This is a genomic window from Lentzea cavernae (genome assembly GCF_014653695.1).
Lineage (GTDB): Bacteria > Actinomycetota > Actinomycetes > Mycobacteriales > Pseudonocardiaceae > Lentzea > Lentzea cavernae.
In genome coordinates this window covers 1-55139 of record NZ_BNAR01000020.1, presented here as the reverse complement: position 1 = coordinate 55139, position 55139 = coordinate 1, and the positions used below count along the sequence as shown (strand labels likewise).

Below are 55139 nucleotides of genomic sequence, written 5' to 3'. Positions count from 1 at the left end.
GAGGCGCAGGTGCTGGCCGACACCCACGGCAACGTGATCGTCGTCGGCACACGGGACTGCTCGTTGCAGCGCCGCCACCAGAAGCTCGTCGAGGAGGCGCCCGCGCCGTTCCTGACCGACGAGCAGCGCGCCACGATCCACTCGTCCGCGAAGGCGATCTGCCTCGAAGCGGGCTACCACGGCGCCGGCACCGTCGAGTACCTCGTCGGTCTCGAGGGGTCGATCTCGTTCCTGGAGGTCAACACGCGCCTGCAGGTCGAACACCCGGTGTCGGAGGAGACGACGGGCCTCGACCTGGTGCGCGAGCAGTTCCGCATCGCCGCGGGCGAGAAACTGCGGTTCACCGAGGACCCGACGCCCCGCGCGCACTCGATCGAGTTCCGGATCAACGGCGAGGACGCCGGTCGCGGCTTCCTGCCCGCGCCGGGCACCGTGACCACCTTCGTGGCGCCGTCCGGCCCCGGCGTGCGCGTGGACGCGGGCGTTGAGAGCGGCTCGGTGATCGGCGGCCAGTTCGACTCGCTGCTGGCCAAGCTGATCGTCACCGGCGAGACCCGCGACGAGGCCCTGGCCCGCTCCCGCCGCGCCCTGGACGAGATGGTCGTCGAGGGCATGGCGACCGTGCTGCCGTTCCACCGCGTGATCGTGCGGGACGCGGCGTTCACCGCCGAGAAGCCCGAGGGCTTCACCGTGCACACGCGCTGGATCGAGACGGAGTTCGACAACCAGATCGAGCCGTTCGCCGGCTCGGGTGAGGCCGCCGCCGACGAGACGCCGCGCCAGACCGTGGTGGTCGAGGTCGGCGGGCGCCGGCTCGAGGTGTCGCTGCCGGGTGATCTCGCTGTTGGTGGCGGGCGGCCTGCCGCCGCTGTGAAGAAGCCGAAGGCGAAGCGTGCCGGGGGCGGCTCCGCGGCCGTGTCCGGGGACGCGGTGGCGGCGCCGATGCAGGGCACGATCGTGAAGGTGGCCGTCGAGGACGGGCAGACCGTCGAGGCGGGCGACCTGATCGTGGTGCTGGAAGCGATGAAGATGGAGAACCCGGTGACGGCGCACAAGGCCGGCACGGTGACGGGGCTGGCTGCGGCGCCCGGTGACCCGATCACGCAGGGAACCGTGATCTGCGAGCTGAAGGACTGACCACGCGGGTCGCTCACCTACGATTGGGTTCGTGAGCGACCCGAGCAGGGACATCCGCATCGGTGACACCGAGCGTCAGCAGGCGTTGCAGGTGCTCGGCGAGCACATGAGCGCGGGCCGCATCGACGTCGAGGAGTACGGCGAGCGGTCCGCGAAGATCACCACCGCGAAGACGCGCGGTGAGCTGATGGCGTTGTTCTACGACCTCCCGGACCCGCGGCCGCAGTTCGTCGCGCCCGTGCCGATGTTCAACGAGCCCCCCAAGGCGCCCGCACGCCGCTGGGAGGGCGCCGTCATCCCCGTGGTGGGCATCGCCACGGTGATCCTGTTCTTCGCCCTGGTGAAGAACCCGCTGATCTTCCTGCTGGTGCCGGCCGTGGCGATCCTGTGGGGCCAGTGGAACGGACGCCGGCGCTGAAACCGTTGCTGCTGCTGGACCTCGACGGCGTGGCGCCCGGTGGTCTGGTGAGTCCCGAGGCTCTGGCGTTGGTCCGCGCGGCGCGGCGGCAGTGCTTCGTGGCGCTGCTGTCCGACACGACCACCCGGGTGGAGGCGACGCTCGACGGCGAGTTCGACGCGGTCTTCAACTCGGCGCGGCTCGGTCTCGCCAAGCCTGATCCCGCGGTCTACCGGCGGGTGCTGGACGAGCTCGGGTACTCCAGCGGGGTCTTCTGCGACGACACCGCGGAGAACGCGGAGGCGGCGACCGCGGCCGGGCTGGACGGCGTGCACGTGCCGGACACGGCGGCGTTGCGGACGGCGCTGGCCGTGCGCGAGCTGATCCCGCCGACCGTCCTGCTGGTCCTGCCGGACCGCGACGAGGCCGAGGAACTGGCCGCGGAGCTGCTGGAGGCCGGGTGGGGCCCGTGCGCCGTGCACCGGGACATGCTGGCGGGCGAGGACGACGCCGAGGACGTGGACTGGGTCGTCGAGCTGACGACGGCGCCGGACGGTCTTCCGGCGTCCGCGCACCGGGCGGCGCTCGACGAGCTGGCGGAGGAGCACGACGGTTTCACCGCGGATTAACCTGCTGGCCGTGGAGCCAGTTGAGATCAACGCGGGCGAGTACTACCTGCGCGCCTTCCGCAGAGACGACCGCATCGACGACGTGCCGGCGCTGGCCGAGTCCTTCGCGGACGCGGAGACCAAGCGGTACATGAGCCGGCTGACCGCCGAGGGCGCGCCGTCCGCGGAGCTGCTGATCGTGCTGATGACCGACGGCTGGGAGAAGGACTACCGCTGGTCATGGGCGGTGTGCGACGCCGTCACGGCTGAGGTCATGGCCGGGATCATCATTCACAACGTCGACCACCACCTGCGGTCCGCCGAGGTCATGTGCTGGAGCCTGCCCGCGCACCGCGGCAAGGGCGTGCTGCCCGCCGCGCTGAACTCCGTGCTCGGCTGGGTCTACGGCGCGATGGAGATGCACCGGATCACCTACCGGCACGCGGTGTCGAACACGGCCTCGCAGCGGGTCGCCGAGAAGTGCGGATTCACCCTGGAGGGTCGACTTCGCGAGGAGGCGATCGTCGATGATCAGCGAGAAGACCAGTTGCTGTGGTCACGCCTGGCGTCGGACCCCCACCCGGAGCGGCTACGGTGACCGGCCATGCGGACCACGGGGCTCCTCATCGTCGCGGCGCTGCTGGCCGGGTGCACGGCCGCTCCTGAGCAGAGCGCGCTGACCACCCCGCCTCCTCCGCCCCCGCCGTCCCCCACGACGGCGACGTCCCAGCTCGACTTCCCGCAGCGGCCCCGCGCGGTGCCGCTCGACGGGCTGGACCCGTGCGCTGTGCTGAGCGAGGAGCAGCGCATGTCGCTGAGCCTCGACAACCCGCCCAGCGCGTACGTCGACCCGAGCTTCGGCAGCGCCAAGGCGTGCACGATCCGGAGCACCACGAGCGGGAATGTGGCGAGGATCGCACTCGTGCTCGTCTCGGGCGCCGAGGTGTGGCTCTCGGAGAACGCTCAGGTCGACTACACGGTGTCCACGATCGAGGGTTTCACGGCGATTACTGTCCGCACACCCGACGTGCACGACGTCTGCAATGTGGAAATAGACGTTGCCGATGGGCAGTTCCTCGACGTGATGTTCCGAGACGGCGGCAATTCCACTGCCGTGCAACAAGATCATCTTTGCCTCGGGGCCCAGCGGGTGGCAGAGGCCGCGATGGCCAGTTTGCTCCAAATTCGCTGACCCACACGGGCGGATGTCACTGATCGCACTCCACAGCGTCACCTTCAGTGGTTAGAGTGTCGAAGCGCTTGTAGGTACGACCGCCGGAGGTTTCGCGATGCCGCCAGGGGGACGCAGCGGGGCAGACGCCTCGCCACCCGCCTCGCACCAGCTGAACGTGGAGCCGGAGGCGATCCCAGCGCTGCGCAGCACGTTCTCAGCCGCGCTGATCAAGCTGGACAAGCAGATCGAGATGGCGGTCACCGAGTTCCGCGTGCGCCCGTGGGCCGGCGACCCGGTCAGCGCCGAGGCGGCGGAGAAGTTCAACGACCGCTCGATCGCGGACGGTGACTCGGCGCTGCAGGCCCTGCTGAATTACCAGCGGCAGCTCAAGACGGCGATGGACAACCTCAACCAGATCGAGCGCCAGTACAACGTGGTCGAGGGCGACAACACCGGCATGATGAACAAGAGCGGGTGCTGAGGATGGTCGATCACCGCTGGCAGGGCTACAGCCACAAGGAGCTGTACGAGCGCATCCACTCGGGTCCCGGCGCCTCCGCGTCGTTCGCCTCGATGGAGCGCTGGCAGGGCGTGTCGGCCGCGTTGAGCGACATCAACGACGACCTGCACAAGGGCATCACGCTCTCGGGCGCGAAGTGGCAGGGCAATGCCGCCGACCTGGCGCAGGCCGGCCTGAACCCCGTCGCCGCCTGGGCCGACAGCGCGCGCACCGGCGCCGACGTCATGCGCTACTCGGCCGAACTGCAGGCCGGGTACGTCTCGAAGGCCCGCGCGGACATGCCCGCGCCGGTCGCCGTGACGGCGGAGCAGCCGGGCGCGCTGGTCACCGGCATCACGCACCTCTTCGGCGGGCAGACCGACCACGAGAAGCAGGAGGCGGCCCAGGACGCGGCCGAGCGCCGCGCTCGTGAGGTCATGTCCACCTACGCGTCGTCCACGACGGCGAACACCTCGACTCTCGGCCAGTTCAGCCAGCCCCCGCAGCTGCAGATCAGCGGCTCGGGCCCGGTGCACGGCGGCGGCGCGCAGATCGGCGCGGCAGGCGTCTGGGGCGTCGGCCCGCACGGCAGGACGGGCGGCGTGACGACCGGCCGCACCTCGTCGGGCACGCGCGGCGGCACCGCCGTGACGCCTCCGCGGGGCAGCGCCACCGCGCCGGGCACCACGACGAGCACCTCGAACGCCGGCACCAGCACGTCCCCCACCACCAAGGGCTCGCACTCCTCGTCCTCGGCCGGGGCGAACGCGGGCCCCGGCGGCACGGGCACGGGCACCGCGGGCGTCGGCCTGCCGGGCCAGCGCACCTCCGGCCGTTCGGGTTCCGGTTCGGGCTCCGAGTCCGGCCCGAAGCAGATGGAGGAGGGCGCGACCGCGGCCTCCAGCGCCGCGGCCATGGGCACGGTCATGAACCAGGGCCACGCCGCCGGCGTCATGGGCGGCTCCGGCACCGCGATGGGCCCGATGGGCACGGTCGGCGCGAACAACAACGACCAGGTCCACCGCAGGGCCGTGCCGATGCCGCAGTCGTTCGACCCGTTCGGCGGCATGGGCCCGCGCAAGGGCGAGGAAGAGGAGGACTTGGAGCACAAGGCCGCCGACTACCTCCGCGAGCGCGACGACATCTACGGCGTGGGCAGCTACGCGCTGCCCGTCATCGGGGAGAGCACGACCGACTGATGACCCTGTTCGGCTTGGACACCGGACCGAGTGACACGCGCGACCCGGTGGTCATCTCCACGCTGGAGTTCGACGTCCTCTGGGACCACCTGGGCCTGGAGACGATGCCGCTCGTCCTCAAGGTCCCCTCACCGGGCAAGACAGCGGAGGAACGCCGCACCATCGAGGACCGCGTCTGGCTCCAGCTGGGCGCGCGCGGCCTGGGCGGCCCCCGCTCCCTCGACCCGATGCTGGAAGACCTCCTGCACGTCCTCAACCGCCCGCAGCAGGAACTCGACGCCCGCATGTGGCTGAACGAACGCAGCCTCCGCGTCCTGGCCGCCGGCAAGGGCCAGGCAGGCGTCCTGGCCGTCCTCGACGGCACCCAACTCCTCCTGCGCCCGGCCGAGGCCGACGGCCTCCCCCGCGAGGCCCTCACGACCCTCCCCACCGCCCCGGCGGGTGAGGGCCACTCCATCACCCTCCCCTCCGCAGACCTGGACGCCGCAGCCTCCACAGCCACCACCCCGGAAGAACTGGAAACAGCCCTCCAGGGCCACCTGCGAGCAGACGACGCCCACACCCTGGCCGAGATGATCCGAGACGCCTCGAACCGAGGCCAGTTCGGAGCGGCGGCCCGCGACAAGTGGGGCAAACGAGTCCGCCCGGACCGCGTGGTCGCCTTCTACGACACCCCGAAGGGCCGCTACCTGCAGATGCGGCGCGCCACGGAGGGCCAGCCACCCTGGTCGACCATCACCCCGGTCGACTACCGACGCCTGCACCACCACCTGGTGGAGCTGCTGGCGGAGGCCGCAGGGGCCTGAGCGACGAGCCGGTCCCGACCGGCTGCGGAACCGGGCCGACGGATGGGCTGGCCCGGAGCGAAGGCTGGGGCTAGGGCAGGGACGAGGGCCGCCTGATCAGCAAGGCGTGGCGCACCCGCCGCAGCGCAAACGCGTCCAGCGTGTCGACATACCAACTATCGGACAGCCAATCCGCCCGCCAACAATGGCGAAGCCGAGGCGTCCCTCCACAAACAAAAGGGCAACGGCGAAGCCGAGCCACCCCGGCCGCCAATGGCAATGGCGAAGCCGAGGCGTACGTACCTCTACCGCCCTGATCAGCGGTGATGACGCAACCACCGCGCGATTGGGGCTTGACCTTGAGTGCGAGATGCTATCGTTGCAGAATTGGCTGGGCTCGTTTAATGCCCAGCTTTTCAGGCCAATTTCAGCATCTCGCTAGAGGCTCAAGGTCAAGCCCCAATCGCTATCGTCGCGAAGCGGCGATGAAATGACCCGGCTCGGCACGACCCGCGCAACCACCAACGCAAGGTGACGAACGCACGCCAGCCGACCACCCCGCTGGAACCGGCGCCGGCCAACGCAAGCCGACCCGCACCCAGCACCAGCCAGGCCCAAGGCCCTCACACCAAGGTCACCCCAGGATCAGGGCCCAATCCCCTGACAAGGCCGGGTCCGCAGATCGTTCACATAGTCATCAGGCGCCCCAGCAGCCTCAGCCGCATCCGCCACAACCCCGATGTACCGAGCAGAAGGCAACCCACCCTCGTACGCGTCCAGCACGTAGAGCCAGGCCACAACAGACCCCTCCAGCGTCTGCACCCGCAACCGGATCTTCTTGTAGAGCCCGAGCGCACCCTCCCACCGGTCCAGCCGCGATTCATCACGCGGGGACACGTCGTAGAGCACGCAGAACGTCTGGTGGTCTGGCTCCTCGACGATCGTCGCGAGGGCCCCCTCCCACCCGAGGTCCTCGCCACCGAACGTCATGCGCCAACCGACGAGCCAACCGGTCCCCGCGAGCGGGGAGTACGGGGCTCGCTCCATCATCTGGTTCGGATCCATGTTCGACCCGTACGCGGCATAGAGCGGCACGTCCGACAGCGTAGCGGCGCGGCGATCAGCTTTCGGTACTGACGACACGGTCGATTCGGTCAACGCGTACGGTTGAGCCGCCCAACAAGCCCGTGGAAGGGAACTGATCGTGACCCGCATCGTCATCATCGGCGGCGGACCCGCAGGTTACGAAGCAGCCCTGGTCGCGGCGCAGCACGGCGCCGACGTGACCTTGGTGGAGAACGACGGGGCCGGTGGCGCGTGCGTGTTGTACGACTGCGTGCCGTCCAAGACCTTCATCGCCTCGGCGGGGGCTCGCAGTGCCTTCCGCAACGCCGGTGAGCTGGGCATTCAGACCCACAACGAGTTGGCCACGGTCGATCTGCCGGTCGTACACGGACGGGTGAAGGGCCTTGCTCTCGCGCAGTCCGCGGACGTGCGGGCGCGGCTGCAGCGCGAGGGCGTGCGGCTGATCAACGGGCGCGCGAAGTTCGTCGACGACTCGCGCGGGCTCGCCCAGCACCGGGTCGTGGCGACGGGCGCGGACGGGTCCGAGGAGATCCTCAACGCCGATGTGGTGCTCATCGCAACCGGTGCGACCCCGCGCGTGTTGCAGGGTGCCGAGCCCGACGGCAAGCGGGTCCTCACCTGGCGGCAGATCTACGACCTGCCCGAGCTGCCCGAGCACCTCGCGGTGATCGGGTCCGGTGTCACCGGTGTCGAGTTCGCCAGCGCCTACACCGAGATGGGCGTGAAGGTGACGATGGTCTCCAGCCGGGACCGGGTGCTCCCCCACGAGGACGCCGACGCGGCCGTGGTGCTCGAGGACGTGTTCGCCGAGCGCGGCACGGCCGTCGTCAAGCACGCCCGCGCGGACAAGGTCGAGAACACCGGTGACGGTGTCCTGATCCACCTGGAAGACGGTCGCACGATCGAGGCGTCGCACGCCCTGATGACCGTCGGTTCGGTGCCGAACACGACCGACATCGGCCTCGACAAGATCGGTATCGAGCTCGGGCGCGGCGGCTACATCCCCGTCGACCGGGTCAGCCGGACCAACGTCAGCGGCGTCTACGCGGCCGGCGACTGCACCGGTGTGCTGCTGCTCGCGTCGGTCGCCGCCATGCAGGGGCGCATCGCGATGTGGCACGCGCTGGGCGAGGGCGTCAGCCCGATCAAGCTCAAGACCGTCGCCGCGAACGTCTTCACCAACCCCGAGATCGCGAGCGTCGGCATCAGCCAGCAGGCGATCGACTCGGGCGAGGTGCCCGCGCGCACGATCATGCTGCCGCTCGCCACGAACCCCCGCGCCAAGATGGAGGGACTGCGCCGCGGCTTCGTGAAGCTGTTCTGCCGTCCGGCGACGGGAGTGGTCATCGGCGGTGTCGTCGTGGCGCCGAACGCGAGCGAGCTCATCCTGCCGATCGCTCTGGCCGTGCAGAACCAGCTCACGGTCGAGCACCTCGCGACGACGTTCTCGGTGTACCCGTCGCTGACGGGTTCGATCACCGAGGCCGGCCGCCAGCTGATGCGGCACGACGACCTCGACTGACGCACGACTGAACGTCCCCCCGGGGCTTCTGCGTCCTGCAGGCGGCTTGCAGACGGTTTGCAGCCGATCTGCAGGCGGAACGGATTGACTTCGTTCTGCAAGCCGGAAGCAGAACGCCTGGGGGGAAAGATGAAGCGTTCGTTCGCTGCTGTCGCCGCACTGGCGGCAGCAGCGCTTCTCGGTTCGTGTGCCGCTCCTCGGCCGGCCGAACCACAGGCACCACCGGCCAGTTCCTCGTCAACGGCGCAGTCTCCTGCAACACAAGGCATGTCGCCGTCGGAGCCGGCCGAGATCCGCATCCCGAAGATCGACGCCGTGTCGTCGTTGGTCCCGTTGGGACTCAACGCCGACGAGACGGTCGAGGTCCCGCCGGTCGACCAGCCGCTGCAAGCGGGCTGGTACCGCCACGCCCGCACACCGGGAGAGGCGGGACCCGCGGTCGTCCTCGGTCACGTCGACGGCAACAAGAAGCCGGGAATCTTCTTCCGCCTCAAGGAACTCGTTCCCGGCGACGACGTCGTGGTGTCCAGGAAGGACGGAACCACGGCGAAGTTCCGGGTGCACAAGAAAGAACAGGTCGCCAAGGACAGCTTCCCCACGGAGGCCGTCTCCGGCGACACCGACGTGCCCGAACTGCGGCTGATCACCTGCGGGGGCAGCTACGACCACGCCGCACGCAGCTACCGGGACAACGTCATCGTCTACGCAACTCTCATCTGACCAACAGAAACGCACTTGGGGGAGCAAGAAATGAAGGTCATCACCAGGGCTGCCGTCGGACTCGCGGCCGTCGCCACCGCGTTCACGGTCGCGCCGTTCGCACACGCCCAGTCGTCGGGCGGCTTCCAGCTCGACAAGACCGAGTACGCCCCCGGCGACTACGTCACCATCTCCTACGACGTCACCGCCCGGTGCGAGGGCAAGGCGAAGTCGAACGGCTTCATCAACTGGTACTCGTCGGAGTTCGCGGTCGGGGGCCCGAACACCTACGTCGCCAAGGCCAACGCCAGCTTCGTGCCCGGCACGTACACCGCGGAACTGACCTGCAAGGGCGAGACGGTCACCCGGGACTTCACCGTGGTGGCCCCGCGTCCGAAGTTCACGCTCGACAAGGCCGAGTACGGCCCCGGCGACTACGTCACCATCTCCTACGACGTCACCGCCCGGTGCGAGGGCAGGGCCAGCTCGAACGGCTTCATCAACCGGTACTCGTCGGAGTTCGCGGTCGGGGGCCCGAACACCTACGTCGCCAAGGCCAACGCCAGCTTCGTGCCCGGCTCCTACACCGCCGAGCTGACCTGTGGTGGCAAGCAGGAGCAGGTGCCGTTCACGGTCGTCGCGAACGCGCCGGCCCAGCCTCCGGCGCAGGCTCCGGTGCAGGCCGTCGCGACGAAGCCGAAGGCCGGTTCGCAGGCCAAGTCGCCGATCGTGAAGCCGAAGGGCGCCCCGCAGACCGGTGGCGGCGCCACCGCGTGATCAAGAAGTTGATCACATTTCGGTTCTGTCCCGATCGGACGCGCAACTAGGCCACGAGATGTGCGTCAATGGGTCCGTGGGGACTCGTGTCTTGATCGCGGTGATGTGTGCGGCGCTGGCCACCGCCTGTTCGCAGGGACCTGCACCGCAGACTCCGGCGGCGACGAGCGAGAGCGCGCCGCCGCCGGTGGTGTCACCTCTCGGCACCAGCGATCCGATGGAACTGCGGATCGACCGGATCGACGTCCGGTCGTCGCTGGTCGCGCTCGGCCTCGACCAGCAGGGCGTCGTGCAGATGCCGCCGGCCAACGAGGGCATGCAGGCCGGGTGGCACCAGACGAAGCCGAAGCAGTGGATCATCGTCGGCCGGATCGAGAGCAACAAGGCCAGAGGCGTCTTCTTCCGGCTGAACGACCTGCTGCAGGGCGACCTGGTCGAAGTGTCCAAGAAGGACGGTTCGGTCGCCCGCTTCACCGTGACGCGCACCGAGAGGATCATCCGCGACGACTTCTTCGCGGAGGCCGTCGCGCGGGACGAGGGTGAGGAGGGGCTGCGGCTGATCACGTGTGGCACTCGCGACAACGTGATCGTGCACGCAGCCCCCGCTCAGTAACGGTCGCCGGGCGCGACCAAGAACTCAGTCCTCGACCCAGTCGAAGGTCTTCGAGACCGCCTTCTTCCAGTTCGCGTACTCGGACGCGCGGCGGGAGGCGTCCATCTGCGGCTCCCACTGCTTGTCCTGGGCCCAGTTCTCGCGGATCTCGTCCTCGGTCTTCCAGAACCCGACGGCGAGACCGGCCGCGTAGGCGGCGCCCAGGGCGGTGGTCTCCGCGACGACCGGCCGGATGACCGGGACGCCGAGGATGTCCGCCTGGAACTGCATCAGCAGCTCGTTCACGACCATGCCGCCGTCGACCTTCAACGCGGTCAGGTCGACTCCCGAGTCGGCGTTCATCGCGTCGAGCACCTCCCGCGTCTGGAAGGCCGTCGCCTCCAGCACGGCCCGCGCGAGGTGGCCCTTGTTGACGAACCTCGTGAGACCCACGATCGCGCCGCGGGCGTCGGAACGCCAGTACGGTGCGAAGAGGCCGGAGAACGCGGGCACGAAGTACGCGCCGCCGTTGTCCTCCACCGACCGCGCGTGCTCCTCGATCTCGGCGGCGCTACCGATCATGCCGAGGTTGTCGCGCAGCCACTGCACCAGCGAACCGGTGACGGCGATCGAGCCCTCCAGCGCGTAGACCTGGGGAGCCTCGCCGATCTTGTAGCAGACGGTGGTGAGCAACCCGTTCTCGCTCATCACCTTCTCGGTACCGGTGTTGAGCAGCATGAAGTTGCCGGTGCCGTAGGTGTTCTTGGCCTCGCCGGGCGACAGGCAGGCCTGGCCGAACGTCGCCGCCTGCTGGTCGCCGAGGATGCCGGCGATCGGCACCCCGGCCAGCGCGCCGCGTTCGCGCACCTGGCCGTAGACCTCCGACGAGGAACGGATCTCGGGCAGCATCGACATGGGAATGCCCATGTCCGAGGCGATCGAGGAGTCCCACTGCAGCGTGTCGAGGTCCATCAGCATGGTGCGTGAGGCGTTCGTCGGGTCGGTGACGTGCACACCGCCGTTCACCCCGCCCGTCATGTTCCACAGCACCCACGTGTCCATGTTGCCGAACACCAGGTCGCCGGCCTCGGCCTTCTCCCGCGCACCCTCGACGTTGTCGAGGATCCAGCGGACCTTGGGCCCGGAGAAGTAGGTGGCCAGGGGCAACCCGACCTTGGCGCGGTACCGCTCCTGCCCGCCGCCGAGCGCGCCGAGCTCGGTGACGATCTTGTCGGTGCGGGTGTCCTGCCAGACGATGGCGTTGTAGACGGGCTCGCCGGTGTTGCGGTCCCACACCACCGCGGTCTCGCGCTGGTTGGTGATGCCGACCGCGGCGATGTCCGAAGTGGACAGATCGGCCTTCGCGAGCGCGCCGGCGGCGACCTGGCGGGTGTTCTGCCAGACCTCCTTCGGGTCGTGCTCGACCCACCCGGCCCTCGGGAAGATCTGCTCGTGCTCCTTCTGATCGACCGCCACCACCCGTCCGGAGTGGTCGAAGATCATGCACCGGGTCGACGTCGTGCCCTGGTCGATCGCGGCCACGTACTGCGTCATGCGAGAAGTCCTTTCAGACCGGGAGAACCAGGAAGAGCAACGCGGCGAGCGCGCCACCCACGAGCGGGCCCACGACGGGGACCCACGAGTAGCTCCAGTTGGCGTTGCCCTTGTTGTGGATCGGCATCATGAACGCGTAGGCGATGCGCGGCCCGAGGTCACGTGCCGGGTTGATGGCGTACCCGGTCGGGCCGCCGAGCGACGTGCCGATCACCAGCACGACGAACGCGACACCGGCGTACCCGAGCGCCGAGTTGCCGAACTGCGGAACGCCGTCAACGGACTCCTTGGCACCCGGCGACAGCAGGATCCAAATGACGAGCACGAACGTGCCGATCACCTCGGTGACGAGGTTCCACGGCGGGCTGGGCACGGTCGGTCCGGTGGAGAAGATGCCGAGTGTGTTCTGCGGCTCGTCGTGCGTGTCGAACTGCAGCTTGTAGGTCGCCCAGCAGAGCATCGCGCCGACGATGGCACCGACCATCTGCCCGAGGACGTAGAACGGAACGTCGCCCCACGGTGTCTTGTCCGCGATGGCGAGGCCGAGGGTGACGGCGGGGTTGAGGTGCGCCCCACTGGGGTTGGCGATGCTGGCGCCGGCGAAGACCGCGAAGGCCCAGCCGACGTTGACGAACAGGAAGCCCGTGCTGTTGCCGAGCGTGTTCTTGAGCACCTGGTTCGCGACGACACCGGTGCCCAGGAGGATGAGGACCGCGGTCCCCAGCATCTCCCAGACGAAGATCGAGCCTGCGCTCATCGTCGACCTCCACTCGTTTGCGGCCAGACAGGACGCGCAAACCCGAGGTCAGGGCCGCGCTGCCCGCCTTCAACGTGCTCGGACGCTATTACCGAGCTGATCAGTTGTCCATGCCAGGCGCGGCGGAACGGGTCCTTTGCAGGCCGTTGGGTACTGGTCGCCGCGCCCGTGGGCGAAGGGCCGTTGCTGCAGGTAACGTGATCCGGAGTCGTCACAGGGAGGCGTCCGTCGTGGCCACGCGCAAGAACGCAGCTGCATCACCCCAGACCCATGCCGAACCCCCGATCACCGGCCGGCTCGGCCCGGCCGAGCGCGAGGAGTCCTGGAAGCGGCTGGAGGCGGAGACGTTCGACGTCGTGGTGGTCGGCGGTGGTGTCGTCGGCGTCGGTGCGGCGCTCGACGCGGCCACGCGCGGCCTGCGGGTCGCGCTCGTCGAGGCCCGCGACCTGGCGTCCGGCACTTCGAGCCGGTCCTCCAAGCTCTTCCACGGCGGCCTGCGCTACCTGGAGCAGCTCGAGTTCGGCCTGGTCCGCGAGGCCCTGCGCGAGCGCGAGCTGATGCTCACGCGCATCGCGCCCCACCTGGTGAAGCCCGTCGCGTTCCTCTACCCGCTCACGAACCGCGTGTGGGAGCGGCCGTACACAGCCGCCGGTCTGTTCATGTACGACACGATGGGCGGCGCCCGGTCCGTGCCGGGGCAGAAGCACCTCACCCGCGCGGGCGCGCAGCGGCTGGTGCCGGCGTTGAAGCGCGACGCGTTGATCGGCGGCATCCGCTATTACGACGCGCAGGCAGACGATGCCCGGCACACGATGATGGTCGGCCGCACCGCCGCCCACTACGGCGCCGTGGTGCGCACGTCGACCCAGGTGGTCGGGTTCCTGCGCGAGGCGGACCGCGTGTCCGGCGTGCGGGTGCGCGACGTCGAGGACGGGCGCGAGGTCGACGTGCGAGCGCACGCCGTGATCAACGCGACGGGCGTGTGGACCGACGAGCTGCAGCGGCTTTCGGGCTCGCGCGGGCGTTTCCGGGTGCGGGCGTCGAAGGGCGTGCACATCGTGGTCCCGCGCGACCGGATCGTCGCCGAGGCCGGGATGATCCTGCGCACCGAGAAGTCCGTGCTGTTCGTCATCCCGTGGCGCAACCACTGGATCGTCGGCACCACCGACACGGACTGGAACCTCGACCTGGCGCACCCCGCGGCCACCAAGCACGACATCGACTACATCCTCGAGCACGTCAACTCGGTCCTCGCGACCCCGTTGACGCACGAGGACATCGAGGGCGTCTACGCGGGTCTGAGGCCGTTACTGGCGGGCGAGTCCGACTCGACGTCGAAGCTCTCCCGCGAGCACGCCGTGGCACGCGTCGCGCCCGGTCTGGTCGCGATCGCGGGCGGCAAGTACACGACGTACCGGGTGATGGGCGCGGACGCCGTCGACGCGGCGCACGTCGACCTGCCCGGCCGGATCCAGCCGTCGATCACGGACAAGGTGCCGCTCGTCGGCGCCGACGGCTACCACGCGCTGGTGAACCAGGCGGACCAGCTGGCGGCCAAGCACGGCCTGCACCCGTACCGCGTCCGGCACCTGCTGGACCGCTACGGCTCGCTGGTGCACGAGGTGCTGTCGCTCGCGGCGGACAACCCGGAGCTGCTCAAGCCGATCCCGGCCTCCCCCGACTACCTGCAGGTGGAGGCGGTGTACGCGGTCTCGCACGAGGGCGCGATGCACCTGGAGGACGTGCTGACCAGGCGCACCCGCATCTCCATCGAGTACGCCCACCGCGGCGTCGACTCGGCGGAGGCGGTGGCCAGGCTGGTCGCGCCGGTCCTCGGCTGGGACGAGGACACGATCAAGCGCGAGGTCGAGGTCTACAACGCGCGCGTCGAGTCCGAACGCACGTCCCAGACGAAGGCGGACGACCAGGCGGCGGACGCGGTGCGGGCCGCGGCGCCGGAAGCGCGGCCGCAGTTGACCGAACCCGTGAGTTGATCTCCGGCATGCTGGAGGCATGACTGGGGTCGGCAGAAGAACTTTCCTGATCGGTGCAGCCGTGGCCGGTGCCGCTTCGACCGGTACCGCCCACGCCGCACAACCCGTGTTCGAGCACGGCGTCGCGTCCGGCGACCCGCTGCCCGACGGCGTGCTGTTGTGGACGCGCGTGGTGACCAACTCCGCGATCCGGTGGGAGGTCGCTCGTGACGAGGACTTCCGCCGGATCGTGAAGCGCGGCGTCACCCGCACCTCCGCGGCCAGGGACCACACGGTGAAGGCCGAGGTCCACGGCCTGGATCCGAACACCCGCTACTGGTACCGGTTCCGCGTCGGCGGCGTCGTGTCGCCCGTCGGCAGGACCAAGACGGCCGGCTGCGGTTCCGAGCTGAACTTCGGCGTCGTCTCGTGCGCCAACTGGTCCATGGGCCACTTCGCCGGTTACGGCTTCCTGGCGCAGCAGGAACTCGACGCGGTGATCCACCTGGGCGACTACGTCTACGAGGGCGTCTACGAGCCAGAGGTCCGCCCGTCGGACCCGCCGCACGAGTGCGTCACGCTCGAGGACTACCGCCGCAGGCACGCGCAGTACAAGACCGATCGGCACGTCCAGGCCGTCCACCGGGCGCACCCGATGATCGCGACCTGGGACGACCACGAGTCGGCCGATAATTCCTCCAGCACCGGCTCACCGCTGCACGACCCGGCGACCGAGGGCCCGTGGGCGGCGCGGATGGCCGCCGCCACGCAGGCCTACTTCGAGTGGATGCCGGTGCGCGAGGGCGGGCTCGACCGGAGCTTCCGCTTCGGGCACCTCGCGTCGCTCACCATGCTCGACCTGCGCTCGTACCGCACGGACACCACGATCCTCGGTGCGGCGCAACGGAACTGGTTGATCGGCAAGCTCACCACCGACTCCGCGCGCTGGCAGCTCGTGGGCAACTCGGTGATGATCAGCCCGTTCAGGATCCCGCCGGCGCCGGGCTTCCCGCCGTCGAACCCCGACCAGTGGGACGGCTTCCCCACCGACCGGGAGCTGGTGTTGCGCGCGCTCGGCGACCGCAGGAACACGGTGTTCCTGACAGGGGACATCCACAGCTCGTGGGCGTGCGAGGTGCCGTTCGAGGGTCGATCGGTGGCGACCGAGTACGTCGCCACGTCGCTGACGTCCGACAACTTCGACGAGCTGCTGAAGGTGCCGCCGCGCACCGGCTCCCTGCAGCTGGAAGCGCAGATCCAGGCGCTGAACCCGCACGCGAAGTTCGTCGAGCTGGACTCGCACGGGGTGAGCACGGTGAAGATCACCGAGGACGAGGTCCGCTGCGACTGGTACTACACGGCGGACCGCAAGGACCCGGACAGCGCTGTGGCGCGTGCGCATTCGTTCCGCACGCGCCACAACACCGCTCGAACCGAGAGGGTTCCGCTCTAGGCAAGAGCCGCCAGTGCGGTGTGCACCATGACGCGGACGCCTACGAGGAGCGCGCGCTCGTCGAGGTCGAACGTCGGTTGGTGCAGATCGCGCTGCTTCTCGTGGCCGTTCCACACGCCGAGGCGCGCGAACGAGCCGGGCACGTGCTCCAGGTACCAGCCGAAGTCCTCACCACCGGACGACTGCTCGGTGCCTGCGAGCGCGTCGTCGCCCAGTGCGGCCTCGATGCCGGCGCGCAGGATCTGGGTGGACTCGCGCTCGTTGACCACCGGCGGCACGCCGCGGCGGTGGTGCAGGTCGAAACCGACGCCGGTCGGGGCCAGCAGGCCCGTCACCAGGTCCTTGACCAGCGGCTCCAGCTCGGCCCAGATGTCGCGGTCGCCGGTGCGCAGCGTGCCGCGCACCAGGCCGTCCTGCGGCACGGCGTTCGGCGCCTCGCCCGCGTGCACCGCGCCCCACACCAGGACGGTGCCGGAACGGGGGTCGACGCGGCGCGACAGCATCGTCGGCAGGCCGGTGATGACCGTGCCGAGGGCGTGCACCAGGTCCGCGGTGAGGTGCGGGCGCGAGGTGTGGCCGCCCGGCGAGGACAGGCGCAGCTCCAGCAGGTCGGAGGCCGACGTGATGGCGCCGATGCGCGTGCCGATGCGCCCGACCTGCAGGCGCGGGTCGCAGTGCAGGCCGAAGATCCGCTCCACGCCGTCGAGCCCGCCGGCGGCGAGCACGTCGAGCGCACCGCCCGGCATGACCTCCTCCGCCGGCTGGAACACCAGGCGGATGCGGCCCGGCAGCTCCGTCGCCGAGGCGAGGGCCAGCGCGGTGCCGAGCAGGACCGTCGTGTGGGCGTCGTGACCGCACGCGTGCGACACACCGTCCACAGTGGACGCGAACGGCGAGCCGGTGTTCTCGTGCAGCGGCAGGGCGTCCATGTCCGCGCGGAGTGCCACGCAGCGGGGGCCGTTGCCGATGTCGCAGATCAGGCCCGTGCCGCCCGGGAGGATGCGCGGCTTGAGGCCGACCTCGCGCAGCAGCTTCGCGACGAGCTCGGTGGTGTTGTACTCGCGCCGGGAGAGCTCGGGGTGGGCGTGGATGTGGCGGCGCCACGCGACGACGTCGGCGGCGTGCGCCTTCAACCAGTCGTCGAGCCAGGCGGGGCCACGTCCCTCTCCGAGATCATCCACACCAGACATGCTCACCCCGGTGGGGCCGACGAGCATCTCAGGGGAAGTCTTCACAGTTGAGGAGCCCGGAATCCGGGAGTCCAGAACCGTCATGCCGCACCTCCGCGGGCCAGCAGCCGTGCGCGCTGCCGGGAATCGGTGGCTGTCGCGATCGTCGTCCAAGCCATGGCAAGTGCTCCGTCGAGGAGCGCACGGTCGGCCGACGCCGAGGCACAGGCGGTCGCGAACTCTTGTTGGTGGTTCACCGCGTCTCCGCAGTCGATGGCGATGGTCGGGTGGATTGCGGGCAACACTCTGGTGACGTTGCCCATGTCGGTGCTCCCGATCTTCTCCCGCTGTTCCTGTTCCTGCGAGAGCGGTCGTCTTCCCAGCTCGGTGGCCGCACGCCGGTAGGCGTCCGCGAGCCACGGGTCGGGAGTCAACTCGGCGTAGATCGGTGAGACCTGCACCACCTCATGGGTGCAGCCGGTGGCGAGCGCGCCGGCTGAGAAGCAGTCCCGAATACGGTTCTCCAGGCGCTGCAACGATTCCAGGTTTTCCGCCCTCACGTCGAACATCGCTGACGCGCGGGCGGGTATTACGTTCGGCACGGTACCGCCGTTGGTGACGATCCCGCTGACCATCTGGCCCGGCTCGAAGTGCTGCCGCAGCAAGCTGATCGACATCTGCGCGATCGTGACCGCGTCCGCGGCGTTGACGCCCAGGTGGGGGGCGGCGGCCGCGTGTGACGGCTTGCCCTTGTAGTGCACCTCGAGGTCGGTGATGGCGAGCGACTTGGCGGCGCACGACTCGTACGGCGCGGGGTGCACCATCATCGAGAGCGAGACGTCGTCGAACACGCCCCGTTCCAGCATGAGGACCTTGCCGCCGCCGACCTCTTCCGCCGGGGTTCCGATCACCTTGACGGTGACACCCAGCCGGTCCGCGACGTCACGCAGAGCAAGCGCCGCACCGACGGAAGCGGCGGCGATGACGTTGTGCCCGCACGCGTGCCCGACCTCGGGCAGGGCGTCGTACTCGGCGCACAGCCCCAGCACCAGCTCGCCGTCGCCGTAGGTCGCGACGAACGCCGTCTCGAGGCCGGCCACACCGCGGTCGACCTCAAAACCCTCTCCGACCAGCAAAGAAGCGATCTTCTCAGCGCTGCGGTGCTCCTCGAAGGCCAGCTCGGGTTCGGCGTGGATCGAGTGCGACAAGTCCAGCAGCGCGTCCGAGTACCGCTCGACGGTCGAGCGCGTGCTGATCTTCAAGTCGGTACCCATTGCCACCATCCTGCATCACCACCATTTGGACGCGGCGCGCTGATGATGATCAACCGGACGGCCGGTCGCAGCGCTGCGCCGAGCGGCGAGCGAGTTTCGGTCTGACCGATCAACGATGACGCAAGTGGTCGCGAGACACGCTTAACTCCGGCTATCGCGTCCCATCACGTGGGACGCTGCCCCATCCCGCACGACCGCCGGGCTACCCCTTCTTGGCAGCCCGCTCCTTGCGCCACTTCGCCCACCGCTTCTTGTTGCGGTAGTAGACCAGCGCGAACAGCACGACGGCGATGCCGCCTATCCACAGCTTGCGCTTGGTCTCCTCGCGAGCCTCGGGCGACGGCTCCTGCGGCGCGTTCACGTCGGGAGCCGGGTTCACCGTCGTCTGCTGCGCGGCCACCACAGGCGCGTTCCCCGCCTCTTGCGCGGACGCCACACCGGCGATCCCGAGAACGCTCATCAGCGAGAACACGCAGGCCAGCAGCAACCTCGACATGGCCTGAACTCTACCCCGAATACCACGATCGAAGGTCACCCAAACTAGTTAAGCGCCTACCGAGAGTCCGATTGGAACGCCTGCAAAACCTGCTCCGCCGCAAGGGTGGCGGTGAGCTCTCCAAGGCGGACTTTCTCTTCGAGAGAGGGCGCCAGCGCGCGCACGGCGGCGCTCCCGCGGACCTGCCGCCACAGTTCGTCGTGGACCATCGTCCAGGTCCATTCGACCTGCTGACGCCTGCGGCGTTCGTCCAGTTCGCCTGCGTCCTCGAGGGTCCTGCGGTGTTCCAGCACTCGGGACCACAGGTCGTCGAGACCGGTACCGGTGAGACCCGAGCACGTGAGCACGGGCGGGTGCCACAGCGCGTCCGGCGGGCGCAGGAGCTTGAGGGCGCCGGCCAGTTCGCGGGCGGCCTTGCGGGCGTCCAGCTCGTGCTCGCCGTCGGCCTTGTTGACCGCGATGACGTCAGCGAGCTCCAGGATGCCCTTCTTGATGCCCTGCAGCTGGTCGCCGGTGCGTGCCAGCGTCAGGAACAGCGAGCAGTCCGTCATGTTCGCGACGGCCACCTCGGACTGCCCGACACCGACCGTCTCGACCAGCACCACGTCGAAGCCCGCAGCCTCGACCAGCACGATCGTCTCGCGCGTGGCCTTGGCGACGCCGCCGAGCGTGCCGGAGGTCGGCGAGGGCCGGATGAACGCGTCCTGGTTCACCGACAACCGCTGCATCCGCGTCTTGTCGCCGAGGATGCTGCCGCCGGTGCGGGTCGAGGACGGGTCGACGGCGAGCACCGCCACCCGGTGCCCCTGCTCGGTCAGCGCGGTGCCGAGCGCGTCGATGAACGTCGACTTGCCCACGCCGGGCACGCCGGTGATGCCGACCCGGATCGCGCCGCCCGACTCGGGCAGCAGCTCGACCAGCAGCTCCTGGGCCCTGGCCCGGTGGTCGGCGCGCGTCGACTCGACCAGCGTGATCGCCCGCGCGAGCACGGCCCGGTTGCCGCCGAGGACGCCCTTCGCGTACTCGGCGACGTCGATCACCCTAGCCATGGTGTCCGAGCTGGTCCGCGAGCTTCACCAGGAGGTCCTTCGCGGCGTCCGCGATGACCGTGCCGGGCGGGAAGATCGCCGCCGCGCCCGCCGCGTACAGCTCGTCGAAGTCCTGCGGCGGGATCACGCCACCGACGACGATCATGATGTCCTCGCGCCCGAGCCCGGCGAGGGCCTCCCTGAGCGCGGGGACGAGCGTGAGGTGACCGGCGGCCAGCGAGGACACGCCGACGATGTGCACGTCGGCCTCCGTGGCCTGGCGCGCGACCTCCTCCGGCGTCTGGAACAGCGGGCCGACGTCGACGTCGAAGCCGAGGTCGGCGAACGCCGTGGCGATCACCTTCTGGCCGCGGTCGTGCCCGTCCTGGCCCATCTTGGCGACCAGGATGCGCGGCCTGCGGCCCTCCTCCTCCGCGAACGTCTCCACGACCTCGCGGCAGGCCTCCACGTTGGACACCGAACCGACCTCCTGCCGGTACACGCCGGAAATGGTGCGGATCTGCGCGCTGTGCCGCCCCCACACCTTGCCGAGCGACTCGGAGATCTCCCCGACCGTGGCCTTGGCGCGGGCCGCGTTGATCGCGAGTTCCAGCAGGTTGCCCTCGCCGGTCGCCGCCTTCGTGAGGGCGTCGAGCGCACTGTCCACTGCGGACTGGTCGCGTTCTTCCCTGAGCCTGCGCAGCTTTTCGAGCTGCTGCGCGCGCACGCCGGCGTTGTCGACCTTGAGGACCTCGATCTGCTCGTCGGTGTCCACGAGGTACTTGTTGACGCCGATGACGGGCTGGCGCCCGGAGTCGATGCGCGCCTGGGTCCTCGCCGCCGCCTCCTCGATGCGCAGCTTGGGAATGCCCTCGTCGATCGCGCGGGCCATGCCGCCGGCCTTCTCGACCTCGGTGATGTGCTCCCACGCCTTGGCGGCGAGCTCGTTCGTGAGGCGCTCGACGTACGCGCTGCCACCCCACGGGTCGATCACCCGCGTCGTGCCGGACTCCTGCTGGAGCAGCAGCTGCGTGTTGCGGGCGATGCGCGCGGAGAAGTCGGTCGGCAACGCCAGTGCCTCGTCGAGTGCGTTGGTGTGCAACGACTGCGTGTGCCCCTGCGTCGCCGCCATGGCCTCGACGCACGTGCGCGCGACGTTGTTGAACACGTCCTGCGCGGTGAGGCTCCACCCGCTGGTCTGGCAGTGCGTGCGCAGGCTGAGCGACTTCTGGCTCTTCGGCTCGAAGTCGTTGACCAGCTTGGCCCAGAGCAGCCTGGCGGCCCGCATCTTGGCGATCTCCATGAAGAAGTTCATGCCGATCGCCCAGAAGAAGCTCAGCCGCGGCGCGAACTTGTCGACGTCCAGGCCAGCTGCTCTTCCCGCGCGGATGTACTCGACGCCGTCCGCGAGGGTGTACGCCAGCTCCAGGTCGGCCGTCGCCCCGGCCTCCTGCATGTGGTAGCCGGAGATGGAGATGGAGTTGTACTTCGGCATGCGCTGGGAGGTGAAGGAGAAGATGTCGGAGATGATCCGCATCGACTCCTTCGGCGGGTAGATGTAGGTGTTGCGGACCATGAACTCCTTGAGGATGTCGTTCTGGATCGTCCCCATGAGCTGCTCCGGCTTCACCCCCTGCTCCTCCGCCGCCACCACGAAGAGCGCGAGGATCGGCAGCACAGCGCCGTTCATCGTCATCGACACGGACATCTTGTCCAGCGGGATGCCGTCGAACAGCGTGCGCATGTCGTAGATCGAGTCGATCGCCACGCCGGCCATGCCGACGTCACCGGCCACGCGCGGGTGGTCCGAGTCGTAACCGCGGTGCGTCGCCAGGTCGAACGCGACCGACAGGCCCTTCTGCCCGGCCGCGAGGTTGCGGCGGTAGAAGGCGTTCGACTCCTCGGCCGTGGAGAAACCCGCGTACTGGCGCACGGTCCACGGCTGGTTGACGTACATCGTCGGGTAGGGGCCCCTGAGGAACGGCGCCACACCGGGGTAGGTCCGCAGGAAGTCGAGGCCTTCGGTGTCCTGCGGTCCGTAGACCGGCTTGACCGCGATGCCCTCCGGCGTCTCCCACGGCGGCAGGTCGGTCTCGTACTTCGCCTGCGGGAGCGGGCCGAGGTCGATGTCCGCGAAGTTGGGGATCATCGCTCCACTCCCAGGTGGTCGAAGGTGTCGTTGAGGATCTCCAGCGCCGGGCAGCCCATGAACACGAACCCGTCGACGGTGGCTTCGGTCTTCTTGCCCGCCAGGAGCACCCGTTCGGCTCCGGCCTGCCGCAGGGCCTCGACGGTCGCGATGGCGGTGTCGGCGTAGCTGCTGTCGCTGCCGCACAGGACGGCGATCCGGGCCTTCGACTCCTTGAACTTCGCCGCCACGTCCTCGGGGGTCCTGGTCGGGCCCGCGTTCGGGGTGGCGAAGCCGCCCGCGTTGAAGAGGTTGGCGGCGAAGGTGGCGCGTGCGGTGTGGGCGGCGACCGGGCCGAGGGTGGCCAGGAAGACCTGCGGGCGTTCGGGCTGGGCGTCGGCCAGGTCGCGCAGCTCTTCGAAGGCCTGTGCATAACGGACCCTCGGCAGGCCGAAACTGTCGGACCTGCCTGAGAAACTTGGGATGGGAGGTGCGTCCCCCCAGGGGGCCTGCGAGTCGGAATCGATTCCGGGCGCGGACTCGCGCACCACCGGCTTCTCGCCGAGGTTCGGGAACTCGCTGACCCCGGTGATCGGATCACTCCGATCAGCAAGCCGAGCCGACCGCGCCTCCCACGTGGCAGCGATCCGCGAGGCGACCAGCGCACCGGCCTCCCCGATCCCTCCAGCGCGTTCGATCTCCTGGAACCAACCCCAAGCCTCGACAGCCAAAGCGTCAGTCAGCTGCTCCACGTACCAAGACCCGGCAGCAGGATCGATCACCTCACCGAGGTGCGACTCCTCCAACAGCAGGTTCTGCGTGTTCCGCGCGATCCTCCGGGCGAACTCGTCCGGCAGCCCGATGGCCGCGTCGAACGGTTGCACCGTCACCGAGTCGGCCCCGCCAAGGCCAGCGGAAAGACACGCCACCGTCGTGCGCAGCATGTTCACCCACGGGTCGCGGCGGGTCATCATCGCCGACGACGTCACCGCGTGCTGCACCTGCACGCCGTCAGCGCCGGACACCTCGCCCACCCGCGCCCACAGCCGGCGGGCGGCGCGCAGCTTGGCGATGGTCATGAACTGGTCTGCGGTCGCGGCGTAGCGGAACTCGAGCTGCGCGAAGGCCTCCGCCACGCTGAACCCGGCGGCCTCGAGGGCGCGCAGGTACGACACGGCCAGGGCCAGCGAGGCGCCCAGCTCCTCGGCGTCGGATCCGCCCGCGTCGTGGAACGGCAGCGCGTCCACCACGACGGTCCGCAGCGCCGGGAACTCCGAGCGGGCCTGCCTGATGACGTCGAGGGCCTCGCCGAACGGCACGAGCGCCAGGTTGCCGCGGACCTCGGAGGCCAGCACCGGGGACTGGTCGTAGATCCGCAGCATCGCGCGTGCGGAGTCCACGGAACCGTCGAGCACGATCGGCGCGAGGTCGAGGTAGACGCCGTCCAGCAGGCGCTCCAGGGAGGCGGCCGGTACGGCGAGCCACAGCGAGGTGACGCCGCCCTCCAGGTCGTTCATCAGGGCGACCGGGTCGGGGACGGCGTGGCGTTGCCGCACGTCCCAGCCCTGTTTCACGGGGGCGAGCGCGTACGGCTCCAGGGCGTCGTCGAGGGTGTAGAGCGGCTGGAGTTCGATGCCGTCGTACGTCTTCGTGACCAGCGAGTCGAAGCTCGCGCCGGTCTTGGCGAGGACGGCGTCGACCAGCTCGCGCCACTGCTCCCGCGACGCGGCGGGGAACTCGTTCGGGCGGAATTCGGCGGGCAAGGCCAACTCCATCATGCGTTGCAGTGTTACCGACCGGTACCGGCACGGCTATGTGAGGTTCACCGCCGGAAACGATGCAGTGGGGTCCGCTTCACGGGTTCCGTGAAGTGAACCTCAGTGTGTCAGGAAGACTTATCGTGTGGACAAGGGTGACCTGGACCGCCTGATAGCGGATCGATACCGGCTGCTGCACCTGCTCGGCCAGGGCTCGATGGGCACCGTCTGGGCCGCTCACGACGAGGTGCTGCGCCGGCAGGTCGCCGTGAAGGGCATCCTCCGGCCGCCCGGCATGCCCGACGTGGCGGCCGACGAGCTGCGGGAACGGACGATGCGCGAGGCGCGTGCCGTCGCCGCGCTCTCCCACCCGAACCTCGTCACGCTCTACGACGTCGTGCAGCACGACGGCGACCCGTACGTCGTGATGGAGATCGTGCCCTCGCGCAGCCTCGGCGAGGTACTGCAGGAGCAGGGCTGCCTCACCGAGAAGCAGGGCGCGGCGGTGCTGGACGCGATCGCGGCGGCGCTGGCGTCGGCGCACCGGGCGGGCATCACGCACCGCGACGTGAAGCCCGGCAACGTGCTCATCGCGGACGACGGGCGGGTCAAGCTCACGGACTTCGGCATCGCGCGCAACGTCGCCGAGGCCACGATGACCGCGCGCGGCATCACGCTCGGCACGCCTGCCTACATCGCGCCCGAGGTCGCCCAGGGCGGTGACGTGTCGGAGGCGGCGGACCGGTGGTCGCTGGGCGCGACGTTGTGGGCCGCGATGGCAGGCGAACCACCGTACGTGGGCAAGAACGTCATGCAGACGATCAACGCGGTGATCAACGGCGACGTGCCGGTGCCGGCGGGCGCGGGGCGGCTCGCACCGGTCATCAGCGGGTTGATGCGCAAGGACCCGGCCGAGCGGATGTCGCTGGTCGACGTCCGCAAGCAGGTCTACCAGCTGCTGCCCGAGCCGGGCACGGACGCGTTCGAGGTCCGCGCGCCGGTGGTGCCGCCGGTCGTCGTGCGGCCCAAGCCGAAGATCGCACCGGACGCTCCGCTGGCCGACGACCCCGGCCCGCTGCCGTTCCTCGTCACGAGGCCGAGCGCCCCACCCCGGCGCCGGAGCCGGCTCGTCTCGGCGCTGGTGGTGGTCGCGGCCGTCCTGCTGTTCCTGGCGGGCTCCGGCGGCGGGTTCGCGCTGACCAGGCTGGCCGCGGGCGCGTCACTGCTACCGCCGGCCGAACGGACGTCGCCCACGCTGCCGACCCTGCCCACGGCCCCGACGCTGCAACCGCGCACCGCCGCGGCCGTGACGGCCAACGGGGACCAGGGCGGCAAGTTCACGCTGAACGTCGAGCAGAGCTGGACGACCTACACCGAGCAGCGGTCCGCCGACCAGCGGTTCCCCGCCTCGGCGGTGGTGCACTTCGTGTCCGGGAGCGGCGCGTACGAGGTGACGGTGCAGCGGTTCCCCGAGTACTACCCGAAGCGCGACATCAGGGCGTACGTGCTCGGTGTGCAGGGGCGCTGGCCGAGCAGGTTCTTCGGCGGCGAGAGGGTGCCGACGCCGGACCTCCCGGGGCCGCGCAGCGAGGACAGCATCCAGTTCGTCTACAAGACCGTCGAGGGCGACGAGCCCACCGCGCTGCGGCGCTCGCACTTCTCCCGCGTGCTCCCCTACGGCAACGACCTGTGGGTCGTCGAGGTGACCGTCCCCACCGAACAGGAGGACGAGGCGCGCGTGAGGCTGTTCGACGCGATCGCCTCGACGTTCGCCCCGGTTTAAGCTCTCGCGGTGACTCCAGAAGAGCTGGCCGGCAAGGCCGCGGAAGAGATCCACAGCCGCACCGGCAACGAGAAGCACGACATCGCCATCGTGCTCGGCTCCGGCTGGCGACCCGCCGCCGACGTGATCGGAGAGCCGGTCACCGAGATCGGAGTGGGCGAGCTGACGGGCTTCGAGGCGCCGACCGCGCTCGGCCACGGCGGCACCATCCGTTCCGTCGAGGTCGGTGGCAAGAAGGTCCTCGTCGTTCTCGGCCGCACCCACGGCTACGAGGGCAAGGGCGTCCAGAAGGTCGTGCACGCCGTGCGTGCCGTCGCCGCCGCGGGTGTGTCGAGCGTCGTGCTGACGAACGCGGCCGGTGGCCTGCGGCAGGGCATGTCCGTCGGGCAGCCGGTGCTGATCTCCGACCACCTCAACCTCACCTCGCTGTCGCCGCTGGTCGGCGCGCGGTTCGTGGACCTCACGGACCTGTACTCGCCGCGCCTGCGCAAGGTCGCGCAGGAGATCGACCCGTCGCTGGAGGAGGGCGTGTACGCGGGGCTGCCGGGCCCGCACTTCGAGACGCCCGCCGAGATCCGGATGCTGCGCACGATGGGCGCCGACCTGGTCGGCATGTCGACCGTGCACGAGGCGATCGCCGCGCGTGCCGAGGGCGTCGAGGTGTTCGGCCTGTCGCTGGTCACGAACCTGGCGGCGGGCATCACCGGTGAGCCGCTGAACCACCAGGAGGTGCTCGAGGCCGGGGCCGCCGCCGCCGAGCGCATGGGCACGCTGCTGCGCGAGCTGGTGGACCGCGCATGAGCCTGACGCCGGCACTGCGTGACGCGACGTTCCGGTGGATCGCTGACGACCCGTCGCCCGCGACTCGAACCGAGTTGCAGGGCGTGTTGGCACGGGCCATGGGCGGCGACGCGGCTGCGTTGGAGGACCTCCAAGACCGCATGGCCGGTCCGCTGACGTTCGGCACCGCCGGGCTGCGCGGGCCGGTGCGGGCGGGCACCAACGGCATGAACGTCGCCACGGTGGTCCGCGCGACCGCCGGGCTGGCGTCGTGGCTCTCCGGCACGGGCGTGGTGTTCGTCGGACGGGACGCGCGGCACGGCTCGGAGGAGTTCGCGACCGCCGCCGCCGAGGTGATGGCGGCCGCGGGCTTCGACGTGCGGGTGCTGCCGGGGCCGCTGCCCACGCCGGTGCTGGCGTACCTGGTGCGCGCGCACGGTGCGGTGGCGGGGATCCAGATCACCGCGTCGCACAACCCGCCCGCGGACAACGGGTACAAGCTCTACCTCACCGGTGGATCGCAGATCGTGCCGCCGTCGGACGGCGAGATCGAGAAGGCGATCGAGTCGGTGCCAGCCGCGGTGTCCGTGCCCCGGAACGTCACCTACACCACCGTGTCCGACGCCGAGGTGGACGCGTACCTGGAGCAGGTGGCGTCGCTGCCGCGCGGGAACTCGCGCTCGTTGAAGATCGCGCTGACGCCGATGCACGGCGTGGGTGGCGCGTTCGCCGTGGAAGCGTTGCGGCGCGCGGGTTTCACCGACGTGCACGTGGTGCGGTCGCAGGCCGTGCCGGACCCGGACTTCCCGACCGTGGTGTTCCCGAACCCGGAGGAGCCCGGCGCGTCCGACGAGCTGCTCTCCCTCGCGGCGTCGGTGGACGCGGACCTGGCCATCGCGCTGGACCCGGACGCGGACCGGTGCGCCCTCGGCGTGAAGGACGGCGACACGTGGCGGATGCTGCGCGGTGACGAGACGGGCGTGCTGCTCGGCTCGCTCGTGTTGTCCACCACGGAGTCCGCAGACCCGTTGGTGGCGACGACGATCGTGTCGTCCTCGCTGCTGAAGTCGATCGCGGCCGCACACGGCGCCCGGTACGCGGAGACGTTGACGGGCTTCAAGTGGCTGGCGCGCGCGGGCGAAGGCCTGGTGTTCGCCTACGAGGAAGCGCTCGGCAACTGCGTCGACCCCGAGCACGTCGCCGACAAGGACGGCATCTCGGCGGCGGTCGTCGCCGCCGACCTCGCGGCCGGGCTGAAGGCCTCCGGCCGCACGCTGCTGGACGCTCTGGACCAGCTCGCGGCGGACCACGGCCTGCACCTGACCGACCAGATCTCGTTGCGGTACACCGACCTGAGCCTGATCGGCGCGACGATGGCACGGCTGCGCGCGACCCCGCCGTCCGACTTCGCGTCGGAGGACCTGCTGCCCGGCGCGGACGTGCTGCGCTGGACGGCGGACGGTGTGCGCGTGATCGTGCGCCCGTCGGGCACCGAGCCGAAGCTCAAGGCGTACCTGGAAGTGGTCGAGCCGGTCACGGACGGACTGGAGTCCGCCCGTGCGTCAGGAAAGGCCCGGCTGGCAGAACTGCGTGAACGGGTGACCGCGCTCGTCAGCTAGAGAGCTGCGCTGATCAGCTGGAGAGAGCGATCGCGAGGCACAGCGCGGCGACGGCGAAACCCCCGCCGGCCACGAAGTAGGCCCTTCTGGTCGGCGGGGACACCGCGTTGCGGCGTCCCTCGGTGACCGCCGCGACGGCGACCCGCCCGAAGATGTACGAGATCGTGCAGAGCCCCACGCCGAGTCCGAGCAACATCGTGTTGACGTCCCACGGGCTGTGGTCGAACCCCGGCCACAACGACGCGAAGAGCGGCCCGAACCCGATCATCCCGATGCCGACGGCCAGGCCGAAACCCCAGGTGATGCGACGCTGACGAGGACTGGTGTGCATTAGGGCGGTGGTCTTCATGGTCCCTCCTGTGTACACCCTTCAAGACGCGCTTCCGGCGGCAGGGTTCCGTTTGCTGAGCAACAGGAACGCCTGCGGTCCGCCTTCGTCCACGCCCTTCTGACGTTGCAACCGTGCCACTTCGTTGAACCCGGCCGCCATCGCATTGGTCACGGTTTCGTCCATGTCGTGCCAGTGGACCGTCAGATCGACGTCGTGGCCGTACGCGTGGGTGAGCGGCTTCTGCTGGTCACCCAGTTTGAAGGCGTGCAACAGGTGGCCGCCGGGCTGGAGGACGCGGTGGAACTCCTGCCAGGGCACGTCCTGAGCAGGCATGTGGACCGTGGAGTACCAGACGACGGCGCCCTCAAGGCTGTTGTCGGCGAGGTCCAGGTCCGTCATGTCGCCCTGGGTGAACCTGAGGTGCGGGTAGCGATTGCGCGCCTGGTCGAGCATGCCGTCGGAGAGGTCGATCCCGAACGCGTCGAGGCCCAGTTCGTGCAGGTGTTGCGTGATGCGACCGGTGCCGCAGCCGATGTCCGCGACCGGCCCGTCCGTCAGCTCGGCGAACGCGCGCATGATGGCGGCGTCGAGCGGGCGGCCGTCGTGCGCGTCGGGGATCAGCTGGGCGTAGCTGGCGGCGACGATGTCGTAGGAGGCGCGGGTCACGGGAGCTATGTTGCTCGACGTGTCCAGGCTGCTGCTCGTCCACCACACCCCGTCTCCCGCGCTGCAGGCGATGTTCGAAGCCGTGGTCTCCGGCGCCACCACCCCCGAGATCGAGGGCGTCGAACTAGTCCGCCGAGCCGCGTTGTCCACAACGGCTGTGGATGTTCTGGAAGCCGACGGCTACCTGCTGGGCACGCCCGCGAACCTCGGCTACATGAGCGGTGCGCTGAAGCACTTCTTCGACACCGTCTACTACCCGTGTCTCGACTCCACGCGTGGGAGGCCGTTCGGGCTTTACGTGCACGGCAACAACGACACGACCGGTGCCGTGCGCAGCGTGGAAACGGCCACGACCGGGTTGGGCTGGGAGAAGGCGGCCCAGCACGTGGTCGTCACGGGTGAGCCGGGGAAGGCCGAGCTCCAGGCGTGCTGGGAGCTCGGCGCGACTGTTGCGGCCCAGTTGTCCACATGAACCCGGGGTTGTCCACAGCCTGTTGTCCCCAACCTGTGGACAACCCTGGGGATGCTTTCGAACGTGTGTTCTAACGGCCGATCGAGCTCATGTCGGGGTACCGGTCACCGGCCACGGCCGACGCGGGCACGGCGGCCTCGATGGCGGCCAGGTCGTCGGAAGACAGCTCCAGCGACGCCGCCGCGACGTTCTCCTCCAGGTACTTGATCCGCTTGGTGCCGGGGATCGGCACTACGTCGGACCCGCGGTGCTGCACCCACGCCAGCGCGAGCTGGCCTGCGGTCACGCCGCGCTCGTCGGCCAGGGCCTTCAGCTCGGCGACCATCTTGAGGTTCGCGTCGAGGTTCTCGCCGGAGAAGCGCGGGTTCGCGGCCCGGAAGTCACCCTTGCCGAAGTCGGCGGACGACGCGAAGCGGCCGGTCAGCACGCCGCGGCCGAGCGGGGAGTACGGCACGATGCCGATGCCCAGCTCGCGGGCGGTGGGCACGATCTCCGCCTCGATGTCGCGCGACCACAGCGACCACTCGCTCTGCAGTGCGGTGATCGGGTGCACGGCGTGGGCACGGCGCAGCGTGTCGGCGCCCGCCTCGGACAGGCCCAGGAAGCGGACCTTGCCCTCGGTGACCAGCTCGGCCATCGCGCCGACGGTCTCCTCGATCGGCGTGTCCGCAGGCACCCTGTGCAGGTAGTACAGGTCGATCGCGTCCACGCCGAGGCGCTTCAGCGAGCCCTCGACCGAGGAGCGCACGTAGGCGCGGTCGCCGCGGATCGAACGGCCGCCCTCTTCGCGCACGATGCCGAACTTGGTGGCCAGCACGTAGTCCGAGCGGCCCGCGAGCGCGCGGCCCACCAGTTCCTCGTTCACGTGCGGCCCGTACATGTCGGCCGTGTCGATCAGCGTCACGCCGAGCTCCAGGGCCCGGTGGATCACCGCGATCGACTCCCGCTCGTCGCCGGCGCCGTAGAACTCCGACATCCCCATGCAGCCGAGCCCCTGCGGCCCGACCTCCAACGATCCCAATGAACGGCTCACGCCGTCGCCTCCAAGTCCCGCTCGACCACCGCGTAGTGGTCGATCTTGTAGTCGAGCACCTCGAGGGACGTCTGCAGCTCCGCGATGCGGGCGCGGACGTCGTTGCGGTGCTCGACGAGGATCTGCTTGCGGCGGCCTGCCGTCAGGTCGCCGCGGTGCCTGAGCTGCGCGAACTCGCGCATCATGCGGATCGGCATGCCGGTCGTGCGCAGACGCGTCACGAAGGCGAGCCACCCCATGTCTTCCTCTGAGTAGCTGCGACGCCCGCCCGAGTCCCGTGCGGGCGGGTCGACGAGCCCGATTCGTTCGTAGTAGCGCAGGGTGTCGATGGACAACCCACTGCGCTGCGCGGCTTGGGCTATCGAGTAACTCACGACTTCGACGCTAAGACCTGGAGTGCGCTCTAGGTCAAGCGGAATCCTTCGAGATGCCCCACGCCTCGAGGTGGCCGGCCATCTCCGACACGTCGATCTTGTCGCGGCCGAGGGCGCGGACGAGGTCGAGCGCGTCGTCCTCGTCGGCCTCGATCCAGTAGCCGTTGATGTCGCACATCGTGACGGCGGCGACCCAGGCCAGCCGCCAGTTGCCCTCGACCAGAGGGCGGGTTCGGACGATCGAGTCGAGCAGTGCGGAGGACTTCAGCCACAGCGTGTCGTACGCCTCCACGCCGAGGACGGTGGCGCGGGGACGGTAGGCCGCCGTGTCCAGCAGGCCGATGTCCCTGACGAGGAGATCGCCACCGGTCACGGCCGTGGCCAGCACTAAGAGGTCCCCGGCGTCGAGATAGGAGATCACGGCACCCAGTTGATCACAGAGGTCTGACAGTTTCAGGAAGATCCGAGCCTATCCAAAAGACCTCGGTACTTGGGCAGGACCCGCCCGAGCACTTCGCCGAGCTTCTCCTCCTGCTGCATGCGCTGGTAGCGATCCGCGATCGCCAGCCGCACGACCTCCTGCTTGGAGCGCCCCTCGGACTGCGCCAGTTCAGCGAGCCGCAGGTTCTCCTCCTCGGTCAACCGCAAGGTCATCGCCATGGAGCGACGGTATCAACGTGATACCACTCAGGCCAGGGGTCGTTAGGATTGCGTGATGCCCAGGCCCAAGACCCACGACGACGCCCTGCGGCGCCGCCTGCTCGAGCGGGCGGGCGAGCTGCTCAGCACCGAGGGCCTCGCCGCGGTGAGCCTGCGCAAGATCGCCACGGACGTCAACACGTCCACAACGGCGGTTTATTCCCTCTTCGGCGGAAAGCCGGCGCTTCTCGAGGCGCTCTACGACGAGGCGTTCACGCAGTTCGGCTCGAACCTCGCGGCGGTGCCCGTCACCGACGACCCCGTGGAGGACCTGCTGCAGATCGGGCTCGCGTACCGGCGCGGCGCGTTGCGGGACCCGCAGTTCTACTCGGTGCTCTACTCGAAGGTCGTCGAGCCGACGAAGGAGATGAGCCGCGCGGCGGGCAGGACGTTCGCCCCGGTGATCAACGCGGTGCGGCGCGCGGTGGAGCAGGGCGTCTACCTCCCGCAGGACCCGGAGCAGATCGCGATGTCGATGTGGGGCGTCGCGCACGGCCTGGTGAGCCTGGAGCTCAACGGGAACCTGCCGCCCGGCGTCGACGCGGCCGCCACCTACGAACTGGCGTTGCGCGCGCACGGCAGGGGCTGGCGGGCGGAGACCGGGGAAACGCTGTGACACCACGGAATCCGGGGAGGCGGCCGCCGCGAAACCTCCCCGGACCCGCTGAACTGTCCGGTTAGGACAGTCCGTCTCTGGTGCGGCCCTACTTGAGCGCGCCGTCGAGCGCCTTGATGAGTTCACCCTGCGGCGTGTCGCCGTCGAGCGACCAGATCATCACGCCGCCGAGCCTGCGGTCGTTGATGTAGCGCGCCTTGCGCTTCATCTCCGCCGCGTCGTCGTAGGTCCACCACGTCTTGCCGTCGTAGATCCACGCGAACCCGGCGCGGTCGTCGCGGTAGATCTTGTAGGAGTTGCCGGGCTCGGAGAGCTTCGCCTTGATGCGGTGGAAGTCCTCGTAGCCGGCCTCGTACTTGGCGGGCGCCGGCACGCCGGTGCCGAACAGGCCGTTGCGCTTGCCGGGGGCGACGCCGTCCCAGCCGCGGCCGTAGAACGGAACGCCGAGCACGGCCTTGGAGCGCGGGGCACCGCGGCGCAGCCACGCGTCGACCGTTACGTCGGAGCTGAACTCGAACTTCGCCGGGTCGCCCTTGGGCACCCGCAGCGCGGACTGCTGGTTCGCCTCGGGGTCCCAGGCGCCGTGGTAGTCGTAGCCCTGCAAAGTGCCGAAGGTGAGGTAGGAGAACACCTTCCTGACCTCGAAGCCGCGGTCGATCTGGGCCGGGTCGGCCGGTAGGAACGCCGTCAGGTCGCGGTTCCAGCCCATCTGCTTGCGGTACTCGGCGAGCAGCAGGGTGAAGTTCTGCTTGTCCTCGGGGCGGATGACGTTCGGCGGGGTCGGGTTGCCCGCGCTCGACGGCCACTCCCAGTCGAGGTCGACGCCGTCGAAGACGCCCTTGGCGGCGCCCGCGGGCAGGCCCGGCAGGTCGCCCTTGATCCACAGGTCGGTGCACGACTTGACGTGCGCGGCGCGCGACTCGGGCGTCAGCGCGGCGTTGGAGAAGTAGCGCGAGCCCGTCCAGCCGCCCAGCGAGATGTTGATCTTCAGCTTGGGGTACTTGGCCTTGAGCTGCTTGAGCTGGTTCAGGTTGCCCGCGAGCACCTGACCGGCCTCGTCGGCCTTGCCGCTCACGGACTGCTCCGCGGTGTGCGGCATCTGCCAGTCCGCCCACGGGTCGGCGCTGACGCACTTGCCCGCCTCGTCGAGGAAACCGAAGGCGTAGTTCAGGTGCGTGAGCCGCGCGGCGGCCCCGCTGTCCACGAGGTTCTTGACGCGGAAGTTCCGGTCGTACACGCCCCACTGGATGAAGTACCCGACCGTGCGGGTCTTCGAGTAACCGTGGTGCCCATTGGTCTCGACGTCGGCGTTCGCGGGCGCAACGGCCAGCGACGCGGACAGGGCGCCGACCGCGAGAGCGGCGACACCCCATCTCCGTCTGGACATGAGTCTCCTTGATCGTTCGCGGCAGCGGCGATGTGGTCCACAGCACGATAGGCCTGAGGTCTAGACCACTGCTACGTCCGATCGGAGGTATGTCCTAAACCGCCCCGTACAGACGGTCACCGGCATCACCCAGGCCGGGCACGATGAAGCCGGAGTCGTTGAGTCGCTCGTCGACCGACGCCGTGACGAGACGGCACGGCAGCTTCGAGTCCTCGAGGTGGTTGATCCCCTCGGGCGCCGCGAGCACGCACACGGCCGTCACGTCGGTCGCGCCGCGCTGGGTCAGCAGGCGGATCGTGTACGCCATCGAGCCACCCGTCGCGAGCATCGGGTCGAGCACGAGCACCGGGCGTCCGGCGAGGTCCTCCGGCAACGACTCCATGTACGGCGTCGGCTGCAACGTCTCCTCGTCGCGCGCCAGCCCCACGAACCCCATCTGGGCGTCCGGGATCAGCTTCTGCGCCTGGTCCGCCATGCCCAGACCGGCCCGCAGCACCGGCACCAGCAGCGGCGGGTTTGCGAGGGTGTAGCCGGTGGTACGAGCAACCGGCGTGTGCGTGCGGTCTTCCTTCAGCGGTGCCTCGCGCATCGCTTCGTAGACCAGCATCACGGTCAGTTCCTGCAGCGCGGCACGGAATGCGGCATTGTCCGTGCGCGCGTCACGCATCGTTGTGAGTCTCGCCTTGGCGAGTGGATGATCGACGACCAGGACGTCCATGCTCGACACCGTAACCGCTGGGAGGAGCTAGGGGTGTTCGAAGAGATCTACCGCGAGGCACGGCAGCGCGTCGTCGGTCTGACGATGGGCCTGAGCGCCGAGGAGTTCGCCAGAACCGTGCCCGCCTGTCCTGAGTGGACCGTGCACCAGGTGGTCGCGCACCTGTCGGGCCAGTCGTCGGATCTGGTGACCGGACGCATGGAGGGAGCGCCGTCGGACGAGTGGACCGCGCGGCACGTCGCCGAACGCGAGGGCGTCCCGGTGCAGGACCTGCTGGAGCAGTGGAACTCCTTCGGCGACAAGATCAGCGAGATGCCGCGCATCCCGTACCAGCTGGCCCTGGACGCGATCACGCACGAGGCGGACCTGCGGGCGGCGCTCGGCCGCGACCGCCTGCCCGACACCGTGTGGCAGCCGACGCTGGTGTGGATGACCCCGCGACGGCTGACCGGCGTGACGGTGAAGACCGAGCTCGGTGACCTGGGCGACGGCCCGATCACGCTCGAGGTCGAGGGCTACGAACTGTGGCGCGCGTTCTTCGGCAGGCGCTCCCGCCGCCAGATGGAGTCGTGGAACTGGTCGGACCCGTCGCCGGTCGGGAAGATCCCGTTCTTCCCCGCCCGCGAAACCGACCTTGTGGAGTAAACAGCGTTAACTGAGGAGGAGTAGGGTCGGCCGCGTGACAGACCACGTGCGCATCGGAGTTCTCGGCGCGGCCAGGATCGCGCCGACCGCCGTCCTCCGCCCGGCCCGCTCCTCGACGGTCGCCGAGGTCGTCGCGATCGCCGCGCGGTCGACCGCCAGGGCCCAGGCCTTCGCCGACAAGCACGGCATCGCACGCGTGCACGGCTCGTACGAGGACCTGCTGGCCGACCCCGCGGTCGACGCCGTCTACAACCCGCTGCCGAACGGCCTGCACGGCAAGTGGACGCTGGCCGCGCTGGAAGCGGGCAAGCACGTGCTGTGCGAGAAGCCGTTCACCGCCAACGCCACCGAAGCCGCCGAGGTGGCCAAGGCCGCCGACGCGTCCGGTCTCGTGGTCATGGAGGCGTTCCACTACCGCTACCACCCGCTGGCGTTGCGGGTCGCCGAGGTCGTGGGATCCGGCGTCCTCGGACCGCTGCGGCACGTCGAGGCGACCGTCGCCTTCCCGCTGCCGCTCTTCTCCGACATCCGTTACGACTACTCGCTCGCGGGCGGCGCGATGATGGACGCCGGCTGCTACGCCGTGCACATGGTGCGGCTGCTGGGCGGGGAAGAGCCCGAGGTTCGGTCGGCGAAAGCGTTGCTGCGCGGGCCTTCCGTCGATCGCGCGATGCACGCGTCGCTGCGCTTCCCCTCCGGCCACACGGGTTCCGTGCACACGTCGATGTGGTCGTCGACGGTGTTCAAGCTGTCGATGAAGGCCATCGGCGAGAACGGCGTGCTGAAGGTCTTCAACCCGCTCGGCCCACATGCGCTGCACCGGTTGTCGTTGCGGCTCAAGGACAGGAAGTCGTCCGAGACGTTCGGGAAGCGCCCGACCTACGCCTACCAGCTCGACGCGTTCACCGACGCCGTCCTGCACGGCAAGCCGTTCCCGACGACCGCGGACGACGCCGTGAAGAACATGACCGTGATCGACTCGATCTACCGCGCCGCCGGCCTTCCCCTGCGGCAGCCGACCCCTTAACGCTTGTCGTGCACCGTCACGGCGTAGCCCTCGGGGTCCGCGAAGGTGAACGTCCGCCCGAACGGGCTGTCGAACGGGCTCGCGAGGATGGGGACACCGGCGGCGTCGAGGGAGTCGTGCAGCGCTTGCGCGTCCTCGGCGTGCAACCACAGCGCCACCCCCACGCCGGGCCGTTCGACCGAGTCGAGATCGGTGCCGGGCAGCGGTTCCCGCACCGCGAACGGCACGGGCGTCGTCGCGAACACGACGGCCCCCGGCGGGCTGACCGGCGCCCGGCGCAGGCCGAGGCGTTCCTCGTAGAACGTCGCGGCGCGGTCGAGGTCGCGCACCTGCAACGCGATGAAGTCGGGTCCGGTGACGGTCATGGCTGGCTCCTCGGTATGTCAAAGTCCTGACATCAACCAGCGTATGTCAAAATCCTTACATGCACCAGGGTGACACCGTCGGCCCGCTGGACACCGCGGTCGGGTACGTCCTCAAGGAGGCGGCTTCGGCGCTGCGCGGCGCGATGGACGCGGCCCTGCGGCCACTGGGCCTCACGGTGCCGCAGTACTCGTGCCTCGAACTGCTGGGCCAGCGCCCCGGTCTGTCCAACGCGGACCTGGCGCGCGGCACGTTCGTCACCCGCCAGTCGATGAACGTCGTGCTGCAGGGCCTGGAAGCACGCGGCCTGGTCACGCGGCCGGCCGAAGCCCCGCAAGGCCGCCAGCTCCCCGCGGAGCTGACGGCGGCCGGCTACGACCACCTCCGCGCGGCCAGCCGCGCGGTCCAGGCCGTCCAGGTGCGGATGGTCGCGGGCCTGAGCGCCGCGCGGCAGCAGGAACTGCTCGAGACCCTCACCGCCTGCGCCCGCAACCTGACCGAGACCACCTGATCAGGGCGCCGCACTACCCGTTCCGGGAGTAAAGAATCGACAAAGCGACTCCGAAAAGTCTCATGACCAGTTGAGACGCGGAGGTGCGAACGGTGACGATCGATCAGAAGCCCGTCCAGCAGTGGTGTGAATCCCCCCTGGTCATCCTGGGTGTCTCGGGATCACTCGCCATCCTGATCGGCGTGCTGCCCCTCGTGTGGGGTCACAGCCCGGCCCTCGCCACCGCGCTCGCCGCGCTCCTGGTGGTGGCCTTCGCGATCACGGTGAAGTTCGCACCGAACCGCAGGTGACCGCACCAGGGCCTGTGTCGAAGTCCAGTTCGACGACAGGCGCTCCCTGAGGTGGTTTCCGGTGGCGCGGAGGGTCCGGTTATCGCGGACAGGACTCCGGCCCAGGCCCTAGACTCGATCGGGTGAGCGACGAGCTGGTACCCGCTGACCAGAGCCATATGCGCGCCTCGGACGCGGACCGGGAACGGATCGCGCAGGTGCTGCACCAGGCGACCGCCGAGGGCCGCCTCGACATCCACGAGCTGGACGAACGACTCGTGGCGGTCTACGCCGCGAAGACGTACGGCGAACTCGTCCCCATCACCGCCGATTTGGTGCTCAGCGGCCTGCCGCAGACCCCCGCCGTGCCGCAGTACCAGCCCGCGGTGACGAATCGCATCGGCGGCGAGCCGGGCAGCGCGGTGTCGGTGGCCTTCTGGTCCGGCGTCAACCGCAAGGGCGGCTGGGTCGTCCCGCGCATGCACAACGCCGTCGCGATCATGGGCGGCATCGAGATCGACCTGACCCACGCGAACTTCGCCGAGCGCGAGGTGACGATCAGCTGCTTCGCGTTCTGGGGCGGCGTGGAGATCCGGGTGCCCGACGACATCAACGTCAAGGTGGACGGGTTCGGGTTCATGGGGGCGTTCGAGGAGCAGCTTTCCAGCCGCCGGCACATCCCGGGCGCGCCGACCGTGCGGATCACGGGGCTCGCGATCATGGGTGCGGTGGAAGTGAAGGGGCCGAAGAAAAAGAAGAAGAGCGCGCTGCGCGAACTGCTCGACTGATGTTGCTGGCGGAGTTCTTCGAACGGGCTGGGCTCGCCGGGGTCGTCTCCCTGGTCAAGATGGACGGCCCACGCCCTCGCAACAAGTGGACCGTGCACCTCAGCAAGCCGCCATATGTCGGCGAGTACTGGATGTCGGGTGGCGACTTCACCACTCTCGACCGGGGCCTCGCCAGCGCCCGGCGGGCACTCGGCGAACTCCCCGGCGACTGGTCGTGGCTGGACGAGCCGATCAGCGACGCCGACGCGTACGCCGAACTCTTCGAGGCGGTCGGCGAGACCGGCGAGCTGTTCATCGTCCAGTACTCGGCCGAGTCGAAGTGGGTGTCGTACGCCGGAGGCGCGCAGAGGAGCTGCGCGACCCTCGACGAGTGCGTCGAGAACGGACTGGCCGAGCTCGGCTGGTGAGGCTGCGGTGAACGCGCACTAAGCAGGCCTGACCTGCGCGAACGTCATCACTTAGGACGGGCGTCCCATTCCGCTTAGACTCCCAGGCATGGCTGCTCCAACGACACTGCCGTCGGCCCTGGCTGACGCCACGCGCGACGAATCGTCGCTGCGGCGTTTCCTGCACGGGCTCCCCGGCGTCGACCAGGTCGGCGTCGAGCAACGAGCCGCGGGCCTCGGCACGCGGAGCATCAAGAAGGCCGCCAAGCTGCACGCCATCGACCTGGCGATCAGCATGGTGGACCTCACCACGCTCGAGGGCGCAGACACGCACGGCAAGGTGCGCTCGCTCGCCGCCAAGGCCCGCAGGCCCGACCCCGAACGGCCCGACGTGCCGCAGGTCGCGGCGGTCTGCGTCTACCCCGACATGGTGAAGACGGCGGCCGACGACCTCGTGGGCACCGGCATCAACGTCGCCAGCGTCGCGACGGCGTTCCCCAGTGGCCGCAGCACGATGGACATCAAGCTGGCCGACACGCGGTTCGCCGTGGAGCAGGGGGCGTCCGAGGTCGACATGGTGATCGACCGCGGCGCGTTCCTCAGCGGGCGGTACGGGCAGGTGTTCGAGGAGATCGTCGAGATCAAACAGGCGTGCGGGGACGCGCACCTCAAGGTCATCCTCGAGACCGGTGAGCTCGTGACGTACGACAACGTGCGCCGCGCGTCGTGGCTCGCGCTGCTGGCCGGGGGCGACTTCATCAAGACGTCGACCGGCAAGGTGCAGCCCGCCGCGACGTTGCCGGTGACGCACGTGATGTTGCAAGCAGTAAAAGACTGGAAGAACCAGACCGGTGAGCTGCGCGGGGTCAAGCCCGCCGGTGGCATCCGCACGACCAAGGACGCGATCAAGTACCTGGTGGCCGTGCACGAGGTGGCCGGTCCGGAGTGGCTCGACCCGAACCTCTTCCGGTTCGGCGCGTCGACGTTGCTCAACGACCTGCTCATGCAGCGTCGGACCCAGTTGGACGGCCACTACAGCGGCCCGGACTACGTGACGGTGGACTGAAGACATGTGGGAATACGCCCCCGCGCCCGAGTCGCGGGACATCGCGGACCTCAAGCCGGCCTACAAGATGTTCGTCGACGGCAAGTTCGTCGAGGGCACCGGTGAGCCGCTCAAGACCATCAACCCCGCCACCGAGGAGGTGCTCGCCGAGGTCTCGACGGCGAGCGAGTCCGATGTGGACACCGCGGTCAAGGCCGCGCGCAAGGCTTACGACCGAGTGTGGTCGAAGATGCCCGGATCCGAGCGGGCCAAGTACATCTACCGCATCGCGCGGCAGATCCAGGAGCGCGGCCGCGAGCTCGCGGTGCTGGAGTCGCTCGACAACGGCAAGCCGATCAAGGAGTCGCGCGACACCGACGTCCCCACGGCGGCCTCGCACTTCTTCTACCACGCGGGCTGGGCGGACAAGCTCGGTTACGCGGGCTACGGGCCCGACCCCAAGCCGCTCGGCGTCGCGGGACAGGTGATCCCGTGGAACTTCCCGCTGCTGATGGCCGCGTGGAAGATCGCGCCGGCGCTGGCGTGCGGCAACACCGTCGTGCTCAAGCCCGCCGAGACCACCCCGCTGACGGCGCTGGTGCTGGCGGACATCATCCAGCAGTGCGACCTGCCGCCGGGCGTCGTGAACATCATCCCCGGTGCCGGTGACGTCGGTGCCGCGCTGGTGGGCCACGAGGACGTCAACAAGGTCGCCTTCACCGGCTCGACCGACGTCGGCAAGGTCATCCAGGGCCAGCTCGCGGGCACGAACAAGAAGCTGACGCTGGAACTGGGCGGCAAGGCCGCGAACATCGTGTTCGACGACGCCCCGCTCGACCAGGCCGTCGAGGGCATCGTCAACGGCATCTTCTTCAACCAGGGCCACGTCTGCTGCGCCGGTTCGCGCCTGCTCGTGCAGGAGTCGATCGCCGACGAGCTGCTCGAGAAGCTGCACGCCCGCGTCAGCACGCTCAGGGTCGGCGACCCGCTGGACAAGAACACCGACGTCGGCGCGATCAACTCGCGCGAGCAGCTCACCAAGATCCAGGAGCTGACCGCGTCGGGCGAGGCCGAGGGCGCCACCCGCTGGACGTCGTCGTGCCCGTTGCCGGACAAGGGTTTCTTCTTCGCCCCGACCGTGTTCTCCGGTGTTTCGCAGGCGATGCGCATCGCCCGTGAGGAGATCTTCGGCCCGGTGCTGAGCGTGCTGACGTTCCGCACGCCGGAGGAGGCCGTGGCCAAGGCGAACAACACGCCGTACGGCCTGTCGGCCGGCATCTGGACCGAGAAGGGCTCGCGCATCCTCTGGATGGCACAACGGATGCGCGCCGGCGTCGTCTGGTCCAACACGTTCAACCGCTTCGACCCGACGGCCCCGTTCGGCGGGTACCAGGAGTCGGGCTTCGGCCGTGAGGGCGGCCGCACCGGTCTGGAGGCCTACCTCGATGTCTGATCGACTCACGGTCGCGAAGACCTACAAGCTCTACATCGGCGGCAAGTTCCCCCGTTCCGAGTCGGGCCGCAGCTATCCCGTCTCCGACACCAAGGGCACGTTCCTCGCGAACGCCGCCCAGGGCTCCCGCAAGGACGCCCGCGACGCGGTTTCGGCCGCCCGCAAGGCTTTCGCGGGCTGGTCCGGCACCACGGCCTACAACCGCGGCCAGGTCCTGTACCGCGTGGCCGAGGTCCTCGAAGGCCGTCGCGAGCAGTTCATCAGCGAGGTCGCCACGTCCGAGGGCGTCGCGGTGAAGAAGGCGCAGTCCCTCGTGGACACCGCCATCGACCGCTGGGTCTGGTACGCGGGCTGGACCGACAAGATCGCGGCCGTACTGGGTTCCTCGAACCCGGTGGCGGGCCCGTACTTCTCGTTCTCCACCCCCGAACCGACGGGCGTCGTCGCCGTCCTGGCCCCGCAGCAGTCGTCGCTGCTCGGCCTGGTCTCGGTGATCGCACCGGTCGTCGCGAGCGGCAACACCTGCGTGGTCATCACCTCGCAGGACCGCCCGCTGCCGGCGATCACGCTGTCGGAGGTGCTGGCCACGAGCGACGTCCCCGGTGGCGTCGTCAACATCATCACCGGCCGCACGGCGGAGATCGCGCCGTGGCTCGCCTCGCACGGGGACGTGAACGCGCTCGACCTCACCGGTGCGCCGGAGTCGATCCGCGCGGACCTGGAGCGTTCCGCTGCCGGCACTGTGAAGCGCGTGCTGCGCAACAAGCAGAACGAGGACTTCGCGGCCACGCCGGACATGTCCCGCCTGCGCGCGTACCTGGAGACGAAGACGGTCTGGCACCCGATGGGCGTCTAAAACCCTAGTCGGCGGCGTAGGTCTTGCCCTGCGCCGCCAGCTCCTCCCCCAGGATCCGGATGGCCTTCGGGCCCACGCCGTGGATCTTCAGCAGTTCCTTCGCCGACACCGCGGTCAGCGAGTCGAACGTCGTGTAGCCGTGCGCGGCCAGTTCGCGGGCAGCGACCTTGCCGATTGTGCGCGGGAACTCCGGCTCACTCACGAGTTCACCAGCCCGGCACGCCACGCCCACGAGGCGATCCCGACGCGGTTCTTCACGTTCAGCTTCGTCTGCACCGACGCCAGGTGCGTCTTCACCGTCGAGAGCGACAGGAACAGCGACGAGGCGATCTCCTGGTTGGAGAGCCCGCGCGCCACCTCGCGGACCACGTCCTGCTCCCGCGCGGTCAGCAGCGACAGGTCGGGCCGCTGGGCCGGCCGCGCGAAGTGCTCCAGCATCCGCACCGTCACCTGGGGCGAGATCAGCGCGTTCCCCGCCGCGGCGGCGCGCACGGCCTCGACCAGCAGCGCCGGACCGGCGTCCTTGGTCAGGAACCCGGACGCGCCGTTCTCCAGCGCCGTGTGCACGTACTCGTCCAGGTCGAACGTCGTCACCACGACGACCTTCGTGGTGGGCGACAGCTTCTTGGTGACCTCGAGCCCGTCCAGCCCCGGCATGCGGATGTCGAGGAGAGCGACGTCCGGGTTGTGCTCGCGGGCGGCGGTGACAGCCGAGACCCCGTCGGGCACGTCGGCCACGACGGTGATGTCCGGCTGCTTCTCCAGGATCATCCGAAACCCGACGCGGACCATCTCCTGGTCGTCGGCGATGAGAACCGAGATCACTTCGTCCCTTCCAGGGGTAGCTCGGCGAGCACCTGCCAGCCGTTCTCACGCGGGCCCGCCGAGAACAGGCCACCGAGCAGGTCGACCCTCTCACGCATGCCAACGAGACCGTAGCCACCCTGGTTCAGCTCGTGCAGCTGACCGTCGTCGGCCACGATCACGCGCAACGCCCGTCCGGGCGTCCGCGAGATCTCCACGTCGATCATGGTGGGCCGCACGGCGTGTTTGTGCACGTTGGTGAGCGACTCCTGGACCAGGCGCAACACCGAGCGGCCGAGCTCGGGGGCGACCTCGTCGGGCAGGTCGATGCGCAGGCGCGTCTCGAAGCCCAGCTCGCGGGTGCGTTCGACGGCCGCGATGACGTCGGCGGCGAGGTCGGTGGTCGCGGCCTCGTTCTCGCCCTGGCGCAGGGTGCCGACGAGGCGCCGCATCGCGCCCAGCGCCTCGGTGCCCGAACGGACGATGCCGGGCAGCAGGCGGTGGGCGGCGTGCGGGTCGTCGTCGGAGACCTCCAACGCCGCTTGCGCTTGCACGAGCATGCCCGTCACGTGGTGGGCGACGACGTCGTGCAGTTCGCGGGCCAGCGCGATGCGCTCTTCCTTCTGCGCGTCGGTGACGGCGGCGGCGATGAGCCGGCCGCTCTCGGTGTCGCGGGCGCGGAAGTACAGGCCGGTGCCGACGGCGGTGAAGCCCAGCACGAGCGAGCCGAGCATCTCGTTGTAGTTGCTGCCGGAGAGCCAGTTGTCGCGGACGATCGCGGCGAAGAAGCTCACGGCGACCAGCGAGCCGACCGACCACGTGGCGGCGCGGCGCGGTTCCTCCCGGACGACGACAGCCGTGATGACCAGGCACGCGGCGGTCTCGGCGATGGTCAGGGGGCTGAGGATCGTCGGCACGTTCACGTGGAAGTACGCGATGACGAACGACGCGAAGAAGATCGACACCACCGCCACCGGGATGGTGAAGGCCCGCGACTTGAACGACGTCACGGCCGCGATGCACACCGGCACCGTCAGCAGCCACACCAGTGCGCCGGCGCTGCCGGGCTCGCCCATGATCAGGAGCTCGCCCACCATCAGCAAGGCGAGAACGGCGGCGATCGGCCATTGGCCCCGATGACTGTCCACGGGAGACAACGGTAGGACCACCACACCTCCACGGCCTCGGTCATCCGGCTGATCCGGTGTGTCGTCAAGGCTGAGGTTTTGCCCGCCCGCGCACGGCACCGTGAAGAACATGAATTCGGTTCTGGCCGCTCGTGGCCTGGTCAAGACCTACGGCGACGTGCACGCCCTCGCCGGGGTGGACATCGACATCAAGGCCGGGGACGTGCTGGCGGTCGTCGGTCCGTCCGGGTCCGGCAAGACGACGCTCCTGCACGTGCTGTCCGGCATCCTGCGCTCCGACGGCGGCGACGTGTTCCTCGACGGGCGCGCGATCGGCGAGCTGAACGAGACCGGGCGCAGCGCGTTGAGGCGCACGGCGTTCGGGTTCGTGTTCCAGTCGGGGATGCTCGTGGCCGAGCTGACCGCCGAGGAGAACGCGGCGCTGCCGATGCTGCTCGCCGGCGGGGCGCGCGAGGAGGCGCTCGGCGCGGCACGGTTGTGGCTCGCGCGGCTCGGCCTGCAGGGCCTGGAGAAGCGGCTGCCGAGCCAGCTCTCCGGCGGCCAGGCGCAGCGGGTCGCGATCGCGCGGGCCCTGGCCCACAAGCCCCGGGTGATCTTCGCGGACGAGCCGACCGGCGCCCTCGACACGCGCACCGGCCAGGAGATGATGACGGCCCTGCTGCAGGCCGCCGAGGAGACCGGCGCGGCCGTCGTGATCGTCACGCACGACAAGGCGATCGCGGACCGGGCGCTGCGGGTCGTCGAGATCCAGGACGGCAAGATCGCAGCGGGGGTGTCCGCGTGAGGATCGCTCTCGCGGTGCTGCGCAGGGACCGCCGCAGCCAGGTCGCGACCGTGCTGGTCGCGCTCGGCGTGATGATCGCGGTGTCGCTGGTCCTGTGGCTCCTCGCCGCACCGAACGGCCTGCAGGCGCGCGCCGACCGCACGGCGTGGCGCGACGGGATCGGCCAGAACGACAAGGGCGCGATCTCCGTCGCTCTGAACCAGGACTCCTTCGACGGCAAGCTCATCGAACGGTTCGACGTCGCCCGCACCGAGCAGGGCCCGATCCCGGTCGCGGCGGGCATCGCGAAGTTCCCGGAGGCGGGCGAGGTGCTGCTGTCCCCCGCACTCGCGGACCTCGTGCGCGCCACCCCGCCGGAGAAGCTCGGCAACCGCTTCCCCGGCACGCGGATCGCCGAACTGGGGCCGGAGGCGCTCAAGTTCCCCGGCGAGCTCGTCGCGGTCATCGGCCACGAGAAGGTCGAGAACGGCTATCCCGCCGCCGACCTGCGGGGCGGCGCCGGCTCGTACCGCGACGACTACCACGGCATGCTCTACCTGCTCACGCGCGTCGGGCTCGTGGTGCTGGTCGTGCCTTGCCTGGTGCTGGTCGCCTCGGCCGCCAGGCTGACCGCGGCGAAACGGGAACGGCGCCTCGCCGCGCTCCGGCTCGCCGGCGCCAGTCCACGCCAGGTCGTGGTCATGACGGCCGTCGAGACCGCGATCGGCGCGGTCGTCGGCAGCGTGCTGGGGGTGGTGCTGGCCCAGCCGTTCAGCCACCTCACCGCGAAGGTCCCGTGGGAGGGCGGCACCTGGTACCCCGGCGACTTCGTGCCGGAGCCCGCGGTCGTGGCGGCGGTGGCCGTGCTCGCGCCGCTGCTGGTCGTCGGGGCCGCGGTCATGGGGCTGCGGCGCGTGGTGAACCAGCCGCTCGCGGCGGAGGCGAAGCGCAAGGTCCGGTCGTGGCGGCTGCTGACCATCGCCGGCGCGTTGGGCGTGTTCTTCCTCGGCGTCGTGTACGCGCAGCAGGCCAGCGGCGACGGCCAGTTCACCGTCGTGCTCCTCGGCCTCGGCGCGGTGGCACTCGCGCTGGTGCTGGCGGGGCCCGTGCTGACGGCGTGGGTGGGCAGGTTCTTCGTCGGGCGGTGGCGCAGGCCGTCGACGTTGCTGGCCGGGCGCAGGCTCGCCGGTGACCCGGTGGCGGCGTTCCGCGGCTCGGCGGGCGTGGTGATCGCCGTGTTCACCGGCTCGATGGCGCTCACGATGCTGCCGGGGCTGGAGAGCCAGGTCCCGTACCGCGACTCGACGTGGCTGGAGAACGCGATCGTGGCGGAGCAGGTGAGGCACGACGTCACGCCGGTGCGCCTGGCGACCTCGGCGCCGATCGTCACGATGCTCGACGGCACGATCAGGAGCGGCGACTACGGGACGTACGTCGTCGTCGGTGACTGCGCCGACGTCGCGAAGGTGCTGGCCGGTCTGCGCTGCCAGGACGGGCCCGCCGTCTACTCGCCAGGACCGTTGCAGGGCAGGGAGTTCAAGTCGAGCGGCAGCGAGGACGAGCTGACCGCGCAGCTGCCGGCGCAGTACGAGACGCGGCCTTTCGAGGGCAGCGGCCAGGTGAGCGCGGTCATCGACAGGGCCCTGCTGCCGTCGCTCGCGGGCGAGGTGTCGATGGTCGGCGTGCCGACGACGCCGGAGAACCGCGATGCCGTGCACACGGCGCTGATCGGCACGTTGCCCGGCGTCCGGCTGGTCGACGGCGAGCAGCGGGGCCTCCACGGCGACACGCTGATGGCGGACCTGCGCAGGGCCACGGTCATCGGCCTGTCGATCGCGGCGGTGCTCGGCGGCATCGGCGCGGCGGTCGCCGCGGCCGGGTCGGTGATCGACCGCCGGCGCACCTTCGGTGCGTTGATCGCGGCCGGAACACCGATTCGCGTTCTGGCCCACGCATTGCGCCGCGAAGTGACGCTTCCCGTGGTCGCCGTCACAATTGCGGCGTGCGGTGCGGGAATTGTCGTGGGCCTCGGACTGCTCACCCTGGCGCGCGGACTGGTGGGTCACGGCGAAATGCCGATCACGCCGTGGGTCATCGCCCCGGTGGGCGTCGGCGTCGTGGTCGCGCTGGTGGCGGCCCTGGCGTGCGGGCCGGTACTACGCGGCATCAGCCCGAGGGATTACGCGGCGGAGTAGCACTCGGCCGGAAGTACGAGACGGGAACTGGCCCTCAGCGCGATGTGCGCGGAGGGCCATTTTCCTATGTTTGATTCATGACGAATGCACAGCTCGCGAGCATCCAATGGGGCGTTTTCCTGTCCATCGTTTTTCTGCTCCCGCAGCTGTTCTTCCGCCAGCTGACCATTCGCGGCACCGCCGTCACCGTCTACGCGAGCATGCTGTTCTCGGCGACGTTCCTGCCCATGCAGACCGTCGCGCCGCAACAGACCGTGCAGTTGGTCCCGTTCCAGTGGATCGCCGACACGTTCCGGGACGGGCAGATCGCGTTCGACCAGATGACGCTGAACGTGCTGCTGTTCGTGCCGCTCGGCGCGATGCTGATGTTCTGGGGCAGGCGCACGATCGGCCAGACCGCGCTGATCGGGTACGGAGTCTCGCTGTTGATCGAGGGCTCGCAGCTGCTCTGGGCGAACCGGATCTTCGACGTCGACGACCTGATCACCAACACCACCGGCACCGCGCTCGGCTGGCTCGGCGCGCTGGCCGCGGTGAAGGTCCACAGCCGCGTGACGGCCGTCGCCCAGCCGCGGCGTTCACTCGCCGGCGTGCGCTGAGAACGTTCGAACGGGTCTAGGTGGTGCGCCAGCCCAGTTCGCCGGCCGTGTTGACCTCGGGGAAGCAGTGCCCGACCGTGCTGCGCGTCTCCAGAGCCGTCGCCACCTGGTCGAACATCTCCAGGATCGACGTCCACTCCGGCTTGAGCATCTCGTTGCGCTCCTGGTCCCACTCGACGACGCAGCCGCGCAGCACGCCCGGCCGCAGGTCGACCGCGAGCACGTCACCGGTGCCGTCGAACGCGATGGGCAGCCAGCCGGGGTGGAAGCCCGAGGTCGGCGCGCCCGCCTCCGAGGTGTCCACGGGCTTGCTCGCGTGGGTGTCCCTGAGCACGAACGCGCGGTCGGCGTCGAGCGGCGTGTAGAAGGGCGGCAGGATCTCGGCGTAAAGGCCGTCCTCGGTGCCGCCGTAGACGCTCCACCACAGCTGGAGATCGATCGGAACCCGAAGCTCCGGCAGCGCGTCGTACCTCGGACGCAACACCGCGCGGGTGGCCGGAGCGTGCTCCGCCAGCCATGCCAGGATCCGGTTCCAGTGCTCGATCACACCCACCGTTCCATGATCTTGGCGGAACGTCGGGCGAGGTACCGCTCATCGGGGCAGGATCAAGGCGAACAGGTCACTACTGGGGGAAGAGCGTTCAGATGGCGGAACAAGGCCTCAAGGTCGACTTCGACGCCTTGACCGGATACGCGTCGGCGGTGAGCGGTCTGGCGAGCGAGGTCGGCGCCGTGGGCACCGGCGCGTTGAGCGGCACCACGTCCCTGCCGGGCGACTGCTTCGGCAAGCTCGGCAACGAGGTGGGGCTCAACGCGGCGTTCCAGGCCGCCGCGCAGGCCCAGCTCGACGCGCTCAAGGCCGCGTCGACGGGTCTCGCCGGCCTCGGCACCGCAGTCGCGAAGGCGCGCGACTCCTACGTCGCCCAGGAAGAGGCGCACAAGGCGTCGATCACCAAGGCGGCGCAGGTATGAGCGTCGAGGGGCTGCTGAGCCAGTTCATCGCGCCCATGAAGGAGGACCTGGCCAAGCTCGACGGCGACACCGGCGGCGCGACGCGCGCGGGGGACGCCTTCGGCCGCGCCCAGACCGCGATGAGCGACCTGGGCACGCGGCACTCCTCGGCCTCGACCGCCGTGCTGAACACGTGGTCCGGCGACAAGGCCAACGCCTTCACCGGCCGCGTCTCCACCTTCGCCTCGGCCGCGACTCTGTTGTCCTCCAACGCTTCTGCCCTCAAGACCGCGGCCTCCACCGGCGTGAGCGCGGTGACCGGTGGCCGCACCGCGATCCAGGGCCTGATCGACGAGTTCACGTCCAAGGCGACCCCGAAGCTCGCCGCCGCGCTGGCCGCGTCCCTGCTGGCGGGCCCCGGCGTGGTGCTGGCGGCGCTGGCCGACCTCGCCGGCATGGCGTCGGGTTACCAGAGCAAGACCACCGCCGAGCTGCAGAAGGTGCGCGACCAGCTCACGCAGCTCGTCGGTCAGATCAACGGCCTGCAGAAGCCGGACGCCGGCGCCCTCGCCAAGCTCGGCGAGCCGCTCGGCGGCGACGAGGGCACCACCTCGGCGTCGAGCGCCACCGAGACCAGGCCGCAGGAGTCCGGTCCGAGTTCGAACTCCGGCAACGGCTCGGGCTCCGGCGGTGGCTCCGGTGGCGGCGGCGGTGGCGGTTCGGGCGGCGGTGGTGGCGGAGGATCGGGCGGCGGTGGAGGTGGCGGCGGCTCCGGCCCGCGCCTGCCCGTCGCGATCCCGCCGCAGCCCGGCGACGGCGTCGGCGTGAACCTGCCGGACGGCAGCAGCGCCGAGGCGCCGAACGAGACCGCGGCCCAGGCCGTGCGCAACGCGTTGTCCGCCCTGGGCACCCCGTACGTGTGGGGCGGCGCGAACCCGCCCCAGGGCACGGACTGCTCCGGCCTCACCCAATGGGCGTACGGCGGCGCGGGCTTCGACATCCCGCGCCCGGCCTCGTCCCAGGCCATGGGCGCCTCGGTGCCGGCGGACCAGCTGCTGCCGGGCGACCTGGTGGTGTGGGACGGGCACGTGGCGATGGTGATCGGCAACGGGCAGATGGTCGAGGCCGGCGACCCGGTGCAGGTGCAGCCGATCCGCACGACGAACAGCGGCATGTCGTTCTACGGCTTCTACCGACCGACGGGCTGATCCGAGTTGCGGCACACTGAACGCACCAGGGGGTGATCAGGTGGACGACGACGTCGAGCGCGCCGCGCGGAAGGTGCGCGATGTCGAGCAGGCCGTGTCGGAGCACGTCACGCGCGGTGGTCCCGTCACGGGCAGGGCGTCCTCTCCGGACGGCGCCGTCACGGTGGTCGCCACGCCCGGCGGTCCGCCGCAGAGCGTCGAGGTGAGCGCGGCGGCGTTGCGGATGGGCCCGCACGGGCTGGCCGCCGAGATCATGCGCATCGCCGACAGGGCGCAGCGCAACGCGAACACCCGCCTGCACCAGACGCTGGAACGCGTGGTCGACCCGCGCGAGCTGACGGCCATGGGCATCGAGCGCGGGACCGACGACGACGAGTCCGGGTGGCGGCGGTGAACGAGGAGCGCATGCAGGCCACCGAGCGGCTCCAGCGCGACCTCGCGGCCCTCACCGCCACGGTCGAGCACCCGAACGGGACGTGCATGGTCACGGCGTCGCCGAAGGGCGAGATCAAGGCCCTGCACCTGCACCCCGCGCTGCTCAAGCAGGGTGCGCGGGCCGTGGGCGAGGTCGTCACCGAGACCGTTCGGCTGGCGACGAACGCGGCCGTGCAGCTCAGCTTCAACAAGATGGCGCTGGCCCTCGGTGACGGAATGGCGATCGACGTCGAATCGATCGCCGGAGACTCACCCTTCCGGTCGACCTGGAACCCGGTCACACCTCCCGAAGCCCCTGCTGAGCAGGCACCGCAGGAGCGCAGGACGAGGGCGCCGCGGGTCGAGGACCCCGACGAGGACGCCTTCTTCGACAACCCCTCGTGGCTTCGGTGATCAGCACCGTTACCCTCGTCCACGGCATCAAGAAGGCGTGACCGGGAGGTCAGGATGGCGCAGGACATCGTCCCCATCGAGCTGGGGTTGACGCAGGGTGACGTCGTCACGCTGTGGGCACCCCGCTGGCGCGAGAAGGGCGAGGAGTGGGAGGCGTTCCTCGGTGACGAGGAAGACCTGTTCGTCTTCCCCGACGCCGCTCACCTCGCCGCCTTCGTGCGCACCGCCGAGGAGCACGACCTGACCGACCACCCCGCGTGGCCGGTCGTGCCGTCACTCGGCGTGGCGGACCTCTCGCCGGACGACAACCACCAGTTCGACCTCGTCGGCGTGCCCGAGCTCGTCGCGGAGGACCCGGACACCTGGACGATCGGTGAGCTCGCCGACGTCGTCGCGATCGTGCGCGCTCTCGCGGACGTCTGCGACTTGGAGAAGGTCCACGAGGTGCTCGACAGCGCCGAGGGCTTCTCGCTGCTGCCGCAGGGCACGCTGCCTTTCAGCGGCCGCGACGGCGCGAAGCTGTGGGGTGAGCTGTCCGAGGTCGTCTCCGAGAAGTGGGACGAGGTCCTCGACGCGATCGACGGCGTCGTGAACACGCCGGAGGTCCCCGAGAAGGAGCTCTCCGTCGCGCAGGAGGAGCTCGCCGCGCTGGAGGCCGAAACGGCCGCCGCTGCCGCCGTCGAGGACCCCGACGAGTCCGGGGACGCGAAGGAGAAGGCCGAGCCCACGGGCTTCTGGGCCGAGGTCGGCGTCGACCCCATCAAGATCATCACTTCCGCCGGCGAGTTCTACACGCTGCGCTGCTACCTCGGCGACGACCCGGTGTTCCTGGGCCGCCGCGGCAAGATCGAGGTCTTCACGTCGCACCGCGCGCTGAGCCGCTTCGTCGCCGAGAACGACGAGCACGACCTGGCCGAGGTCGAGACCTGGAACGACATCAAGGTCAAGGCCACCGCCGGTGAGCTCGACGTCGACGTGGACGACGACAACGTCTACGTGCTGACCGGCATCGCCGAGGACATGGAGGAGGGCCCGGACTCGCTCGACCCGCAGCAGCTCGACCTCGCCGTCGAACTGTTCGAGGACGCGGCCGAGTGGGCCGAGGACGAGTCCGTGAAGGACGCGCTCGCCTCGTCCGAGTCGCTGGGCTGGCTCGTGTCGTTCGTCGTGTCGCCGGACCCGACGCGTCTCGCGCCGTCCGCCCCGTACGACGCCGAGGTGGCCGCGTTCCGCGCGCTGCAGGCGAAGTTCGAGGACCGGCTCAACAGCAACTGAGCCTTGTGACGCGAAAGAGGGCCACCCGCGCGGGTGGCCCTCTTTTTTGTTGCCGCCTAACGGACTCGGTAGCTCACGGCGTCGAATGGGTAGGTGGCCTGGTGGAGGCTGCCGAGGACGTAGTACGTGTCTCCGGACTGGCCGGGCCAGCCCTTCTGGCAGTTCGCGTTGAAGAACACCTCGATGTCGCTGGACGAGATGTTGCTCGCGGACTTCGCGGGCGCGATGTTCACGCACTCCTTGTTCGCGAGGTCGACGGCGTGCGCGGTGCCGGTCTGGCGGGCTCCGCTGTAGAAGGTGGCGCGCTCCCCGGAGGCGTGGGCGGGCAGGGCGAGGGTCATCGAGGCGAGGACGGTGAGTCCGGCGGCGATCAGTGCAGGGCGCATGAGATCGACTCTGCCAGCGGAAGCTGTCGGCAGGCTGTCGTTCACGACCGGAACCACTCCCGGTTGCGCTCGCCTGTATGATACAGGTTTATGACAGGTTCCCGGTCGCAGCGGCTCGCCACCGAACTGCGGGAGCGCATCACGCTCGGCGACTACGGTCCGGCCGGGTCGATCGAGAGCGAGGCCGAGCTCGGCCGCCGCTACGAGGTCAGCCGCGTGACCGTGCGCCGGGCCTTGGAGCAGCTCCGCGACGAAGGGCTCCTGGCGTCGCGGAAGGGCGCCGGCTGGTACGTCGTGTCGTTCGCGCAGCCGTTGGCGCTCGGCACGTTCCAGCACGCGCAGTCGGCCGTCGCCGAAGCCGGTGTCTCGCTGGTGCGCAGCGTGCTCGAGTACGGCTACCACTCGCCGCCCGCCGGTGTCGCCTCGACGCTGGGCGCGGGCGAGATGCTGCGCGTGCGTTCGTTGCGCCGCACCGGGGACACACCGCTCGACGTCGTGACGGAGTGGGTGCCGCTGGCGTTGGCCGCACCGGTGAGCCGCGCCGACGCCGAGTCGCCGGGGACCTGGGAGACGTTGCGCCGCAACGGGAACCAGATCGCCGTAGTGAGGCAGAGCATTGCCGCCGTCGCCGCGGGTGAGCTCGGAAAGCTGCTCGGCGTCACGGCCACCACCCCGGTGCTGCTGGTGCGCCGCATCGCCCTGGACACCTCGGAACACCCGATCGCCCTGTCCGAACACCACTACCTGGGCCACCGGTTCCAGCTGGAGGTCGAGTTCCGCGGCTGGCCCGGCGCGGAACCTCCCGGCGTCGCCGCGATTCCCACGGAGGACTGACCATGCGCGTGCTCGTCACCGGAGCGGCCGGGTTCATCGGCTCGCACTTCACCCGCTACTGGCTGCGCGAACACCCGGCGGACGAGGTGATCGCCCTCGACGCCCTCACCTACCGCGGAACCCGGACGAACCTGCCCGCCGACGTGCCGTTCGTGCACGCGGACATCTGCGACGCGGACGTGGAAGGTGTCGACGTGGTGGTGAACTTCGCCGCCGAGTCCCACAACAGCCTCGCCGTGCTGGACCCCGCCCGTTTCTTCCGCACGAACGTCCTGAGCACGCAGGCGTTGCTGGAGTCGTGCCGTCGCGCGGGCGTGCGGCGGTTCCACCACGTGTCGACGTGCGAGGTGTACGGGGATCTCGCGCTGGACGCGGCCGAGGCGTTCCACGAGGAGTCGCCTTATCGGCCGCGCACGCCTTACAACGCGTCGAAGGCGGGCTCAGACCACGCCGTGCGCTCCTACTTCGAGACGTTCGACCTGCCGGTGACGATCACCAACTGCGCCAACAACTACGGCCCGAACCAGTTCCCCGAGACCGTCCTGCCGCTCTTCACGACGCGAGCCCTGAACGGCGGGCAACTGCCCGTCTATGCGTCGAAGGACAACCGCCGCGAGTGGATCCACGTGCTCGACCACTGCCGCGCGATCGACGCGGTGCTGCACGACGGCGTCGCCGGCCGGACGTACCACGTCGGCACGGGCGTGGAGGCCAGCGTCGACCAGATCGCCGACCTGGTCCTGGACGAACTCGGGCTGCCCTCGTCGCGCAAGTCGGTCGTGGCGGACCGCCCCGGCCACGACCGCCGCTACCTGCTGGACTCCACCCGGATCGGCCGCGAGCTCGGATGGCGCCCGGAGATCGGCTTCGAGGCCGGTGTCCGGGACACCATCCGCTGGTACGCGGCCAACCGCGCGTGGTGGGAGCCGCTGCTGGAGCTGAGCCCGATCGACGAGAGCGCCTGGGCTACGCGGTGAGCGCCGCGTACCCCGGCTTGACCAGCTCGTTGATGATCGCGAGCCGCTCGTCGAACCCGAGGAACGCCGACTTCATCGCGTTGATCGTGAACCACTGCAGGTCCGCCCACCCGTAACCGAACGTCTCGGCCAGCGCGGCGAACTCGCTCGACAGCGAGCAGTCGCTCATCAGGCGGTTGTCCGTGTTGACCGTGACGCGGAACCGCAGCTTCGCGAGCAGCCCGATCGGGTGCTCGGCGAGCGTCGGCGCGGCACCGGTCTGCAGGTTGGACGTCGGGCACATCTCGAGCGGGATGCGACGATCGCGCACGTACGACGCCAACCGTCCCAACTGGACGGTGCCGTCACCGGACACCTTGATGTCGTCGACGATCCGCACCCCGTGCCCCAAGCGCTCGGCACCGCAGTGCTGGATCGCCTCCCAGATGGACGGCAACCCGAACGCCTCACCGGCGTGGATGGTGAAGTGCGCGTTCTCCCGCCGCAGGTACTCGAACGTGTCGATGCCCTTGGTGGGAGGGAACCCGGCCTCGGGCCCCGCGATGTCGAACCCGACGACACCGAGGTCCCGATACCGGACGGCCAGCTCGGCGATGCGCAGCCAGCCCTCGTTCTGACGCATGGCGCACAACAACGTGCCGACCCGGATCTTCCGCCCGGTGGCGGCAACCCGCTGCTCGCCGACGCGGAAGCCCTCCTGCACGGCCTCGACGACCTGCTCGAGCGAGAGGCCCTTGTCCGTGTTCAACTCGGGCGCGTAACGGATCTCCGCATAAACGACACCGTCCGCGGCCAGGTCCTCCACGGCCTCGGCGGCCACGCGGACAAGCGACTGCTCGTCCTGCATGACACCGCAGGTGTGGGCGAACCCCTCCAGATACCGGACCAGTGAGCCGGAGTTGGCGTTGTCTCGAAACCAACCGCCGAGGACGCCCGCGTCTGTGGTGGGCAGGCCCTGGTAGCCGGTGGCATCGGCGAGTTCGATCACCGTCTGCGGGCGGAGGCCACCGTCGAGGTGGTCGTGCAACAGCACCTTCGGGGCGTTGCGGATGGTCTCCAAGGTAAGCGGCGTGGACATTGCTACACGTTACTCCAGCCGCCGCAGCCCCAACGGGCCTCGCCCAGCGGCGCCCACCGCCGTCCGCCCTCGCAAAGCAACCACGGACGCAAGCCCGGCGCGCGGTGCCAACCGCCGCTCGCCCACGCAAAGCAACCACGCGCACAAGCCCGGCGCGCGGTGCCAACCGCCGCTCGCCCACGCAAAGCAACCACGCACGCAAGCCCGG

62 protein-coding genes (1 of these 62 running past the window's edge) are annotated in these 55139 nt (G+C 69.8%); 38 read left to right on the top strand and 24 right to left on the bottom strand.

The genetic code is table 11. From position 1 onward, the window contains the following. The 8 genes from IE307_RS39955 to IE307_RS39920 all read left to right on the top strand — a co-directional run. Positions 1-1137: the 3' portion of an acetyl/propionyl/methylcrotonyl-CoA carboxylase subunit alpha gene (locus IE307_RS39955; RefSeq protein WP_191304686.1), read on the top strand. 630 nt of this gene lie to the left of the window's left edge; only the last 1137 of its 1767 coding nucleotides appear in the window; its start codon lies off the left edge, out of view; the stop codon is at positions 1135-1137. 31 nt (positions 1138-1168) lie between these two features. After that, on the top strand, positions 1169-1555 hold the full coding sequence (locus IE307_RS39950; RefSeq protein WP_191304685.1) for a DUF1707 SHOCT-like domain-containing protein: 387 nt from the start codon (positions 1169-1171) through the stop codon (positions 1553-1555). Next, positions 1534-2163, top strand: coding sequence for an HAD-IA family hydrolase (locus IE307_RS39945; protein WP_191304684.1), 630 nt, complete (start codon positions 1534-1536; stop codon positions 2161-2163). Before IE307_RS39950 ends, IE307_RS39945 begins: the two co-directional genes overlap by 22 nt. Before the next feature lie 10 nt (positions 2164-2173). Continuing rightward, complete coding sequence (locus tag IE307_RS39940) at positions 2174-2740, top strand: GNAT family N-acetyltransferase (protein ID WP_191304683.1); 567 nt, start codon at positions 2174-2176, stop codon at positions 2738-2740. A gap of 6 nt (positions 2741-2746) precedes the next feature. After that, positions 2747-3334, top strand: coding sequence for a DUF3558 domain-containing protein (locus IE307_RS39935; RefSeq protein WP_191304682.1), 588 nt, complete (start codon positions 2747-2749; stop codon positions 3332-3334). A gap of 97 nt (positions 3335-3431) precedes the next feature. Then, complete coding sequence (locus IE307_RS39930) at positions 3432-3797, top strand: transcriptional regulator (protein WP_191304681.1); 366 nt, start codon at positions 3432-3434, stop codon at positions 3795-3797. A gap of 2 nt (positions 3798-3799) precedes the next feature. Next, complete coding sequence (locus IE307_RS39925; protein ID WP_191304680.1) at positions 3800-5014, top strand: PPE domain-containing protein; 1215 nt, start codon at positions 3800-3802, stop codon at positions 5012-5014. Continuing rightward, positions 5014-5820, top strand: a complete 807-nt coding sequence (locus tag IE307_RS39920; RefSeq protein ID WP_191304679.1) for an ESX secretion-associated protein EspG — start codon at positions 5014-5016, stop codon at positions 5818-5820. Before IE307_RS39925 ends, IE307_RS39920 begins: the two co-directional genes overlap by 1 nt. 624 nt (positions 5821-6444) lie before the next feature. Here the strand turns inward: IE307_RS39920 and IE307_RS39915 are convergent. Then, positions 6445-6894 (bottom strand): gamma-glutamylcyclotransferase family protein, encoded by a 450-nt coding sequence (locus tag IE307_RS39915; protein WP_030478530.1) that lies wholly within the window; start codon positions 6892-6894, stop codon positions 6445-6447. A 109-nt stretch (positions 6895-7003) separates the two neighbouring features. Here IE307_RS39915 and IE307_RS39910 point away from each other — a divergent pair, with 109 nt between their 5' ends. The 4 genes from IE307_RS39910 to IE307_RS39895 all read left to right on the top strand — a co-directional run bounded on the left by IE307_RS39910 (position 7004) and on the right by IE307_RS39895 (position 10496). Continuing rightward, entirely contained in the window at positions 7004-8407 is a 1404-nt protein-coding gene (locus IE307_RS39910) for an NAD(P)H-quinone dehydrogenase (protein ID WP_191304678.1), read from the top strand. 129 nt (positions 8408-8536) lie between these two features. After that, positions 8537-9127, top strand: coding sequence for a class F sortase (locus tag IE307_RS39905; protein ID WP_191304677.1), 591 nt, complete (start codon positions 8537-8539; stop codon positions 9125-9127). A gap of 30 nt (positions 9128-9157) precedes the next feature. Continuing rightward, entirely contained in the window at positions 9158-9883 is a 726-nt protein-coding gene (locus IE307_RS39900; RefSeq protein WP_191304676.1) for a hypothetical protein, read from the top strand. 76 nt (positions 9884-9959) lie between these two features. Continuing rightward, positions 9960-10496 (top strand): sortase domain-containing protein, encoded by a 537-nt coding sequence (locus tag IE307_RS39895; RefSeq protein WP_191304675.1) that lies wholly within the window; start codon positions 9960-9962, stop codon positions 10494-10496. Positions 10497-10520: 24 nt separating this feature from the next. Here the strand turns inward: IE307_RS39895 and glpK are convergent, their stop codons facing one another. Both glpK and IE307_RS39885 read right to left on the bottom strand, forming a co-directional pair. Beyond that, complete coding sequence (glpK, locus tag IE307_RS39890; protein WP_191304674.1) at positions 10521-12029, bottom strand: glycerol kinase GlpK; 1509 nt, start codon at positions 12027-12029, stop codon at positions 10521-10523. A gap of 13 nt (positions 12030-12042) precedes the next feature. Continuing rightward, positions 12043-12786, bottom strand: coding sequence for an MIP/aquaporin family protein (locus IE307_RS39885; protein ID WP_191304673.1), 744 nt, complete (start codon positions 12784-12786; stop codon positions 12043-12045). Positions 12787-13016: 230 nt separating this feature from the next. Between IE307_RS39885 and glpD the strand changes: the two genes are divergently transcribed. Both glpD and IE307_RS39875 read left to right on the top strand, forming a co-directional pair. Continuing rightward, the gene (gene glpD, locus IE307_RS39880; RefSeq protein WP_373306078.1) at positions 13017-14780 is read left to right on the top strand and encodes a glycerol-3-phosphate dehydrogenase; all 1764 of its coding nucleotides are present in this window, start codon (positions 13017-13019) and stop codon (positions 14778-14780) included. 19 nt (positions 14781-14799) lie between these two features. After that, positions 14800-16212: an alkaline phosphatase D family protein gene (locus tag IE307_RS39875; protein ID WP_191304672.1), complete on the top strand. Its 1413-nt coding sequence runs from the start codon at positions 14800-14802 to the stop codon at positions 16210-16212. On the opposite strand, the gene IE307_RS39870 is transcribed toward IE307_RS39875, so the two are convergent. The 6 genes from IE307_RS39870 to IE307_RS39845 all read right to left on the bottom strand — a co-directional run bounded on the left by IE307_RS39870 (position 16209) and on the right by IE307_RS39845 (position 24085). Next, the gene (locus tag IE307_RS39870; protein ID WP_191304671.1) at positions 16209-17486 is read right to left on the bottom strand and encodes a M20 family metallopeptidase; all 1278 of its coding nucleotides are present in this window, start codon (positions 17484-17486) and stop codon (positions 16209-16211) included. The two genes, IE307_RS39875 and IE307_RS39870, sit on opposite strands and share 4 nt — an antisense overlap. Then, positions 17483-18655: a M20 family metallopeptidase gene (locus tag IE307_RS39865; protein ID WP_191304670.1), complete on the bottom strand. Its 1173-nt coding sequence runs from the start codon at positions 18653-18655 to the stop codon at positions 17483-17485. The genes IE307_RS39870 and IE307_RS39865 overlap by 4 nt, the downstream gene beginning before the upstream one ends. Positions 18656-18857: 202 nt before the next feature. Next, entirely contained in the window at positions 18858-19151 is a 294-nt protein-coding gene (locus IE307_RS39860) for a hypothetical protein (RefSeq protein WP_191304669.1), read from the bottom strand. A 56-nt stretch (positions 19152-19207) separates the two neighbouring features. Then, a complete protein-coding gene (meaB, locus tag IE307_RS39855; RefSeq protein ID WP_191304668.1) occupies positions 19208-20200 on the bottom strand; it encodes a methylmalonyl Co-A mutase-associated GTPase MeaB in 993 nt (330 codons plus the stop codon). Next, entirely contained in the window at positions 20193-22328 is a 2136-nt protein-coding gene (scpA, locus tag IE307_RS39850; protein ID WP_191304667.1) for a methylmalonyl-CoA mutase, read from the bottom strand. The genes meaB and scpA overlap by 8 nt, the downstream gene beginning before the upstream one ends. Next, positions 22325-24085, bottom strand: a complete 1761-nt coding sequence (locus IE307_RS39845) for a methylmalonyl-CoA mutase family protein (protein WP_191304666.1) — start codon at positions 24083-24085, stop codon at positions 22325-22327. The genes scpA and IE307_RS39845 overlap by 4 nt, the downstream gene beginning before the upstream one ends. 124 nt (positions 24086-24209) lie before the next feature. Between IE307_RS39845 and IE307_RS39840 the strand changes: the two genes are divergently transcribed. The 3 genes from IE307_RS39840 to IE307_RS39830 are packed head-to-tail and all read left to right on the top strand — an operon-like array spanning position 24210 to position 28246. Next, positions 24210-25847 (top strand): serine/threonine-protein kinase, encoded by a 1638-nt coding sequence (locus IE307_RS39840; RefSeq protein WP_191304665.1) that lies wholly within the window; start codon positions 24210-24212, stop codon positions 25845-25847. Between the two features lie 9 nt (positions 25848-25856). Beyond that, the gene (locus tag IE307_RS39835; RefSeq protein ID WP_191304664.1) at positions 25857-26648 is read left to right on the top strand and encodes a purine-nucleoside phosphorylase; all 792 of its coding nucleotides are present in this window, start codon (positions 25857-25859) and stop codon (positions 26646-26648) included. Beyond that, complete coding sequence (locus tag IE307_RS39830) at positions 26645-28246, top strand: phospho-sugar mutase (protein ID WP_191304663.1); 1602 nt, start codon at positions 26645-26647, stop codon at positions 28244-28246. The genes IE307_RS39835 and IE307_RS39830 overlap by 4 nt, the downstream gene beginning before the upstream one ends. Positions 28247-28259: 13 nt before the next feature. Here IE307_RS39830 and IE307_RS39825 read toward each other — a convergent pair whose 3' ends face one another. Both IE307_RS39825 and IE307_RS39820 read right to left on the bottom strand, forming a co-directional pair. Next, positions 28260-28595, bottom strand: coding sequence for a hypothetical protein (locus IE307_RS39825; protein ID WP_229905531.1), 336 nt, complete (start codon positions 28593-28595; stop codon positions 28260-28262). A 21-nt stretch (positions 28596-28616) separates the two neighbouring features. Beyond that, positions 28617-29243 carry a class I SAM-dependent methyltransferase gene (locus IE307_RS39820; protein WP_229905530.1) on the bottom strand — a complete coding sequence of 209 codons (627 nt, stop codon included), beginning with the start codon at positions 29241-29243 and terminating at the stop codon, positions 28617-28619. 19 nt (positions 29244-29262) lie between these two features. Between IE307_RS39820 and IE307_RS39815 the strand changes: the two genes are divergently transcribed. Further along, on the top strand, positions 29263-29715 hold the full coding sequence (locus IE307_RS39815; protein WP_191304662.1) for a flavodoxin family protein: 453 nt from the start codon (positions 29263-29265) through the stop codon (positions 29713-29715). A gap of 70 nt (positions 29716-29785) precedes the next feature. Here the strand turns inward: IE307_RS39815 and IE307_RS39810 are convergent, their stop codons facing one another. From IE307_RS39810 to IE307_RS39795, 4 genes are read right to left on the bottom strand one after another with little or no spacing between them, the layout of a single operon-like run. Further along, positions 29786-30697: an aldo/keto reductase gene (locus IE307_RS39810; RefSeq protein ID WP_191304756.1), complete on the bottom strand. Its 912-nt coding sequence runs from the start codon at positions 30695-30697 to the stop codon at positions 29786-29788. Positions 30698-30744: 47 nt separating this feature from the next. Further along, entirely contained in the window at positions 30745-31122 is a 378-nt protein-coding gene (locus IE307_RS39805) for a MerR family transcriptional regulator (protein ID WP_191304661.1), read from the bottom strand. Positions 31123-31156: 34 nt separating this feature from the next. Continuing rightward, positions 31157-31543, bottom strand: a complete 387-nt coding sequence (locus IE307_RS39800; protein ID WP_191304660.1) for a type II toxin-antitoxin system death-on-curing family toxin — start codon at positions 31541-31543, stop codon at positions 31157-31159. Positions 31544-31575: 32 nt separating this feature from the next. Beyond that, the gene (locus tag IE307_RS39795; RefSeq protein WP_030478506.1) at positions 31576-31782 is read right to left on the bottom strand and encodes a YlcI/YnfO family protein; all 207 of its coding nucleotides are present in this window, start codon (positions 31780-31782) and stop codon (positions 31576-31578) included. Positions 31783-31837: 55 nt separating this feature from the next. On the opposite strand from IE307_RS39795, the gene IE307_RS39790 reads away from it, so the two are divergent. After that, positions 31838-32437, top strand: a complete 600-nt coding sequence (locus tag IE307_RS39790; RefSeq protein WP_191304659.1) for a TetR/AcrR family transcriptional regulator — start codon at positions 31838-31840, stop codon at positions 32435-32437. A gap of 88 nt (positions 32438-32525) precedes the next feature. Here IE307_RS39790 and IE307_RS39785 read toward each other — a convergent pair whose 3' ends face one another. Both IE307_RS39785 and upp read right to left on the bottom strand, forming a co-directional pair. Beyond that, complete coding sequence (locus IE307_RS39785; protein ID WP_191304658.1) at positions 32526-33824, bottom strand: glycoside hydrolase family 18 protein; 1299 nt, start codon at positions 33822-33824, stop codon at positions 32526-32528. Between the two features lie 94 nt (positions 33825-33918). Next, positions 33919-34542, bottom strand: a complete 624-nt coding sequence (gene upp / locus IE307_RS39780; RefSeq protein WP_191304657.1) for a uracil phosphoribosyltransferase — start codon at positions 34540-34542, stop codon at positions 33919-33921. Between the two features lie 33 nt (positions 34543-34575). Here upp and IE307_RS39775 point away from each other — a divergent pair, with 33 nt between their 5' ends. Together IE307_RS39775 and IE307_RS39770 are read left to right on the top strand one after the other, a co-directional pair. Then, positions 34576-35187: a maleylpyruvate isomerase N-terminal domain-containing protein gene (locus IE307_RS39775; RefSeq protein ID WP_191304656.1), complete on the top strand. Its 612-nt coding sequence runs from the start codon at positions 34576-34578 to the stop codon at positions 35185-35187. A 34-nt stretch (positions 35188-35221) separates the two neighbouring features. Continuing rightward, positions 35222-36214, top strand: coding sequence for a Gfo/Idh/MocA family protein (locus tag IE307_RS39770; RefSeq protein ID WP_191304655.1), 993 nt, complete (start codon positions 35222-35224; stop codon positions 36212-36214). Here IE307_RS39770 and IE307_RS39765 read toward each other — a convergent pair. After that, entirely contained in the window at positions 36211-36579 is a 369-nt protein-coding gene (locus IE307_RS39765; protein ID WP_191304654.1) for a VOC family protein, read from the bottom strand. The two genes, IE307_RS39770 and IE307_RS39765, sit on opposite strands and share 4 nt — an antisense overlap. A gap of 59 nt (positions 36580-36638) precedes the next feature. Between IE307_RS39765 and IE307_RS39760 the strand changes: the two genes are divergently transcribed. The 7 genes from IE307_RS39760 (at position 36639) to IE307_RS39730 (ending at position 41885) form a co-directional block, all read left to right on the top strand. Then, positions 36639-37088 (top strand): MarR family winged helix-turn-helix transcriptional regulator, encoded by a 450-nt coding sequence (locus tag IE307_RS39760; RefSeq protein WP_191304653.1) that lies wholly within the window; start codon positions 36639-36641, stop codon positions 37086-37088. A gap of 92 nt (positions 37089-37180) precedes the next feature. After that, on the top strand, positions 37181-37378 hold the full coding sequence (locus tag IE307_RS39755) for a hypothetical protein (protein WP_191304652.1): 198 nt from the start codon (positions 37181-37183) through the stop codon (positions 37376-37378). 122 nt (positions 37379-37500) lie between these two features. Next, positions 37501-38145 carry a DUF1707 SHOCT-like domain-containing protein gene (locus IE307_RS39750; protein WP_229905529.1) on the top strand — a complete coding sequence of 215 codons (645 nt, stop codon included), beginning with the start codon at positions 37501-37503 and terminating at the stop codon, positions 38143-38145. Next, entirely contained in the window at positions 38145-38552 is a 408-nt protein-coding gene (locus IE307_RS39745) for a hypothetical protein (RefSeq protein WP_191304651.1), read from the top strand. Before IE307_RS39750 ends, IE307_RS39745 begins: the two co-directional genes overlap by 1 nt. Positions 38553-38640: 88 nt before the next feature. Further along, entirely contained in the window at positions 38641-39597 is a 957-nt protein-coding gene (gene deoC, locus IE307_RS39740) for a deoxyribose-phosphate aldolase (protein WP_191304650.1), read from the top strand. A gap of 4 nt (positions 39598-39601) precedes the next feature. Beyond that, the gene (locus IE307_RS39735; protein WP_191304649.1) at positions 39602-41029 is read left to right on the top strand and encodes an aldehyde dehydrogenase family protein; all 1428 of its coding nucleotides are present in this window, start codon (positions 39602-39604) and stop codon (positions 41027-41029) included. Beyond that, a complete protein-coding gene (locus tag IE307_RS39730; protein WP_191304648.1) occupies positions 41022-41885 on the top strand; it encodes an aldehyde dehydrogenase family protein in 864 nt (287 codons plus the stop codon). Before IE307_RS39735 ends, IE307_RS39730 begins: the two co-directional genes overlap by 8 nt. Positions 41886-41889: 4 nt before the next feature. On the opposite strand, the gene IE307_RS39725 is transcribed toward IE307_RS39730, so the two are convergent. The 3 genes from IE307_RS39725 to IE307_RS39715 are packed head-to-tail and all read right to left on the bottom strand — an operon-like array spanning position 41890 to position 43837. Beyond that, positions 41890-42087 (bottom strand): helix-hairpin-helix domain-containing protein, encoded by a 198-nt coding sequence (locus tag IE307_RS39725; RefSeq protein WP_191304647.1) that lies wholly within the window; start codon positions 42085-42087, stop codon positions 41890-41892. Continuing rightward, complete coding sequence (locus IE307_RS39720) at positions 42084-42710, bottom strand: response regulator transcription factor (protein WP_191304646.1); 627 nt, start codon at positions 42708-42710, stop codon at positions 42084-42086. Before IE307_RS39720 ends, IE307_RS39725 begins: the two co-directional genes overlap by 4 nt. Further along, positions 42707-43837, bottom strand: a complete 1131-nt coding sequence (locus tag IE307_RS39715; RefSeq protein WP_191304645.1) for a sensor histidine kinase — start codon at positions 43835-43837, stop codon at positions 42707-42709. The genes IE307_RS39720 and IE307_RS39715 overlap by 4 nt, the downstream gene beginning before the upstream one ends. A 109-nt stretch (positions 43838-43946) precedes the next feature. On the opposite strand from IE307_RS39715, the gene IE307_RS39710 reads away from it, so the two are divergent. The 3 genes from IE307_RS39710 (at position 43947) to IE307_RS39700 (ending at position 47394) form a co-directional block, all read left to right on the top strand. Next, positions 43947-44621 (top strand): ABC transporter ATP-binding protein, encoded by a 675-nt coding sequence (locus IE307_RS39710; protein ID WP_191304644.1) that lies wholly within the window; start codon positions 43947-43949, stop codon positions 44619-44621. Further along, positions 44618-46795, top strand: coding sequence for an FtsX-like permease family protein (locus IE307_RS39705; RefSeq protein WP_191304643.1), 2178 nt, complete (start codon positions 44618-44620; stop codon positions 46793-46795). Before IE307_RS39710 ends, IE307_RS39705 begins: the two co-directional genes overlap by 4 nt. Before the next feature lie 77 nt (positions 46796-46872). Next, on the top strand, positions 46873-47394 hold the full coding sequence (locus tag IE307_RS39700) for a VanZ family protein (RefSeq protein ID WP_191304642.1): 522 nt from the start codon (positions 46873-46875) through the stop codon (positions 47392-47394). A 16-nt stretch (positions 47395-47410) separates the two neighbouring features. Here the strand turns inward: IE307_RS39700 and IE307_RS39695 are convergent, their stop codons facing one another. After that, positions 47411-47947 carry an SMI1/KNR4 family protein gene (locus tag IE307_RS39695; protein ID WP_191304641.1) on the bottom strand — a complete coding sequence of 179 codons (537 nt, stop codon included), beginning with the start codon at positions 47945-47947 and terminating at the stop codon, positions 47411-47413. A gap of 92 nt (positions 47948-48039) precedes the next feature. On the opposite strand from IE307_RS39695, the gene IE307_RS39690 reads away from it, so the two are divergent. From IE307_RS39690 to IE307_RS39670, 5 genes are read left to right on the top strand one after another with little or no spacing between them, the layout of a single operon-like run. Further along, entirely contained in the window at positions 48040-48366 is a 327-nt protein-coding gene (locus IE307_RS39690) for a hypothetical protein (RefSeq protein WP_191304640.1), read from the top strand. Further along, positions 48363-49553 (top strand): C40 family peptidase, encoded by a 1191-nt coding sequence (locus tag IE307_RS39685; protein WP_191304639.1) that lies wholly within the window; start codon positions 48363-48365, stop codon positions 49551-49553. The genes IE307_RS39690 and IE307_RS39685 overlap by 4 nt, the downstream gene beginning before the upstream one ends. A 40-nt stretch (positions 49554-49593) precedes the next feature. Beyond that, entirely contained in the window at positions 49594-49947 is a 354-nt protein-coding gene (locus IE307_RS39680) for a YbaB/EbfC family nucleoid-associated protein (RefSeq protein WP_191304638.1), read from the top strand. Continuing rightward, positions 49935-50381: a YbaB/EbfC family nucleoid-associated protein gene (locus tag IE307_RS39675; RefSeq protein WP_191304637.1), complete on the top strand. Its 447-nt coding sequence runs from the start codon at positions 49935-49937 to the stop codon at positions 50379-50381. Before IE307_RS39680 ends, IE307_RS39675 begins: the two co-directional genes overlap by 13 nt. Positions 50382-50435: 54 nt before the next feature. Then, on the top strand, positions 50436-51656 hold the full coding sequence (locus IE307_RS39670; RefSeq protein WP_191304636.1) for a SatS C-terminal domain-containing protein: 1221 nt from the start codon (positions 50436-50438) through the stop codon (positions 51654-51656). A gap of 56 nt (positions 51657-51712) precedes the next feature. On the opposite strand, the gene IE307_RS39665 is transcribed toward IE307_RS39670, so the two are convergent. Continuing rightward, positions 51713-52042, bottom strand: a complete 330-nt coding sequence (locus tag IE307_RS39665; protein WP_191304635.1) for a hypothetical protein — start codon at positions 52040-52042, stop codon at positions 51713-51715. Positions 52043-52132: 90 nt separating this feature from the next. Between IE307_RS39665 and IE307_RS39660 the strand changes: the two genes are divergently transcribed. After that, positions 52133-52876, top strand: coding sequence for a GntR family transcriptional regulator (locus IE307_RS39660; protein WP_191304634.1), 744 nt, complete (start codon positions 52133-52135; stop codon positions 52874-52876). 2 nt (positions 52877-52878) lie between these two features. Further along, positions 52879-53853 carry a dTDP-glucose 4,6-dehydratase gene (locus IE307_RS39655; protein WP_191304633.1) on the top strand — a complete coding sequence of 325 codons (975 nt, stop codon included), beginning with the start codon at positions 52879-52881 and terminating at the stop codon, positions 53851-53853. On the opposite strand, the gene IE307_RS39650 is transcribed toward IE307_RS39655, so the two are convergent. Continuing rightward, complete coding sequence (locus IE307_RS39650; RefSeq protein ID WP_191304632.1) at positions 53843-54931, bottom strand: adenosine deaminase; 1089 nt, start codon at positions 54929-54931, stop codon at positions 53843-53845. The genes IE307_RS39655 and IE307_RS39650 overlap by 11 nt on opposite strands. Between the last annotated feature and the right edge of the window lie 208 nt (positions 54932-55139).

Excerpts from the sequence above, each read along its gene's own strand:
- IE307_RS39875 (WP_191304672.1), top strand. The coding sequence starts at position 14,800 with ATGACTGGGGTCGGCAGAAGAACTTTCCTGATCGGTGCAGCCGTGGCC.
- IE307_RS39925 (WP_191304680.1), top strand. The coding sequence starts at position 3,800 with ATGGTCGATCACCGCTGGCAGGGCTACAGCCACAAGGAGCTGTACGAG.
- IE307_RS39860 (WP_191304669.1), bottom strand. The coding sequence starts at position 19,151 with ATGTCGAGGTTGCTGCTGGCCTGCGTGTTCTCGCTGATGAGCGTTCTC.
- IE307_RS39730 (WP_191304648.1), top strand. The coding sequence starts at position 41,022 with ATGTCTGATCGACTCACGGTCGCGAAGACCTACAAGCTCTACATCGGC.
- IE307_RS39760 (WP_191304653.1), top strand. The coding sequence starts at position 36,639 with ATGCACCAGGGTGACACCGTCGGCCCGCTGGACACCGCGGTCGGGTAC.
- IE307_RS39690 (WP_191304640.1), top strand. The coding sequence starts at position 48,040 with ATGGCGGAACAAGGCCTCAAGGTCGACTTCGACGCCTTGACCGGATAC.
- IE307_RS39660 (WP_191304634.1), top strand. The coding sequence starts at position 52,133 with ATGACAGGTTCCCGGTCGCAGCGGCTCGCCACCGAACTGCGGGAGCGC.
- IE307_RS39900 (WP_191304676.1), top strand. The coding sequence starts at position 9,158 with ATGAAGGTCATCACCAGGGCTGCCGTCGGACTCGCGGCCGTCGCCACC.
- IE307_RS39650 (WP_191304632.1), bottom strand. The coding sequence starts at position 54,931 with ATGTCCACGCCGCTTACCTTGGAGACCATCCGCAACGCCCCGAAGGTG.
- IE307_RS39810 (WP_191304756.1), bottom strand. The coding sequence starts at position 30,697 with ATGGGGATGTCGGAGTTCTACGGCGCCGGCGACGAGCGGGAGTCGATC.
- glpK (WP_191304674.1), bottom strand. The coding sequence starts at position 12,029 with ATGACGCAGTACGTGGCCGCGATCGACCAGGGCACGACGTCGACCCGG.
- IE307_RS39845 (WP_191304666.1), bottom strand. The coding sequence starts at position 24,085 with ATGATGGAGTTGGCCTTGCCCGCCGAATTCCGCCCGAACGAGTTCCCC.
- IE307_RS39685 (WP_191304639.1), top strand. The coding sequence starts at position 48,363 with ATGAGCGTCGAGGGGCTGCTGAGCCAGTTCATCGCGCCCATGAAGGAG.
- meaB (WP_191304668.1), bottom strand. The coding sequence starts at position 20,200 with ATGGCTAGGGTGATCGACGTCGCCGAGTACGCGAAGGGCGTCCTCGGC.
- IE307_RS39700 (WP_191304642.1), top strand. The coding sequence starts at position 46,873 with ATGACGAATGCACAGCTCGCGAGCATCCAATGGGGCGTTTTCCTGTCC.
- IE307_RS39655 (WP_191304633.1), top strand. The coding sequence starts at position 52,879 with ATGCGCGTGCTCGTCACCGGAGCGGCCGGGTTCATCGGCTCGCACTTC.
- IE307_RS39710 (WP_191304644.1), top strand. The coding sequence starts at position 43,947 with ATGAATTCGGTTCTGGCCGCTCGTGGCCTGGTCAAGACCTACGGCGAC.
- IE307_RS39865 (WP_191304670.1), bottom strand. The coding sequence starts at position 18,655 with ATGGGTACCGACTTGAAGATCAGCACGCGCTCGACCGTCGAGCGGTAC.
- IE307_RS39745 (WP_191304651.1), top strand. The coding sequence starts at position 38,145 with ATGTTGCTGGCGGAGTTCTTCGAACGGGCTGGGCTCGCCGGGGTCGTC.
- IE307_RS39795 (WP_030478506.1), bottom strand. The coding sequence starts at position 31,782 with ATGGCGATGACCTTGCGGTTGACCGAGGAGGAGAACCTGCGGCTCGCT.
- IE307_RS39935 (WP_191304682.1), top strand. The coding sequence starts at position 2,747 with ATGCGGACCACGGGGCTCCTCATCGTCGCGGCGCTGCTGGCCGGGTGC.
- IE307_RS39670 (WP_191304636.1), top strand. The coding sequence starts at position 50,436 with ATGGCGCAGGACATCGTCCCCATCGAGCTGGGGTTGACGCAGGGTGAC.
- scpA (WP_191304667.1), bottom strand. The coding sequence starts at position 22,328 with ATGATCCCCAACTTCGCGGACATCGACCTCGGCCCGCTCCCGCAGGCG.
- deoC (WP_191304650.1), top strand. The coding sequence starts at position 38,641 with ATGGCTGCTCCAACGACACTGCCGTCGGCCCTGGCTGACGCCACGCGC.
- IE307_RS39785 (WP_191304658.1), bottom strand. The coding sequence starts at position 33,824 with ATGTCCAGACGGAGATGGGGTGTCGCCGCTCTCGCGGTCGGCGCCCTG.
- IE307_RS39885 (WP_191304673.1), bottom strand. The coding sequence starts at position 12,786 with ATGAGCGCAGGCTCGATCTTCGTCTGGGAGATGCTGGGGACCGCGGTC.
- IE307_RS39765 (WP_191304654.1), bottom strand. The coding sequence starts at position 36,579 with ATGACCGTCACCGGACCCGACTTCATCGCGTTGCAGGTGCGCGACCTC.
- IE307_RS39790 (WP_191304659.1), top strand. The coding sequence starts at position 31,838 with ATGCCCAGGCCCAAGACCCACGACGACGCCCTGCGGCGCCGCCTGCTC.
- IE307_RS39735 (WP_191304649.1), top strand. The coding sequence starts at position 39,602 with ATGTGGGAATACGCCCCCGCGCCCGAGTCGCGGGACATCGCGGACCTC.
- IE307_RS39830 (WP_191304663.1), top strand. The coding sequence starts at position 26,645 with ATGAGCCTGACGCCGGCACTGCGTGACGCGACGTTCCGGTGGATCGCT.
- IE307_RS39920 (WP_191304679.1), top strand. The coding sequence starts at position 5,014 with ATGACCCTGTTCGGCTTGGACACCGGACCGAGTGACACGCGCGACCCG.
- IE307_RS39905 (WP_191304677.1), top strand. The coding sequence starts at position 8,537 with ATGAAGCGTTCGTTCGCTGCTGTCGCCGCACTGGCGGCAGCAGCGCTT.
- IE307_RS39870 (WP_191304671.1), bottom strand. The coding sequence starts at position 17,486 with ATGACGGTTCTGGACTCCCGGATTCCGGGCTCCTCAACTGTGAAGACT.
- IE307_RS39930 (WP_191304681.1), top strand. The coding sequence starts at position 3,432 with ATGCCGCCAGGGGGACGCAGCGGGGCAGACGCCTCGCCACCCGCCTCG.
- IE307_RS39825 (WP_229905531.1), bottom strand. The coding sequence starts at position 28,595 with ATGAAGACCACCGCCCTAATGCACACCAGTCCTCGTCAGCGTCGCATC.
- IE307_RS39665 (WP_191304635.1), bottom strand. The coding sequence starts at position 52,042 with ATGCGCCCTGCACTGATCGCCGCCGGACTCACCGTCCTCGCCTCGATG.
- upp (WP_191304657.1), bottom strand. The coding sequence starts at position 34,542 with ATGGACGTCCTGGTCGTCGATCATCCACTCGCCAAGGCGAGACTCACA.